The following is a 57,671-nucleotide window of genomic DNA, read 5'->3' as shown; positions in this document are numbered from 1 at the left end:
ACGGGAAATTCATAAAATAAATTTTGGCCATAGCGTGAAAGTTAGATTCGAAAAATAGGTTCTGACTCCGGATTCCCGTCCCAGGACGACGAACTCCATCTCTTGAATTAGAATACACTATAAGGTTTTCTATAGTGAAGAATCAATTCAAGATTTTGTCTTTGTTTTTATGTTTTTATTTTTTTTTGTTTTATCTTAATTGTAGTCCAGCCAAATTAAATGGAACTTGTGATCCAAAAAGTGAGAGTTTTTTAATTTCCGCATTGTTAGAATTTGGTTCTGATGATGGGAAATATCTTTGTGCTTCCTTTGCCGGTTTAAATCCTTTTCGGTTTCGTTATGAGTCCGATTATTTTGTGATTAGACAAAATGAAACGATTGTTCCAATGGTTCCGTTTGCATCCGAACCCATTGAATTTTGTAAAATTTCGCCGAGCTTACCTACTGGACTAGTATTCAATCCTACAACTTGTGTAATTTCGGGAACTCCTTTAGTTGGTGTAAACGCTACAAAATATTTTATAACTGCTGGGAATCAAAATAAACAAATTACAATTCCTTTGATTATTAAATCATTATTCACTCCTAAATTTGCTTATTTGTTGAATACAACTTCAAGCTTAGTTAATTTATTTTTTATCAATGCAAATAATGGCGTATTAACTGGAAATGGAACCATAGCTGTGGGGGGTGGTCCTGAATCCTTAGGTATCAGCCCAAGCCAGAAATATTTAACTGTGGCTAACCGGAGTTCGAATGATCTTAGCCAGTTTTCCATTAACCAAACTAATGGTAATTTAAGCGTAGTTGGAACAGTACCAAGTGGAGGAGTGTCACCTTTAGCGATGACTTATCATCCGTATAAAGATATCGTATACATTCGTAATAATTTGAACATTGCTACTTTTTTGGTCAATCAGGCGACTGGAAATTTAACATTGATTAGTACAATTCCTGCTAGCACCGGCGCCTCTAGTATTGCCGTTGATCCTTTTGGAAACTATCTCTATGTCCCAAATTATAATAGTAAGTTGATGGATTCCTATTGGATTGATCCGGCTACAGGAATTCCATCGCCAAATGTAATCCAAACGATAGGAACGGGCGCATTCCCGAGAAATTTAGAAATTCTATCGAATGGAAAAAATTTATATATCGTGAACGATTCAGATAATAATATTTCTACCTATCAAATAGATTCTAACAGTGGTTTTTTGAGTTCTTTTTTTCCTGCCACTGTACCCATGGGATTAAATTCTAGGTCGGTTGTGGCTGATCCTTCAGGAAAATTTTTGTATATGACGAACCAAGGTTCCGATTTTGTTTCTATCTATGGAATTGATCCAAGTACGGGGAGTTTGTTTCCTGCTGCTATGAGCCAAATGACAACGGGAGATGGTCCAACAGGGATTAACATTGATTCTTCGGGAAAGTTCTTATATGTGACAAACTTTAATGCAAATACGGTGGACATTTTTCAAATCAATCAGTCAAATGGAAGTTTGACAAAAATCGTAGATGTGGCAACGAACATACTGCCTATTGCTATAGTGACTTCAGGAACCAATCCTTAGTTTGAAAAAAAGATTATTGAGATAAGCATCGTTAGTTGTTAACAATTTTTTCATGGTAGAAAGGCGCCAAGTTTTTTGACCCGCATAACCATTACCCGAATTTATGAATTCCTGTGGAGTGATCGTAGGTTGTATAATCATTAGTGCAGGTGGCATTCGAACTAGGATCATTAAAATTGGTAGAAAATCCTGAGCGGACAGATCCATCATAACCGGAAGAATAAACTACAAACTACTAAGGTAAATTTTAAAAAAAGGGATTGATGCCGCATTTAGTTTTCTTAGGGTAAAGGTGATTTCCATTCATTTCTTTGGAAAATTAAGGAAAAAGTATTTGTGTCATGATTAAATTTATAAATTCGAATATTCTGATTATCATTTGTATTTTTGGTTTGTTTAGTTTTTGTTCCACAAAACAGATGAAAAATGAATTGCTGGAAGAGAAAGTGCAAACCAATCCTACCAAACGTAATTGGAGTCCGACTCCGCAGTGTTGCGACCTGCATTCCGAATTTTTAGGAGTTGTTGTCCTAAATAAAGTCTGTGTTTCTGAAACAGAAACCAAATTAGAATTGTACACTACGGAATCAAAAAAAGTTTGTGTATTAAAAGAAGGGATGTTGTTTCGCGATGACATAGGAACATCCTATCCATTTTTGAAATCCGAAGGAGTGGATCTTTGTCCCAAACGAACTCAGATGAAAAATACTCCGTTTACTTTACATTTTCCAAGTATTCCTTCGGAAACAAAATCTTTTGATTTGATCGAAGACAAAAATGCAAAATATGCCCACAAACCTTGGGTATTTGAAAGAGTGGATCTGACAAACTGTGTTTGGAAATAAAAACTATTTCCAAACTTAATTTATGATTTAAATGACCAGGCAGAACACCAACCGTTGGAAGATACAACTCCAGAGGTAATGATATTACATTTTCCCCAGTTTTCATTTATCTTTGTAAATTGAGCACAGTGTTTACAAAATTGATTTTTTGTTGTGAGTTCTTTTCTTTCTGGATACAGTATGAAATCAGTTTGTTTTGCATCATGGTGAAACCCAAGTGCTTTGGCAGTAGGGTCGGATTCTAAAACAGGATTTGCATCATCAGGTAAAGGGGCAGAATGTTTTTTTTCTGCCATCAAATTTTTCATCAAACCCAATCCTCCCTCTAAAATAAAGAGGGAGGTCATCCAAGACAACGAAGTTGTTAAAAAATGTTTTCTTGAATTTTGATTCATTTTACTTTTTTACGTCAAATCGATCCAACATCATCACTTTGTTCCAGGCAGAAACAAAGTCTTTTACAAACTTGTCTTTTCCGTCATCTGAAGCGTACACTTCAGCTACAGCGCGGAGTTCCGAATGAGAACCAAGGATTAGATCTACTGATGTGGCAGTCCACTTTTTAGCACCTGTTTTGCGATCAATTCCCTCATATACTCCTTCAGTTTGCTCTGATTTTTGCCATTTTGTGGACATATCAAGTAAGTTGACAAAGAAGTCATTAGTAAGAACTCCTGGCCGAGTGGTCAAAATTCCGTGTTTTGATTTTCCAGAATTTGCATCTAGAGATCGCATTCCACCGATTAGCACTGTCATTTCAGGAATGGTAAGGGATAACATATTGGAACGATCCACTAACATTTCTGTTGGTGATAAAGAATTACCAACACCGTAGTAGTTACGAAATGCATCTGCCTTTGGTTCTAGAACAGAAAATGAATACACATCTGTTTGTTCAATCGTTGCATCTGTTCTGCCTGGAGTAAAAGGGACTTTCACATCCACTCCTGCTTTTTTTGCTGCTGCTTCTATACCGGTATTTCCGGCTAACACAATCAGGTCGGCAAAAGAGATTTTATTTCCTGATTCATTAAAATCGGTTTTGATTTGTTCCAATTTTTTTAATGTTTTTGAAAGTTCTTCAGGATCATTTACTTGCCAATTTTTTTGAGGTGCCAAACGGATTCTTGCGCCATTGGCTCCACCTCGCATATCGGTATTTCGGAAACTGGCAGCAGAAGCCCAAGCGGTTCTAACTAACTCAGGGATTGTGATTCCTGAGATTAGAATTTTTCCTTTTAGACTTTCGATTTCTTTAGGACCAACTAACTTATGATCAACGGCAGGAAGTGGATCTTGCCAAATGAGCGGTTCGTTCGGTAAATCTTTAGAGATATATCGGGAAAGTGGTCCCATGTCTCGGTGCGTAAGTTTAAACCAAGCCTTCGCAAACGCAAGTTCAAATTCCTTAGGATTCTCTTGGAATTTTTTAGCGATTACTTTATAACTTGGATCAAACTTTAATGCTAAATCTGTGGTAAACATGATCGGAGCATGTCGTAATGTTTTATCATGTGCATCGGGAACCATATTGGCAGCTGCTCCATCTTTTGGTATCCATTGGATGGCACCTGCTGGACTTTTTGTTTGAACCCATTCAAAACCAAACAAATTGTTTAGGTATTGAGTTGTCCACTTTGTTGGGTTAGAGGTCCATGCACCTTCGAGTCCACTTGTAATGGTATCTTCGGCATTTCCTTTTTTGTAGCTATTTTTCCAACCAAACCCTTGTTCTTCGATTCCTGCCGCTGCTGGTTCTTTTCCAACGTGTTTAGAAGGATCTGCTTTTCCATGAGCCTTCCCAAAAGTATGGCCACCCGCAATCAGCGCTACGGTTTCTTCATCATTCATAGCCATACGACCAAAAGTGTCGCGAATGTCTTTAGCAGCTGCTAGTGGGTCTGGATTTCCGTTGGGACCTTCTGGATTTACATATATGAGTCCCATTTGTACGGCACCAAGTGGGTTTTTTAGTTTTCTATCACCTTCGTACCGTTCGTCGGCCAACCATTTTTTTTCAGGTCCCCAATATACAAGGTCAGCTTCCCAATCATCGGTCCTTCCGCCTGCGAAACCATAGGTTTTAAATCCCATAGATTCGAGAGCAACGTTTCCAGTTAGAACCATTAGGTCTGCCCAAGAGATTTTTTTTCCATATTTCTTTTTGATCGGCCAAAGAAGACGGCGAGCTTTGTCTAGGTTTGCATTATCAGGCCAGCTGTTGAGTGGTTCAAATCTTTGTTGTCCACCACCGGCTCCACCTCGGCCATCGGAGATTCGGTATGTTCCGGCACTATGCCAAGCCATCCGAATGAAGAAGGGCCCGTAATGGCCATAGTCAGAAGGCCACCAATCCTGAGAAGTTTTCATCAAGGTTTTGATCTCTTCTTTGATGGCTTTGATGTCCAAGTCTTTGAATTCCTTGGAATAGTTGAATTGTCTCCCCATTGGGTTGGATTCCGCGGCATGTTGGCGGAGAGGTGCCAAATCGAGTCGTTCGGGCCACCAAAACTGGTTGGAATTGCCTTGGCGTTCCATCGAACTTACAGATTCATTCGTGTCTGCAGCCCATAACGAGCTAAAAGAGAGCACTAAAATGGCAATAGCAGAAATATTATTTGTTCTCATATGATCCTTCACTTTCTAGATTTAATATAAATTTAGAATAAGTCTAGAGACTGAAATCAAGCAATTTTTTAGATTTAGTCTAATTTTATGCAGTTGGGGAGTGAAAAACGTTGGTTTGTCAATGAGAACGAAAAAAAAATCTGAATCAGATTCTCTATATAAAAAAGACAAGGTAGGTTTTGTTGGTGGACCGATGCCTACCTTGCCTTAAAGATCGGGAGGGCTTGGTCGCAGACGGAAGGAGCGGACGCGAACCCCGGACAAGTTCGGCCCTTAATGAATATTTGTTTGGAAGGGTAGAAGATGGGTTTAGTTTTCCATTTTTTGTTTGCTCGAATTTTTTTAAAGGATCGATGGCAAAAAAGAAACATTGGCGAAAGAATGGATTGTTTACTTTCTAACCAAGGAATTCCCAAAGTGAAGGCAATTTTTTCTAATATAAAATATTTGGTAATCAATTGAAGTAATGGTTTAGCGGATGTAGATTTGATAATTAGTATATATGTATATATTGATACACGTTTTTGATGGGAGTGTCAATTTTACGAAAATGGAATCATGATTTGATCACCCCAATCTATCTAACCAGATGACATTTACCGTGACAACCTCTGATCCTTTTGGCGATAAGAGCCGACTATTTAAGGAATAACTTCCAAGATTGGGAAGTTATGATTTTTCAGCATGAGAGTGCAATTAATTAAGCCATTCTTCTTAAAAAATGAGTGAGTTCTTAGGTGACAAAATAGAAAAGTTCTATCCGAAAGATTCTCAATTGGTTATAATCTGTTTATGGGTTACAGAACAATCCTTGGCACCAAAACTTATAATTTTCCAGAACTGAAAGACTTGTTAGCAAAAGCGAGTCCCCATCGGTCAGGTGATGTCCTCGCGGGAGTATCGGCGACAAGTCAAGAAGAGAGAGTCGCAGCACAAATGGCTCTCGCTGATGTTTATCTATCTGAATTTTTAAATGTGGAGCTTATCCCGGCAAACAAAGATGAGGTGACAAAACTCATTCTTGAGTCTCATGACAAAGATGTTTTTTCACTGATTTCTCACCTGACAGTGGGTGGATTTCGTGACTTTTTGTTAGCTGAAACAACGGATGCAGAGGTCATCAATTCCATTCGATGGGGAATCACTCCTGAGATGGCAGCTGCCGTATCCAAATTGATGTCCAACCAGGATTTAATTTTAGTCGGAAATAAAATTAAAGTTTTCACAAAGTTTAGAAATACATTAGGTTTACCTGGTCGACTTTCTGTCAGATTACAACCAAACCATCCGACTGATGATCCCAAGGGGATCGCAGCTAGTTTGCTAGATGGATTGCTTCTTGGGAGTGGAGATGCTGTCATTGGAATTAACCCCGCCACTGATAACATACCAACTAATATTGCTTTATTGGAAATGTTAGACAATATCATTCAAAAGTATTCTATTCCTACACAATCCTGTATTTTATCTCATGTGACTACTTCGATGGAAGTGATGAGGAGAGGAGCTCCTTTAGATTTGGTGTTCCAGTCCATTGGTGGAACAGAAGATTTAAATAAAAGTTTTGGTGTTTCTCTTTCTCTTTTGAAAGAAGCAAGGCAAATGGCACTTGCATTAGGTCGTGGGACTGTGGGTGATAATGTTATGTACTTTGAGACAGGACAAGGGAGTGCCTTGTCTGCAGGTGCCCACCATGGTATCGACCAACAAACGTTAGAGGTAAGAGCTTATGCTGTTGCCAGAGAGTTTTCACCACTTCTCGTAAATACCGTTGTAGGATTTATTGGGCCCGAATATTTATACAATGGAAAACAAATCATTCGTGCTGGTTTGGAAGACCATTTTTGTGGAAAACTGCTGGGGCTTCCAATGGGTGTGGATGTTTGTTACACGAATCATGCGGAAGCTGACCAAGATGATATGGATAACTTGTTAACTTTGTTAGGTGTTGCAGGTTGCACTTATATTATGGGAGTTCCGGGAGCTGATGATGTGATGTTGTCTTATCAAAGTACTTCTTTTCACGACGCATTGTATCTCAGGCAAGTATTAGGTTTAAAACCAGCACCGGAATTTGAAGATTGGTTACTTAGTCGTGGAATCTTTTCGAACAAATTAGGTTTTTTACCTAAAGAAAATCGAAACTTGAGTTTAATCGAAGATTTATTAGGAAAGTAGAGCGAATGACTTTTTTAGAGGAATGGAAACAATATAGTCAAGCAAGAATTGGTTTAGATCGTACTGGTGGTTCGATTTCCACCAAAGATATGTTAAAGTTTAGGTTAGACCACGCAAGAGCGAGAGATGCTGTTTTACTCAATCCAGATTTTTCAAGTTTACTTGAAAATCTAAAGGCCTTAGGGAAAGGGAAAAACCTTCCTGCAGTTTTTGTGGAGAGTTTAGTTAGTTCGAAAGAAGAGTATTTGTTAAGACCTGATTTAGGAAGAAGATTGTCTACTGAATCTGTGAATAATCTACAAAGTTTAAGTGGTGATTTTGATTTAGCGATCATCGGTGTCGACGGATTATCGGCAAAAGCAATTGAGAATAATTATATTCCATTTTTAACAATTTTAATGGAAGAAATAAATAAAACCGGTTTTCGGGTAGGTCCACTTGTGCTCTCCAAATGGGGTCGAGTGGCTATTGGAGATGAAGTCGGAGAGATATTGAATTCTAAAATTTCGATTGTTATCATCGGAGAACGACCAGGTTTATCTTCTGCTGATAGTTTGGGAGTATACATCACCTATCATCCGCAAGTTGGTAATACCGATGAAAGTCGTAATTGTATATCCAATATCAGGCCAGGGGGTTTTGCCTTTGAAAGTGCGGTAAAAAAAACTATCTATCTGATCACGGAATCAATTCAAAGAAAATTGTCAGGTGTTGGGTTAAAAGATGAAATGCCTCCAGAGTTTTTATTGCCATCGAAAGAAAACAGGGTTATCGGTGAATCTTAGTGACTTTAAAATCACAATTGAAAAAACTAAAAAGTTGGGAACAGTAGATTGACAGATACAGTGAGTTCCATTGATCATCATAGTAATTCCGGGAGGAATGAGGTGAAACTCCTCAACTGACGGTGCAACCGTGAATTCTTATCCTCATCAATTTTGGATGGAAAAGTCGGATCTTCCCACAAATGAATCGCCCGTAAACGATCATTCGTTCCTCAATTTTTCAAAGGGTTCCCGGACAAAGATACTGGAATATCTCAAACTTAAGTGGGAACATTTAGGTTTAAGATTCCGTTTTGAAAGGAGTTTTTTTGGAAGATTTTAATACAAACGGATTAAAAAATATAAATCAAGATCAAAGTAATGGGAAACATGAAGAAAAAATTTGCCCCCATTGTTTGCGAATTTTTGAATGTAAGGTTGGTTCTATTAGTCTTTGCCAATGTAATAAAGTAACTCTTTCCTTGGAAGAAAGAGAATACTTGGCGACACAATATTCCGACTGTCTTTGTTACCAATGTATGGAGACACTTACCTTTGAATTTAAAATGAACAAATCTTATAAATTGATCTCTTGGCGTTTTTGAAAATTTAATTCATCCAAAGTTGTATCCGATTCAATTAAGTTCGCCAAACGATTGTAGTATTTTAATTCATTCTTTTTGCCTAAATCGTAAATTTGAATGGTAAAAAAACTTAGCTTAAGTCCTAATTAGTAATAGTAAGGTTAAACGTTATTCCATGAGCGTATTTTTTTTAGTCCCTTTGTTTGCTTCCTTAGCTAATATAAGTTGTTTTATTGAAAATATCACACGTGATCATCGTTTCCACAGACTCCTTAGTGTTTTTTATTTTACAATTGGAGTTCAAAATGCAGCCACAGCTGCCCTTTGTTTTGCCTCCGATGAGACCACAGGTCTTGCGTTTTGGATCTTTCAGTGCCATTCTTTTTTTCTATTGGCTCCCGTGCTTGTTGCTATTTGTTCATTTTGTACTGGGAGAAAATTATTGAATCAAGGAACCATTGGCATTGCAATATATGCATTGGTAGTTGATTTGATTTGTTCTTCGATACCGAAAACTGTGGTTTACGGTTTTGCTAAATTTTCCTTTGGTATGGCACCCTTACTCACTGATGTTGGCGGAATACTCGGTGGTTCTGTACATTTTTTTGCAATCACATTGTCGTTATACTATGTTTTATTTCCTTTGGAATGGAATGCTTTTTTTGAAAGACGGACCTTTATCATTGCTTTGTGTGTTTGGTGGTTTGGCCTATTTTCAAATTTTTTACCAATGTATGGATTTAATTTTCCTCCCCTTCACCCCGTAGTCGATGCCACTTTGTCTGTATTATTTTCTATTTATCTAAATCGATTTAATGCGGCAAAACCAAGTGTTTACAGTTTTATTGCTTCCATTTTGATTTCACTCGCTGTTGGGTTATTGATTGGGATATTTATATTAGGAATTTTGCCAATATTTACCTATAAAGAATTTGTGACTTCTGTTTTGACTACTTTAACAAGTCTCGTGTTTTTTGCATATTTGCTAAAGACTACGCTCAAAGACAACAGACCAAATCTTCCTTTTTTGTTACCTCTTGAACAATTTGGATTGTCCAAACAAGAACTACGAATTTGTGAGTTGATTGCGGAAGGGCATAGTCGTTCTTTTATTCGTTTGATTTTGAATGTTTCAGATGGAACATTACGAAACCATCTCAAAAACATTTATGGTAAAGTATTACCTGAGTCAAATTCCACTTCCAAAGACCAACTCCAACGTTTGACTGTTTTTTTATCCAAACAAAAAATTACTGAATCATAAAACACGAAACCAAATTTATAAGTATGTTGGTTCAATTTATTGATTTCCTTATTGTTCAACACAAACTAACTCGCGATTGACGGAGCAATGTTGTAGTCCTTTCCCTGCTGTAAGTATCGTTATATCTTGAGTAAAAGCATCCCCCACGGTTCCAAGTTCTGAAGCTGAGTTCGTGGTCCACTTCAAACAAGCCCCATCTAGATATGATGTCCAATCTTGGTTGAGTCCCGTCCAATGATCGGAACTAACTGTCGTAATTGGTGCAGAAAGGCTTGAGGCAAATAATCCATTGGCATTGGATGTTTCGATATTGATCCCACCTGGTCTGATATAAGCCTGGTTTGCCTTAAAAACCCAATCGATCTGATTGTCTCCTATATTTGAAGTGACACTGGCGCGTCGAGATATCCCATCGACGACCATTGCCTTGTAATGTCCGGTGCCAGGGTAGTTTGGATCTGATAGGCAATTGGAATCAAAGTTCGATGCTTTGCCAACATTGGCAGGGTAAACATTCTGGGTGATAAAGATAATACATTTTAAACAGGAGGCCTGGCAGTTGATTTCAATATCATTTATGTTTTGGTTGGAGACGGTTCCTGTAGAATTAACCAACTCACAGTAGTTACCTTCCGCTTGAGTTGAAAAGTTAACTTCATAATTAATGCCAGCAGGGATCTGAACAGGAAAAGCGAACTCTGTGCTACCTGAGGGAACCATAAGTGAATTTTTATGATTTAAAATCAGAGTCAAACCGCCACCCGTTAAACCAGAAATTTTTCCGCCAATAGTGAAACCTGTTTGATTTGATACATTCGCTGAGAAACAAGGATGACTTGTTTCACCTAATACTACTTTCGCAGCAATGGTTTTCGAAAAAGATTCTGAACTTACATCACAAACATTTTCTAATTGAGAGGAAATACAATTTGTGATCATTCCGATGGCGATTATGAAAAGATAAGTCAACTCGAGTAAGGTTTGGGAATGGTAAAAATATTTTTTATAGTTTTGTAAATCGTAAGTAGTAATTTGTTTCCAATGGTTCAAAATCCCAGATGTTTTAGATAAGTTTTCAAAAATATACATCTGGGATATTGAATCTACTGTCATTCATTAGGAATAGCTACATATCCTTTTAAGAGCGATGATCGTTGGGGTTGGTCAACATTAAGGAATGATTGGACTTCAGTACAAAGAAACTCTTTTTCTTGAATCTCGAAACTTGTTTTGATTGTATGTAAACCAGCCAAAGGAATGCCAATTTCTAAATCAACAGCTGGAGCAATCGACTCAGTAAAGCTTCTTGGACTAACGACACTTAAGTCTAAATGCAAATAATTTCCATCCATTGGAAGGTTATACTTTGAAATGATTTCAATCTTGTCACCAGACTTAGTTGTTTCAATGCAATAGTCTGTGCAATTTCCAATAGTCCCTGGTGACTTAATTGCATCAGCACATTTTCTTGGGTGTCCGATTGTTAGTTGTTTTGTGGAGATACCAAATTCATTTTTTGCAACAACGAACACTTTGTACTTTCTGTCCGAATCACAGAGATAAGTATAACCAGAAAAGTTGCCTGCTGTACGTTTTAAGGTTTCTAAAGCATTCGTTACTGTTCCATCAGAATTTAATTCCATATTTTTTTTCCCGAAATAGAGAGAGATTTCAGTATTTGCTGGAACTGGTTTTTGAAAGCTAATGCTCGATTTTTGAAACTGTAACAGTCCTTTGGTGGAATACGGGTCGTCCGCGGGATTTGCGGGATTTGTTAAATAAGTGATCTCATTGAGGAGAGGAGCTACCGCTTGGATATCATCCTCGGCGATTGGAGTTATGATTCCCACGGAACCGCCTTGGTTGCCTCCAAGTTGAGAGGTCGCATTGGATTCTGTGGCAAGTAAAATCGGAACCAAATGGGTCTCGGCTCCAGCCGTCTTTCCATCACATTTCAAAAAGAAAAGGGAAAGGCCTGTCATTAGCAGAACAGGAAGGTTCCACCGAACAAACTGAATGATTCTCTCACGGAGCCTGTCAAAATGCCGAGATAATTGGGTGGTTGTTTTCATGCACCCAAGGTAACATTTTCTAGGCTTTTCTACCATGTCCCGGATGTCATGAGTGGGAAATTGGTCCTATCACAAATGTCATGTTTCGGCCCTATCGCTAGAACCTCTCTGGTTTTACATTCAAACGAAATCGAAACTCACTCACGTTTTTCACAGATTTGTTTTTTGCCAATAGTTACCCATTTGGTGAACTATTTTTCTTGCTGAAAATTTGACCATTGTTAATAGTTTCCCAAATGGATAACTATCACGCACCCAACCTATTGCTTTATTACCACCCTCTCGCTTCCTTTTGTCACAAGATTTTGATCGCTCTGTATGAAAACGGTACTGCGTTTGAACCAAGGTTTGTGGATTTATTGGAGGAAGAGTCCAGCGCTGAACTTTTTGCTTATTGGCCAGTGGGTAAAATCCCTCTCCTTCGAGACCGATTACGTGAAAAAACAATTCCCGAAACAACCATCATCATTGAATATCTAAATGAATTTTATCCCGGAAAAGTAAAACTCATCCCAAATGATTTTTCCACCGCTTTAGAAATAAGGCTTTGGGATCGATTTTTTGATCTTTATGTCAGTGAACCTATGCAGAAAATTGTGGTAGATCGGCTTCGTCCAAATGGCCAAAACGATACACTTGGAGTGGAACAAGCATACCAAAGGCTTCCTGTCGCTTACAGAATGTTAGAAGCACAATTGAAATCTCAGAACTTCATTGCTTGCGAAAGTTTTAGTATGGCGGATTGTTCCGCTGTTCCTGCTTTATTTTATGCAGATACGATTTTAAGTTTTCGAAAGGAATATCCAAAACTTACAGATTACTTTGAAAGATTATTGGATCGACCTTCCGTTAAACGAACGATAGACGAAGCAGAGCCTTATTTTCATATGTATCCTTTATTTGATAAAATTCCAAAACGATTTTTAAAAGAAAAAAAGTAAGGACTACTGTCTACATTCGAAAATTATGAATCAAAGTTTCTATGCAGTATAATTCGCAAGGTTTGGAACATATCTTTCATGCTCTCGCTGATCGTAGTCGACTACAAATGGTCGAACGATTGAGTCTTGGTCCGGCTTCGGTAAAGGAATTAGCGGAGCCTTTGGCAATGGCATTACCTTCTGTGTTAAAACATTTAAAAGTTTTAGAAGAAGGTGGGATTGTACTTTCAGAAAAGTCTGGTAGAGTTCGTACATATAGATTGGACCCAAAACAACTTGAAGGTATTGATTCTTGGATGGAAGAACGAAAGGCAGCGTGGAATCGTAGATTTGATCGATTAGGAAATTTTTTAATCGAATCATCTGGTGAGAATTCCGACGGAGTATAAAAATGAAAAATAATCAAGTTACTAATTCCACATTTACGATTGAAAGAATTTTGCCTAGTACCAAAGAAAGAGCCTTTGCTGCTTGGGCCAATGCAGATTCCAAACGAAGATGGTTTGCTTGTCATGATGATTGGAAAACTGTTGAGTTTAGTTTAGACTTTCAAGTTGGTGGAAAAGAAACTAATCTTGTTTTAACACCTTCGGGGAGCCGTCATGTATTTGATGCAACATATTATGACATCATCCCCAATGAAAGAATTGTTTATGCTTTTGGAATGTATGTGGATAACATACGCATTTCAGTTTCCTTAGTTACTGTTCTTTTTGAATCTGTGATTGTAGGAAGAACCAGGATGGTATTTACAGAACAGATTGTACTTTTGCAAAAGCCAACGTCAGAAGGTTTTTCTACCGAAGAGGAAGTCCGCGGTCGTGTAGAAGGAACCAATGCAGGATTTGATCGTTTGGAAAAAGAATTATCCTAGGCTTCCAAATTTGAAAACCTAGGATCAGTTTTTGCGATCATTCGTTCTCAAAAGATTTATACTGGATATAAAAATTCATAAAAAGTACCATTGATCATAGGAACTCTTATATTTTTTAGTCCAGAATTATCTTCTTTAGTTTCTAAGAATTGAGAAAACGGTTTTTCAGGTTTATAAAAATACTTGGTTCTTGTTCGTTCCAAAGACTGGATTGCATTTTGTATGTATGTTTCTTTTGATTCGTTAGGATCGAAAAACTGAAAGAGTTGGCGATTTTTTGTAGAAGCAGGAAGGGAAGACTCCCAGCAAATTTCTTCCTCAATCGAAAGAATTTCTTCATACAATTCCGAATGGTTTGTTGGGCCACCAAGGATTTTTAATTTCAACGAAAGATCATAATACTCATCTAGTAGGGATTCCATGTATTCCATATGCTCTTTTAACCTCTGGAAACCAAGATACCACCTAGGTAAGACAATTTAGGCGACTTTCTGAAAAAAAACAAATTTGGTCGAAAAATCTATCTGATTCTAAAACTCAATGAATCTAGGGACAGGTACGGATGGAAGCGGATGCCGGGATCAATACCAACCGATAAAAAAGAGACTCTGTATGTCTTTGGGCTATGGGATATGTGGTAAGTACGAAGTGTTCTAGCAGTTTAAATGGTTTGGGAGGGAAAATATTCAGAAAAACAAACCATTAATAAAAATTTGCGTGATCGAAACGAAGAATCCAAATACAGATAGATAGAAAATATATATGACAAATTCTAGTTCCATGTCTCAAACCTCCCACAATGCAAAGATTAACAAAAGTAAGGTGATTGGTATTAAAGGCCAATTGATGTTTTTTATATTTTTTATTCTTTCAACTGTCCTTTCTTGTATTTTTTATATTTCTTACACCACAGCGAAAGAACAAGTATTGAATGTCGGTGAAGAGATGTTTACCAACGTCCTTAAGGATGCCGTTGGTTTAGTGGATGCCTTAAACGAAAGGGTAAAAGCCGGTGATATGACTTTGGAAGAAGCTCAGGATATGGCAAAAACGTATATTGTCGGTCCTAAGATGCCAGATGGAAACCGAGATATATCTAAAACCAAAATGTCAACAAACGACTATATGTATCTTTGGGGAATTACTCCAGAAGGGATTGCAACGATGCACCCATTTAATATCGAAGGTGCAAATATCTGGGACTACCAAATCGAAGGTAAGTACACTGTGAGAGATACATGGGGAAATCCAAAAGCAACCGGTTATCCTTTGCGTGAAATTTGGCAAAACCCTGGAGAACCGATTTATACATTTATGGCCTACCAAGCATATTATAAACCTTGGAACTGGGTCATCGGTGCTGGTGGTAGAGAAGAAATTATATATGAAAGAAGATTACGAGGTATGCAAGGTATCTTTTTGCTAAGTGCTTTTATTAGTTTAACTTTCTCTATGTTACTTTCGTATTTTTTAGCATCTTTTATTTCTAAAAGAATCCAAAAAATTAAATATGTGGTAGAAAAAGCAAGTCAAGGGGACCTTCGAGAAACGGTGGATCTTAGCTTTAAAGATGAATTTGGAATTCTTGGCGATGATTTTAATATCATGTCAGCTAACTTGCGTGAAATGATGAAACATGTTGTCAATTCCTCTACCAAGGTTGCCGAATCTGCAAAAGAAATGTATATGAGTGCAGAAAATTCTTCTGCCGTTGCAGGCGATATTGCCAAATCTATTAAACAAGTGGCAATCAACACAGAGTCACAGCTAGTTGCGTTTACCGAAAATAAAAGAGGTATGCTTGAAAATTCTCAAGCTGTCGCAAAAATTGCTGATTCCACTGCAACTGTATCGGAATTAGCCAATGAAGTTTTAGAAAAAGTCCAAGACGGAAGAAATGTTATTGGAACAACCATTAAACAAATGTCAGTCGTCAACTCTTCTGTTAGTGGAATTTCAAATAGCATTCATGTTTTAGGTGAAAATTCAAAAGCAATTGGTCAAATTGTAGAAACGATCAATCAAATTGCGAGTCAAACTAATTTACTTGCACTCAATGCGGCTATCGAAGCAGCAAGAGCCGGAGACCAAGGTCGAGGTTTTGCAGTTGTGGCAGATGAAGTCCGAAAATTAGCAGAACGATCTGAATATGCAACCAAGCAAATCAGTGTATTGATTGGCGAAATCCAAAATAATACAACTTCTGCTGTTGCCATGATGGAGAATGGTGCAAAAGAGGTGGAGCAAGGTGTTTCCATGGTGAATGAAGTGGGACAAACCTTTGAAAGGATTGCAGGTTCCATTGAAAAAGTAACGGATGAGATGCAAGGTGTTTCTGCAACTACGGAAGAAATTTCTGCAAGTACAGAAGAGTTAAATGCCTCAACCGAACAATTAGCACAAATATCAAATGGAATTTCTGATAGCACACAGGCCATCGCAGCTTCTTCAGAAGAACAACTTGCATCCTCTGAAGAAGTAACGGAAGCGGCCAATAACTTAGGAGTGCTTGCCGAGGATCTAAAATCTGAGATAGATAAGTTTAAGATTTAATACTTAGAATTTAACCTTCTAAGTATTTCATAAAACTTGCAGATGCTTTTAGTTTTTCCATAAGAACTTTAAGGATGTTTACTAAATCTTTTTCTTTGTGTTCAAAGAACCGAATGATTTGCAGAATTTCCCAGACTTCTTTACCAACTTCCATAGTTTTTTTGACCATGGGGGGAGGATTTTTAAGATAAAGATTTTCGCCAGCTGCATTGACTTTTACAATCATTTCCGCAAGATTTGTTGGAATTTTTGCAATGTCTGTGACATACTTCCAGTTATAGCTAAGGCCTGTTAGGAGAGGATTGTCTAAACCGTTGAATTCGGTTCTTGGATCGTTTTTATAAATTACAATTGGTTTTCCTACTGCAAACGATATTCCGGTTTCAGAAATAGAACCGTCATCAGCAGGCCGGCCATTCATGTTGAAAACAGTTGCATTACATCGTTCTACAACTTGGTAAACATCCATAGCAAAAACTGCTTTTTGCACAAAAATCATAATGTCTCGAAAGATTTCGCCAGAGATGATTGGTGTATTTACCATGGCCATTACTTTCGCCACTTCAATTCCATCCCTTTGTGGAAGGTATGTTTTGTAACCAGCACCTTCTAAACTCGCTGCAATACTTGCCATTGTGTTTAGCTCTTCTGGGGTAAACATTGGCCCAGAACAATATATATATTCACTCATAATAACCTCCAATTCATAGGAAATGAATTAGGAGAGATTTTGAACCTATAGTAAATTATATCATCTCTAATTTTATTAGAAGAAAAAAAAGTTAGATGTTTGGTGAGGTTAGAGGTCAACAACTACAAGTGTTATGTCATCATCTGGAATGGATTTACCACAAAATTCTTTGACTTGTTCTAAAAGTCCGTCTGCAAAAAGGTCTGCTGAGCGATTTTTAGAATTTTCAACAATATAATTGCTGAGCCTCTCATCACCAAACATTTCTCCGGCGAGATTTCTAGCTTCAGAAATTCCGTCAGTATATAAAATAACACGGTCTCCAACGGCAAAAGGGAGATCCAAAATTTCATCTGGAATTTCAGGAAAACATCCTAGAATCCTTCCTTTTGGCCTTACCAGCTCTACTTTGTTAGATTTGCGTCTATAAAAAGCGACTGGAGGGTGACCTGCACTTGCGTAAAGAATTCTTTGGTTTTCTAAATCAAAAAATAAATAACAGGCAGTTACAAATTGTTTATGAATGGAATCTAAAAGAAGTTTGTTGATTCTTTTTAGGACTTCGTTTGGTTTTTTCGAAACATGTTTTTGTAAGTTAAATGCCATCTTAAACATGGCAGCAACGATAGCCGCAGGGATTCCATGCCCGGAGACATCAGCAATCACAACACCTAAACTGTATTCGTCGGGAGTGTGGAAGTCATAATAATCACCTCCGATAGAAGTCATTGGGTTGTATCTAGATACGATAGTTGCTTTTCCTCCCGTTGGAGGATGTAATGGCAGGGATGAATCTTGAATTTTTTTGGCGAGTTTGAGTTCTGCTTTAATGCTTAAGTAATCTTCTTTTTCTTCTACTGCTGATTTTAAAAGAATGAGTGTGTTGACCCTTGCTAGAAGTTCTCTTTTATCGAAAGGTTTTCCTAAATAATCATTGGCACCTGCTTCTAATCCCGAAAGCACATCTTCAATTCTATTTTTTGCTGTTAACATTAGAATTGGCATTTCATACATAGAATATGATTCTCTTAAGATTTTACATACTTGGTAACCACTCATTTTCGGCATCATAATATCTAATAATACCAAGTCTGGATTTATCTCCTTGGCTACGGAAATGGCAGTTGGTCCATCTAATACAGGTATGACGTTGAATCCTGATCCGCTGAGTTGGATTTTTAAAACTTCTAAATTAATTGGGTCATCGTCTACCGCAAGGATGGTAAGATTTCTGTTTAAATCTTTGGATAGGTTGGTGCTAAGCTCAACTCGTTCAATATACGCTTGTTCAACGATAAAGTTTCCGCGAAGGTCTTCCGTTGACATCCAAACATGGGTCCCATCGCCAATTGAGTTTTGCAGTGGACGGAATTCTGTTTGTCCATTGGCAAGAGGCAATGTGAATCGAAATGCCGATCCTTTGCCTAATTCTGATTCAACGGAAATATTACCAGTATGTAATTCTACTAAGTTTTTGGTGATAGATAGTCCAAGCCCCACACCGCCAAAGTTTCTAGAGATACTGGCATCGGCTTGGGCAAACGGTGAAAAAATTTTGTTTTGATCTTCTTTTGACAATCCAATCCCTGTATCAATGACAGAAACTTCTAGATAATCCGCAAAACCATTGTTAATGGTTTGAACTGTGATTCGAATGCTCCCCGTATCGGTGAATTTGATTGCATTTCCGATTAAATTAAAAAGAATCTGTTGGATTCTGCTTTCATCCCCAAAGACCAAGGGAGTGTTGTCGGGAATTTCACTAATGAGAGTAATTCCTTTTTCTTTGGCCGTCGGTTCTAGTAGGCTCAGTGTTATTTCTACAGAAGGTTGGATGGCAAGAGTGATTGGAAAAAGATTAAACCTTCTATTTTTCATCATCGAAAAGTCAAGTAGGTCGTTTACCAAATTCGAAAGTCTTTTTGCTGATGATATGATGAACCCTAAGTTTTTGGCGACACCATTGCTGACTGTACCCATTGCACCTTCAATCAACGATTCAGTGATTCCGATGATTCCATTTAATGGAGTTCGGAGTTCATGTGACGTATTAGATAGAAACTCATTTTTCATTTTATCCAATGAAACTAGTTCTTCGTTTTTCTTTTCTAATTCACTTTTTAACTGGTTAGTTACTTCATAGAGTTTTGCAAATCGTATCGATAAAGCAAAAGACAAACTTAATGTATAAAACAAAAATCCTTCAGAAAGAGACCTATCTAAAATAGAAACATAAACTTGGAGGTAACTTAAAACTGAGAAGATAACGGTGGTCCCTAATCCGATTTGTCCAATTAAGATAATAATTGCACCTGGTTGTTTGTTTCGAACTGCTTTGATTGTGAAACCAAAAATGAAAAGAAGTTCCAGTAAGGAAAGTATATCATTCACATTTAATGTATACTTTGAATAAAGATCCAATATAAAAGGATGAAAAGTAAAAAGGGAAATGATCGCGAGACTAAGATGAAACCAAAGGATTCCTTTGATCCACTTTGATGGTTTTTGCCCAGCAAATTCAAAAAAGAAAAGAGTCCCAAAGATACCCATTAAATTCAAAGCGGGATGAAAGAAGAAATGATTGAACCAGAAATTATCCCATATAAAATAAGGAAGGGATAAATTTCCGAATGTAGCAAGCCCTGCAAGGATTGCAAAAAAGAAATACATTAAATAAGCTCGTTCTCTTCGGCTTCGTAACCAAAGTATCAAACAATAAATTGCAGAGTATAAAAATGCAAAACAGATTGCCGAATTCCACATAATGTATTTGTAGAATTTTCCTTGGATGAGATCTGACTCTCCCATATAAAATTCGGAATTTACGAAACCACCCCAACCAACGTCATCGGCTACACGTACGGCAATAGTATTTTCTCCATCAAAGTTAATGATATTTGGAGGGATCGAATATACACTGATCCTACTGCTTTTTTTGATGAGTTCACCTTGTTCTGAAATCAAACCAGTTCTACCAACAAGAAATCCATTGATATAGATTTCATTGGCATCTGCTATGATCGGAGTAAGAATACTTATATTTTTGTTTTTAAAAACATTGGAAACTTTGAATGATTGCCTGTACCATCCAATTTGAAAACCAGATAAACCCGAGTTATTCCATTGGGCCGGGACAGATAGTTCGCTCCAGTCAGAATCAGGAAATAGGTTTTTTGCTTGGGTTATGTCGTCTTTTGGATTGAATTTCCAAGGTCCAGCTAATTGAACAAGTTCAGTGACATCGTTTAATTGAAAGGAGGTAAGATTGGGGCTTGCATCAATTGGCGGAAGAATGAATAAAGTGCAGTAAATCGCAAATAGATAACGAATTTTCATTACAAATCCAAAGGAAAAGAATAAGCCTTTTACATAATTAATACTTATAGTAGATTTTTACCAAGAACAAAAGGGTCCTTTTTTCTGGAAAACATCAGAAAGTAACTGTATTTAAAAACGAACATCAAACATCGCTTAGTGATATAAGTTGAATCAATGTGCCAAAAAGTAACAAAATTGGGGTGAGGAGATAACATAATATACGTGTTTATCTTACAGTATAAATGATAAAAAGTTTTTCTGTTTACAACTTTTCTTTAGGTGATTTGATTGCTCAATCTTTCTATGGTCAATGAAAGATATAAAGTATGTTTGGAAGAATCCACTGAATATTTTTTCTAGTCAATTCAAGTTGGTAGCTTATGTTTAAATCTCGTCTCTGGTTTTCTCTTCTTTTCGCCATCATCATTATATCTTTTCTAAAACCGAAAGATGAAGGTTCTCCCTATCAGGAATATTTTTCTCGTCTCAATGTAGAGTTAAAAACAAATGGATTTGGAAAACCGGTAATACTTTTGGATTTAGACCGGTTGGATGAAAATTTATCCATTCTCTCCAAAAACATTCCACCACCTTTACACTATCGAATTGTTGTAAAATCCCTACCATCGCTTGATCTCCTTCGCTATATTACAAAAGTTACAAGTACAAATCGTTTGATGGTTTTCCATTCGGGAGATCTTATGATGTTACTGAGTGATCCAGAATTTTCTTCGTTTGATATTCTTCTTGGAAAACCGATGCCAGTGCGCGCTTTAGAAGATATTTATCAAAAAACAAAGATGGATCGGTTTCAAAAAATCCATTGGTTAGTGGATACGGAAACAAGACTCAGCCAATACTTGGAATTTGCAAAATTAAAAAATTTAAAATTACATTTGGTTTTGGAAATTGATGTCGGTCTCCATCGCGGAGGATTTAGCCTTCCCTCGGATACAAATAAAATATTTACTATGATTCAAGATCATTCTAAAAATTTAGAATTTGATGGGTTTATGGGATATGAACCACATGTAGCTTCCGTACCAAATTTGTTAGGTGATAAAAATCAAGCGATAGAAAAAGAAATTCAATCTTCACTTATCAAATATGAACGCTTTGTAAGTTCAGGTAAAAAATCTTTCCCTAATTTGTTTGCAAAAGAATTGCTGTTGAATGGTGGAGGAAGTAAAACTTATCGGTTCTATCAAAAGAACCAACAAGTGGTGAATGATGTCTCTGTTGGTTCGGCCTTAGTGATGCCTACTGATTTTGATGTGAGTACACTCATAGAACACAAACCTGCTTTTTTTATTGCCGCCCCTGTTTTGAAACGATTGGAAGGAACCACCATTCCTTTTTTAGAATCTATTTCCTTTTTATTCCCTTTGTGGAATCCTAACTTACAAGTGACTTATTTTACTTATGGCGGAGCCTATCTTGCCAAAAAAGAATCTCCGCAAGGTCTATTTGATAATAGTCTTTATGGTGCCAGTACAAATCAGGGAATTTTAAATGGAAGTTTGGCGACCGCTTTACAACCGGATGATTACGTTTTTTACCGACCAACTCAAAGTGAAAAGGTAATGGCGGAGATGGGGGAAGTGGTTCTTTTGCGAAAAGGAAAAATCATAGGAACCTGGAAGTGTTTTATCAACTAGTATACGGAGAGATTCTATATACTAGTTTTTGATTTTGTAATGGTTAGTTTTCTTTAAAAAATTCCCACATAACATCATTTGCTTTGATGGCTTCGGAAGGTGAAGCAGAACCAAAGAAAAAGGATGGTTTTTTGCCACCAGGCCAAGAATGCCCTCCGTTTTCAGTGACACAAAGTTTTACCTTCACACCATCTTTGCATTCGTTATATTCATCACAAGTTACACCTGGTTCCTCTAATACTCTTTTGGGAGTTGGGTTACACTGGTTAAAGGTGACCCATTTAGATATGGATTTAGGAACAGAAACAAAGTCTGTAACAAGTGACCTATCCTTAAAACTATTTCCAGCACCGCCATGGAATAAAACTTTATCATCGTCTTTTGCATGAATATGCAAAACGGAGATTGGTTTGGATGGATTACAAGAAATTGTATTATCAGTTCCTGCAACAGTGGCGATGGCTGAGAGTTTGTCCGTCATTTCACAGGCAAGACGATAGGTCATCATTGCCCCATTTGACATTCCAGTCGAATATACTTTGGATTTGTCGATATGCAGTTGTTTGGTGGTATGGTTTAAAATTTCTTTGATAAAGCCAACATCATCGATTTTTTTATCACGAGCCTCTGCACAACAATTTCCTGCATTCCATGTGGCTATTTTACCTGATTTGTATTTGCTATAACCATTGGGAAAAACGACAATATGTCCATTTTCTTCTGATTTGGAAATTTGATGATAATAGTCTTCGTTTGATTGAATTTCCATGTCACCACCGCCACCGTGTAAAACAAAGAGTAGAGGTATTTCTTTGTTAGGTGAATATGACTTTGGTACATGTAATTTGTAATATCTTGGAATTCCGCCAAATGAAAAGGTAAAGGTATAATCACCAGGAGAATCAATCTTTTGTGTTATATCCGTAGATGCGATGGGTGCTGGTTTTTCCTCCATTTTTTTTTGGAATCGTTCTTGGATTTTACCTCTTAACCATCCACGAGAACAGGAGGCAGTGGAAAAAATGATGAGGGCAAAGGAGACAAACCATAGAGTTTTGGAGTTGTATTTCATTGATGAACCTTATACGAAAGGATTTGACCCGAGTTAACTATAAAAAGTTGCATGGATTCATTAAATCAATGAAAAAACTATTGGAACAAAGGAAGAAAACAAATCTTGGAAAAATAGAATTTGGAAAACCTCAAAATCCCAATTTTGCCAAGATTTCTAATGATTTGATTTTAGCATCCGTATCATAAACAGAAGTGACAGTCATCAGTTCATCGGCTTTGGTTTCCTCGAGTATCTTTGTTATTCCCGCCTTAATTGTGTCAGGTGCGCCCACCACAGAATAAGATAACATCTGGGATGCCATTTGTTTTTCTTGCGGGGACCAGAAGGTGTCAATGTCATCGATGGGAGCAGGAAAGGTTCCCCTTGCGTTTCTCAGGATACGTGTAAATGATTGTTGTGAACTTGTGAAAAGATACTTTGCTTCTTTGTCTGTATCGGCTGCAATTACATTCACTCCTACCATCACATAGGGTTTGTCTAGATATACAGAAGGTCGAAATTGTTTTCGATAAATACTTATGGCTTCCATAAGAGCACCTGGAGCAAAATGAGAAGCAAAGGCATAAGGAAGTCCAAGGATGGCAGCCAGTTGGGCTCCAAACAAACTGGAACCCAAAATCCAAACAGGCACATGAGTTCCCATTCCGGGAATGGCACGAACTTGTAATTGGTTGGCATCATCTTCAAAATAAGCCAGTAATTCTTTTACATCTTCTGGAAAGGTTTGTGCACTCATGGAATCTCTGCGTAACGCTCGTAAGGTGAGTTGGTCTGTTCCTGGAGCACGACCAAGACCTAAGTCGATCCGTCCTGGATATAAACTTTCTAATGTCCCAAATTGTTCTGCAATCACAAGTGGGGAATGATTCGGTAACATGATCCCACCGGCACCGATTCGTATGGTTTTTGTATTTTCTGCCAAATGACCAATCACCACAGAAGTGGCTGCACTGGCAATTGCGGGGAAGTTATGATGTTCTGCTACCCAAATGCGGTGGTAACCCAAATTTTCTGCTGCCTTTGCTACTTTAACCGAATTGGCGAGAGCATCTTTGGGTGTGTTCCCTTCGTTGATAAATACTAAGTCTAGAATCGAGAATTTTGCCATTAAGATCACAATCGCTTTTTGCTCTCTCACGTGTAAATGTGTAAAAAAAATAAATCATGTTTTGTGTAAAAAAAAATAATTACATCTGTTATATGTATTTTTTCTTTTCGTAGTTTTAATTGCTAAAAAAAATATCAAAAAATATAGATTAGAAGTCTAAGTAAATTGTGAAACTATAATCCTTCTTTATTTATGAATTGAATTAAATTTAAGAATGTGTTTGTATAAAGTAGTTTAGTATCAGTATCGCATGAAAGTAACAAACCCCAAACTAAGTCCTAAGGAAAAGTTGCTGATCCAATCTGTTTTTGTTTTTGAATCAGATAAAGAAGAAAAACAAACTCTTCCTTTTTATGCGGATGGATTTCCTGGAATTGTATTTTTTCATTCTAAAAAACCGGTTACAGTTTATGTTGGATCTGCATCCAAAGTGATGGATCCAGTTTTTGTTTATGGTCAAACCATTGAACCAATACAAATCGAAATAAATGGTCCCTTTTTCTTTGTCATGGTACAACTTTTTCCTGCGGTTGTAGAAACATCATTGGGAATTCCTGCGACGGAACTCACTAATTCCTGTTTTTCCATACCTTCTGCAGATTGGATTGAAGAACCTAACTTTAGATTATCGATTGAAGAATTTTCTTATTCTCTTGCACACATGGCCTTAGTGAATTTTATTTTGGAAAAGGGAAAGGCATTTCAACCAGACCCCATTTTACAGGTTTGTATTGAAGAAATTTTGGAAGAAAAAGGAAATTGTGAAATTGGAAAGTTATCTAAAAAACATGGGTTGTCAGAACGCACGTTACAAAGACGATTCCAAAATTATGTAGGTCTCACTCCTAAACAATTTTCTACCATCATACGATTTCAATCTAGCTTACGTGAGTTAGATGGTGAAAATAAATCTAAGTTAACCGATGTTGCCTATATGAGTGGGTATTCTGACCAGTCACATTTCATTCGTCAATTCAAGTCTTTCACCAAAGAAAAACCATTTCGATTTCGGGAAAAAATTTAAACTCTGTCGGGTTTGTTCAATTTTAATCTTTAAGTTTCTTGTATTCTTAAATTCATGAAACCTAAAACACTTATCATTGGATCCAATGGAAAAACTGGATCAAGAATTGTATCTAAATTGAACCAAGCAGGTTTTCCTGTCCGATTGGGTTCAAGAAAAGCGAAACCAACTTTTGATTGGGAAAAACCAGAAGGTTGGCAAGAAGTTGTAAAAGAAATAAACCAAGTTTACATTAGCTTCCAACCTGACTTAGCGGTGCCTTCCTCTCTGGAAGCCATAAAAACTTTGGTCCATGTCTGTCAAAAAAATCAAGTAAAACGGATTTTTTTGTTATCCGGTAGAGGCGAACCAGAAGCAATGGCCTGCGAACAAGTTGTACAAAACTCCGGATTGGAATGGACCATCCTTCGGTCGAGTTGGTTTCTACAAAACTTTAGCGAAGGAATGTTTTTAGAACAGATCACTGAAGGTAGAGTTTTATTCCCAAAAGTAGAGGCCAGAGAACCGTTTGTGGATTTGGATGACCTTTGTGAGTTAGCATTTGCCTCACTTACCACTGACAATCATAAAAACAAACTGTATGAACTAACAGGTCCCGAACTTGTCAGTTTTAAAGAAGTTTTCCAAACGATAGCGGAAGTCACAAACCAAACAATTTCATTCGAAGAACTTCCGTTAGATGATTATTTGGCTACTTTGAAAAACTTTGGCCTCCCAGAAGAGGTGCTTTGGCTTACTTCGTATTTGTTTCGGACAGTACTTGATGGACGGAATGAATCAGTGGTTAACGATTTGGAGTTGGCACTTGGTCGAAAGCCAAAAGACTTTCGAACCTATGCCAAAGAAACAGCCAAATCTGGAATTTGGAAAATTCGGGAGAGAGTCAGCTAACTCTAATTTGATGATTCGGCGGGGTATCCGCCGTATGTCATTTTACCTGTTAAATAAATCGGACTTTTTTGTTCTAAAAGAATCCGAGTGTTGAGTTTAGATTGGATCTCTTGGAGTGTTTGTGCTGTATATAAACCACTAGCACCATCCACAACCAAAACATAATGGTAGGAAGAATTTGGATTTTCATCCAAGTCCAAATCATCCCAAATATGCAAAATATTTCCTGAACCGACTTCTCGATTTCGATCGGGAATGGCCACGACCTCATTAAATTCTTGGTTAGGAGTGGTTGGAATTCCTTGTTGATAAATTCTTTTTTCAGAAATCAAAACAGTCTTTGTCAAATCAAAATGAGTTGGCAGATAAATTTCAGTAGGCGCACCCGAAAACCTTCCTTTCCAAATGATTAACTGGAACCTTTTTCCAACAAAGTATTTTGGTTCTGTTTCACCCGGTTTGATCGCGGCCCAAGAAAATAAATTATTCCAAGTATCAAATCCTACCGTATTGTAATGGCTACTGATGATTCGGCCTTGGGACTTACGTAAATACCCACGTTCAATTGTATAATTGTTTACATTGAAACTGGTTCCATAATTACCCACTACAGAAAAGTCTTCTTCATTCCATGCATCTTTTGTGGTAATGAGTTTGTTTGGATTTCCATTCATATATTCTGCATGGTTATTGTAATAATAATCCCAATGCCACTGTGTTCCTGATACTATGGGATTGTAAAAATCGACAAATCTAGATTTTGAAGTTTGATTCCCATCGGAAATTTCCATTGCTTGGTAAACTGCACTGATCATCCGCGGAGTGTCTTTTGCCCCTGTACCTCTCAACCACATTCCAAACTCACTTAGGAAAACAGGAATTTTTAAAAATCTAGATTCCTTTCTAATTTCATCTAAATACTTGAAATACGTGGCGTTATCGATACCAGTGAGATCGGTTCCCATACGACCAGCATCATAAAAGTGTGAATTAAAAACAAAACCAGGGCCAGGTGGTGAAAGTAAATGTCCGCCTCCTGTTGCAGGTGCAATCGCCGAACCTACGTTTGTATTCCAGAAAACCAGAGGTTCAGCAAATACCCATTTGTTTTCCCATCCATTTTGATTTAAGATAGTTCGGATTTTTTTGTACATTGGCCATAGTTTTTGATTGTCCCACTGTGCTGGGGTTAAACCTTCCATGCCCCCATCCACTGGTTCATTAAATGGATCAAGGCCAAGTACGTAAGAAAATTCTTCTGCACTTAGTTTCTCTTTGAGATACGCTGCAGTTTTTCCAATTTGCCAAAGGAACTCGGATTGCATATTCCTTGTTCCAAGCGTGGTTGATAGTGGTGCATTGTTCCAAAAATTACGGAAGCCGCGGCGTACTGCTTCGTTTGTTAAATTGTTTTGGCTCCAACTCGCACAAATGATTCCACAGTATTCGTTTGGATAACTTCCTCCTTTTGTGATCCAGGCCGGTGCACCGTTTCCCGTATGCCATGAGTTTTTATTAAAGAGATGGCGTGAAAACAAATCTTGGTGGTAATCCAGTAGAATGTACATTCGTTTGGCGGTAGCTTTCTTGATTTGGTTTATGACAGCATCTAAGTAATTGTAATCGATAGTATCTACCGCAGGATGAATTCCTTCCCATGCAATCGTATAACGAATGATATTTGAACCCGTGGTTTTTCCAAGCCGAGTAAATGCAGATTCGGCATCGGCATCATTGGCAAATGGTTTGAATCCGTGTTGTGCGAGTTTCATATTTCCTGAAATATTAAATCCTCGGAAAGATACCTCTCGTCCAAGACCATCCACAAAAATTTGGTCTGTGAATTGGTTGTTTGTTTTTTCTGAAATCGAAATTTCTCTTTCTTGGGATGTCAGGTTGTAATCGAAACTATGTGGGGAATTCACCGTTTGGACAGTCTTAGAAAGTCCCAAGGAAACAATTCCGCTGGATTCTGTTTGTCCACTCCCACCGGACAAAAGTAAGGAGAGAAATGCCGGCTCTGTATTTTTTGCCGGCGCACAAGACAGAGCGTTGAGTAAACAAAGAGAAGTGAAGATAGACTTCAAGTTTTGTTGCGGTTTCCAATTTGGTTTCATCGTTCCTCAAGAACCGGAACCAGAATTCGGACCGGGACTTCAGGCCACTTGCGTCACACTGGCCGACATCTGTCGACTAAAAAAATGCCATCAAATTTCCATTTTTATGGAATTTAGATCGAGAGGGACGAGAGAAATCAATTCACTGAAAAAAGTAAGTGACTTACCTTTTTCCATTTTGGAAAAATAACACCCGTTTTCCTTTCGAATTGTACAGTTCCTTCGGAGATTCCCTTTGCTTTGTAGCGTAATCCTGAACAGTGCTCTATAAAAATCGACATATGTCGATTAAATTTCTTGCCTTATTTTTAACACTGTTTAGACTTATAAACCGAATTTGGTTTTGGGCTGGCCTTGGCGGGAAGACAAAATCTAAGCGAAAAACTGTTTTATTTAGAAATTTAGATTCGGAGAAAGTATATGAATTCCAAAAGAGAATCCCGAGTGCGCTTGGGTTTTACCATTGTTTGTAGTTTTCTGGTATTGCATTGTTCAGACCAGAAACCATCCCCATCGCCTATCCTTGGACTCGTGAGTAGCGGTACCACAGATAGTTCCCAGTCAGATTTGGTGAGTTCATCAGGAGTGAATCGTGCAGTAGCACCAACTCTTGGTTCGTCGCCATATTTAGTCGGTGCTGGAATTTACGATATCACAGGACCTGCAGCAGAAGTGGGCATGATGGGATTTGCGGAAACAGCGCAAAAAACAGAAGGAATTTATATGCGCCTTTGGTCAAGGGCCTATATCATTGGAGATGCCTCAAAACGAGTCGTTTTTGTCAGTGCAGATTTAGGAATGATTTTCCAATCCATCAAACAAGCGGTGAGTAAAAAAATTGCTTTGGATTCTGAACTTTCTCCTTATTACAACGAAGCAAACGTTTTATTGTCTGCTACCCACACCCATAGTGGTCCTGGTGGGTATTCACATTATTTTTTATACAATGCAACCACTGCTGGTTTTATAAAAGAAAACTATGATGTAATTGTCGATGGTATCTATCGTTCTATCAAATTGGCTCACCAAAACTTAGTTCCTGGAAATGTGTATATCAACCAAGGAAATTTAACTGACGCAAGTAAAAACCGTTCACCAGTCGCATATGACAAAAACCCAGTTAGCGAAAGGAACTACTATGCATCTAACGTAGACCATACGATGACATTATTAAAGTTGGTTGCAGCCGACGGAAGAGAACTAGGAATGGTCAACTGGTTTGCAGTTCATCCCACCAACGTGGGCCCGACAAATAAGTTAATTGGTGGGGATAATAAGGGACTTGCTTCTTATTTATTTGAAAAGTCCAAAGGAACTAATTATTCAGCAAACCAAACTTTTGTTGCTGCTTTCGCTCAATCGAATGCCGGTGATGTAACTCCGAATCTTTGGGGTCCAGCCGATGGAGTGAATGACTATGCACGGCAAAAGATAATTGCAGATAAACAATTAGGGAAAGCACAATCATTGTATTCATCTGCCAATACACAATTGACAGGTTCTGTTGACTTCCGTCATACTTATGTTAACTTCTCTAATCTTTATATAAGTAGTTTAGGAACCACAACTTGTCCTGCTGGAATGGGAGCCTCTTTTTCTGCCGGTAGTGTAGAAGACAACGCAGTCTCCGTGGATTTTTTTGATGAGGGAACCACTGTAGATTCTTTAGATTGGAATACAAACACTGCAGATGCGTTTAAAGCAAGTTTCCTCGGCGGATTTCTTGGTGTTCTTTGGCCAACCTCTGTGAGCGAAGCATACAAACTATGTCATGCAGAAAAACCAGTCCTCATCCCTACAGGTGTTGCAAGTTTCGATGGGAATCCTTGGACTCCCCCTGTGATTCCTATGCAAATCATTAAAATTGGAAACTTAGCGATCCTTGCCATTCCTGCTGAAGTATCCACAATGGCAGGTCGAAGACTACGTTCCCTTGTGAAGAATGTAATGGAAAACGAATACACTGTGATTGCCGGACTTTCCAATTCATACACTTCTTATCTTACCACTAGGGAAGAATATTCTTCGCAACAATATGAAGGAGCATCTACTCAATTTGGTCCGAACACTTTACTCGGCTACGAACAAGAATTTGGTAAACTTGCAAGTGCTATGCGAAATGGTAGTGTTTCTCCTGCGGGCCCAACTCCAGCAGACTTAACAAATTACCAAGCCACTTTCCAAACTGGTGTTGTTTTTGATGATGTTCCACTTTTTAAAAGTTTCGGAACCGTATTCACCCAACCTGCGGCATCTTACAGCAGTGGAGCCACAGTGAATGCTGTATTCTGGGGAGCTCATCCTAAAAATAATATGCTCATCGGAAGCAGCTTTGTGGATGTGGAAAAACAAAATGGGTCCACTTGGACTGTGGTGGCAAGGGATTACGATCCATCCACAACTTACAGATGGCAAAGGGATGGGGTTGCCTATTCCAAAATCAATGTTTCTTGGAACTCAACTTCCTTTCCTGCAGGAACTTATCGTATCAGACATCGTGGCCATTGGAAGTCAGGTTGGACCGGTGCCATTTCTGCCTACCAAGGGGTCACAAATAATTTCACCGTGCAGTAATATCTGAACAATCACTCACCTGGCCCCTAAAAAGGTCAGGTATTTTCTTTACATCGGGATTGACTGGGGATGATTTTCTAGAAGGCTCGTACTATGGATAAATTGGTAGACGCATCCTTATCCCCTGACCTTGCTTCCCGGCCCTTTAAATTCACAAGCAAACAAGGACGAAATAGGCGTACACAACTGTTAACAATTGCTTTGGAATTTCTACGTGAAAAATCTCCGGAAGAGATTAGTTTTGCAGACATTTGCAAAGAGGCAAAAATCCCGAGACCTTCTGCCTACCATTTTTTTCCCAATGTGGAAGCAATCTTCCACGGAATTCGACTCCTTCATTCAGAAAGCCTCATAGAAAAATCTTTATTATTAAAAAGAGAAACTTTTGTTTCTTGGGAACAATACATTGAACGTTCTATTGATGTCGCTGTGGAAGTCACAAATAAAGAAAGAGCCTTCCCTCGTTTGATTTATGGATATCGTATGAGCCATCCAGAGATGCGCCAAGTTGGCCAGGAGTTAGATGCAAAACTGGCAAACCTTGCCAAACTTGGACTTATGGACCGGTTTGAATTGCCAACTTTTGAAAACACGGATCCTATTTTTGCAGTTGCATTTTCTATTGCCGATTCCCTTTTAAAACTTTCTTACCGAACCTATGGGGACTTCACTCCCTGGATGGTTGAAGAAGCCAAAAAAGCTACGATCTCTTATTTAAAAAACTATTTACCTGTTGTCTGCAAACCTAAGTAAAAATTCAGTAATTTCCTGAATAAGTAGGTCCACCAATAGTTCCCCCGTTAATAGTTGTTATACTGTTTATTGGGTTCAATCCTTCATCAAAGTAAAGTGCTGTTTGGCAACCGAAAAGTCGGTTTCCATTAAAACTAATTGGATTGGATCCTCCATTTTCATACAAACAATACCGAATGGCTCCACCAGAAGTAAAAAGTGTGTTGAACTGATAAATTCCGACATCACTGGCTCCTGCACCCTGGTATATCGCATAACTTACGTTTCCTGTTCCACCATTCAGAATGTTACTAGTGACAACCGAATTGGAAGGATGACTTGTGTTAAATGCATAAGAAATATTTCCTGTACCTCCATCAATGGTATTACTTAAGATTGTGGGCGTATTTGCATGAGGAGTGTTATAAATTCCATGAGCAGAATCTAAAGCAATTCCTCCAAAAATGACATTACCGGTAATGATTGGTGAGGAACTAAGTCCAACAGAGATTCCAAAGGTAGATTGAACTGTCGAAACTCCTCCATGAATGGTATTGTTTGATATTATTGCAGAAGATGACTCTAAAAGAATTCCCGCCGAATTACCGTTAGCAATTGTGCCAGCTTCCACGCGGTTGTTTGTGATTGTTGGTGAACCAGAAAAACAGTAGATCGCCATGGATGTTCCCGTAACATTCGGGTTCGATGATCCTTGAATGGTAAATCCATCTATAACTGTCGTTGCCGTGATGGTTGCACCCGCATTAATTGTGAGGGTATCTGGAACGACGGATGTAGTTGTATCAATGATTTTTGAAATGTAAAGATTTGAATTTCGATTTAAAAAATCAGAACTAAATCCACCGTATAACGAAACATTATTTACTAAACTAACTTGAGTCCCGAGGCCACTGTCCACAGGAAAGTGCCCTTCAGAGACCAAAATGGCTGCGGGAGCGGTCGCTCCCGTAATGGTAGAAGGAATTGTGAGTTTGGCACTTCCCGGACTGGTTCCTGAATTTCCATTATTTCCAGAGGGACTGACATAGTATAAATTTGTATTGGAAGCTAGAACCGTATAACTTCCTATAATTGTAGGTAAAGGAAATCCATTTGCATCTGCCCCATCCAACAGAAAGGTATTTGTTCCTAGTGGTATGGTACCGGAAAGAACCACCGTATCATTTACCGCATACGTATCTGACCAAGTTTGGCCTAGAGGAATTCCCAAAGTAGCAGATAAAGAGTCCGGATTCATACTCCGATTGAATACCACGCGGATTTTTGTATTGGCAAGAATGACAAATCCTAGAGACGGAGTGATGGTGGCAGAAGGGCCCCCATACAAACCGAGAAGGATACTTAAGTTGAAAAGGTTGTCCTTTTTTTTGGAGGGATCTAAATCCAAAAGTTCCCTAACAATTGGGTTTAACAAACAATGGAATTGAAAACAAATAAGAACGAAAACAAATAGAAAAGTAAACCTTGGATTTTTCCTATATTTTCGCATAACTAACCAAAGTTGTTTTTAAGAACTAATTTTGTCAATCAGGCAATTTATTTATCAATTGAGATTGGACAGTTTGTTCGAGAATAGGAGGGGATTTGAATCCTGAACGTTCCGGGTTATACGGATTTCATTCCTACGTATGCATACTCGGTTACGGTTTGGATGAATTTTTCCATTTCCTTTATATCGTTTTTCATCTGCAAACGACCTTCCAAAAACAACATAGCAATTCCATGGATCATGGCCCAAGAGGCTAAGGTTTTTTCTCTTGTATTCCCTTTTTCTAAATGTCCTAGGTTTTGGCCCATTCGAATGATTTCGTGTAACTGCCGATAGGTTCTTCTTGATACTGCGAGTAAACTGGGATGGGTTTTTACATCCACTCCTGTCCCACCAAACATAATCCTTGCGAACTGTCTGTTGGCCATAATGAATTGAAAGTAGGTCCATCCAAGGGCTAGGTATCTTCCCTTGAAGTCTTTATCTGTTTTTTGTAATTCGTTTTGGTAAGTTTCAAAATACTTTTGAAAACCGATCTCGGCAATCGCCGCAAATAAGGCATGTTTATTTTCAAAATGATGGTAACTTGCGACATGACTCACTCCGGCTTTTGCGGCCACTTTGCGTAAAGAAATATCTTCTAATGATGTGTTTTCGAGAAGTTCCACTCCTGCGTGGATGAGAGCCTCACGGACATTGAGCCCATTTTCTTTGGAAGGGCGACCCACTGGTTTTGGTTTTTTGGGACCTATTTTTTTTTTAGAAACCGCCATTTCCCCAATTCTACGTTTCAGTCTTTTAATGACTAGTGTTAATTACCGGTGGTAATTTTACGGCTTGCCTAAGTTGATTTAAATATTACCAATGGTAAATTATTCGGATTTAAGGATTTTTAACGAGTATGAATACAGCATTTTCACCTATTTCCATTGGAAACTTAACACTCCCCAATCGTTTTATTATGGGATCCATGCACCTTGGTGTGGAAGGAGAAACCGGCACTGCCGAAAGAATGGCTGCCTTTTATGGCAAACGTTTTGAAGGTGGAGTGTCTCTTATCGTTACGGGTGGGATCAGTGTGAATGAGGAAGGAAAAGGATCTCGTACTTTTTTTAACATCCAAAATCCAGACCATGCCAAAGAGTTAAAACGTATGAACGAACTTCTTTTAGGCAAAGGAACTATGTGTGCCCAACTTTTTCATGCAGGACGTTATGCCGCAGACAGAAATTGTGTAGCACCTTCGGCCATTCGTGCACCAATCAATCGTTATGTGCCAAAAGCCCTTACAGAAGAGGAGTGTTGGAAAACCATCGAAGACTTTGGACTTGCTGCAAAACTGGCACATGAATCGGGGTTTGGTGCCGTCGAAATTATGGGAAGCGAAGGTTATCTCTTAAATCAGTTTTTTTCTGCTGTAACGAACAAGAGAGATGATTATTTTGGTGGAGATGCCAAAAGAAGGATGAACTTATCCATAGAAGTCCTTCGTGCCGTTAAAAAACAATTACCCGAAGGTTTTCCTGTAATTTTCAGAATGTCGGGAATTGATCTTATCCCAGGAAATCCAAGTTTTGAGGAAGTGATTCAGCTAGCACAAGTTTTACGAGATGAAAAAGTTTCTGCACTCAATATAGGCATTGGTTGGCATGAATCAAGAATCCCAACCATAAGCCAACTAGTTCCAAGAGGGGCTTGGGTTTCCATCGCCAGTCGGATCAAAGAAAATACACCTGGTGTTCCTATCATTGCCTCCAACCGAGTCAATGATCCGATTACCATGCAAAGAGTTTTTGATGAAAATAGGGCCGATATCATTTCCATGGCAAGGCCATTCCTTGCCGATCCAGCCATCGTAAAAAAATTCCAAGAGGGAATGTCGGAACGAATCAACACTTGCGTGGCTTGTAACCAAGCTTGTCTGGATCACGCCTTCCAAGAAAAATTTGTTTCTTGTATCGTAAATCCAGAAGCTGTACATGAATTAGAATATTCGAAACCAAAAACAAAGGATCCGAAAAAAGTTCTAGTGATTGGAACAGGCCCTGCTGGTCTAGAAGCAGCACGAGCCAGTGCCAGTCTTGGACATAAAGTCACTTTAGTCGAAAAGGCAAATGTCCTTGGTGGACAATTCCAACTAGCATCCAACATTCCGGGTAAGTCGGAGTTTAAAGAAACGATTCGTTATTTTACCAATGAACTTCCAGCCCTTGGTGTAGACATTCGTTTGAATACAGATGCAACCTTAACATTGTTAGAAACAGAAAATCCCGATGTTACGATTTTTGCCAGTGGTGTGAAACCGCGTGAGTTTTCCTTAAAAGGACTAGAAAATCTTCCGTCTGGAAATTATACTGAGTATCTCACGGGAAAATTCAAACCAGGCAAACGTGTGGCAGTGATTGGTGGAGGGGGAATTGGAGTGGATGTAGCTCACAGGTTGACAGAAGAGGAAGATCCTACTTTAATTTCATATGATAAAAAATACAATATCAGCTCTTTTACCAATGCAGTAGTTCAAAAAGAAAAAGCGCACCGGGATGTAGCTGTGTTTCGTAGAAATGGAAAACACGGAGCGGGTCTTGGGCCAACAACATTTTGGGCACTCAAACAAGAGTTAGAGTCTGTGGGAGTTGAGTTCTATCATGGACTGACTTACAAAGAGGTCACAAAAGAGGGTTTAAAAGTAGAATTAAAAAACGGAGAGGAATTTTTGTATCCTTGTGATTCTCTAATTTTGTGTGTTGGTCAGGAAAAGGAGTCTTCAGTTTTAGAAGAATACCAAACCAAATACCCAAACAAACAAACCATCGTGATTGGTGGAGCAAAAGATCCAAGGAACATCGATGCCAAAAGGGCATTTTTAGAAGGTTTAGATGCTGCGCATAGCATTCATTAGGAGATAAAACATGATCGCAAATAACTATTTTTCAGAAGACGAAGATTTACAGGTAATTTTTAACCAACTATTGGATTGGGACTCCATCATCAAAGAAACCGAAGGGGAAGGTTTTTTTGACCACCAAACATTTGTAAAAACAAATAACCCTCGTTATGAAATGGCTCCGTCCACAAAAGAAGAAGCCTTCGAATTATACACTTCCAGTTTGGATGCAATGGGAGATTTTTTTGGAAACGACGTCTCTCAAAAATCCCAATCCATGGATCGGAATGAACTTAAGTATTCCAATGGAAAGGTAATTTTTCCTAAAGAAACCATAGAGATCTACGAAAAATTTCGTAACACCGGCCTTATGGCATATTCTCTTTCCAGAGAAGCCGGTGGTCTTGCATTCCCAGCAACTGTTGGTGCACTGTATGCAATGCTTATGGCAAGAGCCGATGTTGCATTTTGTATGACAACTACCTTACTCAACTTAGCACAAATTGTGGACCGGTTCGGAACCCCAGAACAAGTGGAAACTTATGCCACAAAGGCTGCCAACGGTGAATGTTTGTTTGCCATGTCTCTCACGGAACCTGACTACGGATCAGATCTTAATAATGTAAGAACAGTCGCTGTCAAACAAGAGGATGGAAGTTACCGTTTAACAGGAACCAAACGATTTATTTCCCAAGGATGTGGTTTGGGTGACCATCCCGCTTTACTTCTTACTTTGGCACGCACTGGAAAATCAGAGGGTGGCGCGAGAGGTCTTTCTGTATTCATTGTTAAAAGTGAAGATGTATTTGTGGCAGGCATCGAAAAAAAGATGGGAATCCATGCTTCGCCGACTTGTGAAATCGTTTATGACAATACTTACGGTGAAATTTTAGGGGAAGAAGGCCTTGGTCTCACTCGTTATACGGCAGGTATGACAAACTTTATGCGTCTTGTGAGTGCTTCCGGTGGATGTGGTGGGGGAGCTGCTGCTTATTTTGAATGTGTAAAGTATGCGCAGGAAAGAAAACAATTCGGAAAACCAATTGGAGAAATTCCAGCCGTGGCAGAGATGATTCATAAAATCAAACGGGAAACAAATGCAATGCGTCTTCTCACTTTAGAAACGGCTCGAGTGATTGATATGTACCAACACCACCAAATCCGTATGGAAAAAGCTGGAAAAGATGACAGAGAAATCCGAAAAGATGAAAAAGTAAAATACTGGTCCACACTTGCCTCCACACTCACACCGATGGCAAAGTATTATAGTTCCGAAGAAGGACATAAATGTACAAATTTAGCAGTACAAGTGTTTGGTGGAGCCGGTTACACTGAAGATTACGATATCTCTCGTATGTTTAGAGATTCTCGTATCAATACCATTTATGAAGGTACAAGCCAAATTCATGTTCGTATAGCAACAGGGGCTATCCTTGCAGGGATGGCGGGGGACGGAAACTTCAGAAAGTATCTTAATTCTTTGAAAGCGGAAATTCTATCACCTTCAATATTTCTTTTGGAACAAGAAAGAGTGTTAGAAGAATCCATTCGTGTGATGCGTAACATTTTGGAAGAAGTAAAAAAAGAAACTGTTGCAGAAAACCTAATGATCCAAATGACTCGTTACATTTGTAGTTTGTTATACGAAAAATCCATTACTCAAATCAAAGATTCTAAAATCAGAGAAACTTGGGAAAAAGATTGTAAGGCTTATGTCATTGATAGTGCCGCCATCGCTCAATCCTCTTTGTATCGAATTCAAAATTTTGGGTAAACAGGGGATGTAACATTTCACTTAGCGGTTGTTATGATTTTTTCGACAAGGTCCAAAATTCTTTGGATGGCGGTCGGATCTCCATAACCACCGGCTGTGGTGACAATCACCATATCTAAACTAGGGATGGAAAAAATAAGTTGGCCTCCATTCCCTAGTGCCAATGACCAAGGGATTTTTTTCTCCATAAAAACTGTTTCTCCGAGCCACCATTGGTATCCATAACCAAGAGACCTTCCATCTTTTCTAAATATTTTAACTTCTGAATCTATTTGGTGTTCCAGAGATTCGTTTAACCATTGTTTGGAAACAATTTGTTTTCCTTTCCAATTGCCACGATTTAAAACCAACCTTCCTATCTTTAACATATCTCTTGGTTTTAGTCTAAGTCCTGCATGCGCAAGAGCTCTTCCATTTTGATCTTCTACCCATTCAAAGTTTTGAATTTCTAATGGATCAAATAACCATTCTTTGGCTAGTTCCTTTAATGGTTTGCCAGTTTTCTGAATTAGAATAGCCGAAAGAACTGATGTTCCTCCTCCATTGTATTTGAACTTCGTTCCTGGTGGTTGTAACATTTCTCTATCAAAAACAAAACTAGGGATGTCCTTTTTCCAAAGGAGTTTCGTCTCATCACTAAATAAAAATCCATACCTCCATTCTTCCCAATCGAGTCCACTACTCATTGTTAAAAGGTGTCTCCAGGTAATTTTTTGTTTGGGATCATCGGCGGGAATCGATAACTCAGGATAAAAAGAAAGAACTGGCATATCTACTCTATCGATCATCTTTTTATCAATTGCAATTCCAAATAGTAAAGAAACAACCGATTTACTGACTGACCTCACATCGTGTAAGATGTTCGCATCAAATTTTGTTTCCCCATCAAAAGGAAATCTTAGACCATAGCGTTTGTTAAACGGATGATCTTTTCTTGTGTTATAAACTTCTGCGATTAATTTTCCGTGCCTTTCGATTACGAAGGAATGGAATTCACTTTCATCAGAACTAATTTCATTCACATACAAACAAAACTTTTTTTGATCAAATTCAGATTCGATCGATTGCGAAATTTCCCAGTCACGATCGGCAATGGGTCTCGAGCAATCTTCTTTGTCAGTCGTTTCTGTATGGATCGAAAAACTCGTAAAAATAAAAAGGAAAAATGCTACATTGATTAAATACTTTCTTTGGTTCATTGTTTGTTTCCAAGGACATTCGTACAGAAATGATAAACGAACAAGAATCGTAAGGATATAAAAAAATAGAATGAATATAAAAAAATTCCAAAGATAAAAGTTCGTGAAGGGGTTGACTCGAATCCAAATTTGTTAAAAAATTCGGCAGAGGTTTTTTATGAAAAAAATTCTAACTGTTTTGACTGGTTTAACCTTTGTTGCGGTAACTTCCGTTTTTGCTCATGACCACGAGGGCCACGGGAAAAATGGAATGGCAGGGGAACATTTTAAAAAAATGGACGCCAACTCCGATAACAAGGTATCCAAAGAAGAATGGCAAAAGTTCCATGATGGATTCTTCACCGAACTTGACAAAGACGCTGATGGCTCTCTTACATTAGAAGAGATAAAATCTGCTAAAAAAGAAAAACGGGAAGAGAAAAAAGAGGAAATGAACGAAAAAGCCAAAGAGGCAAAATCAAAGAAAAACGATAAAAAGAAAAAACCATCCGAATGACATCCGTTTGGACCGGGGCGCCTCGATTTGGTTGTACCATTGGTATCTATTGATGACTCGACCGGGCTCTCCGCTCCAATCTTTGCACATTCGTGCAAAGGATTTTCGCTACGATCCCTGGCGCAAGAGTTTCATTTTTTGATCATGAACATAGTAAAAAATTTGTTTTACTGATTCTACGATCACTAAATAAATCACAACCATAGAGGCCAAGATAAGATAAAATTCCAAAGGTGGTGGAACTAGTCCAAAATAGGTTCCTACAGAAGTGAATGGCAAAAAAGCTCCAATTGCTGCAACGCTGAGTGATACAATCGCAAGCAATCGATGAGGCCTACTTTTCAGTGGATTCCCTCTTGTTCTAATGATAAATATTACTAAAACTTGTGTACAAAGGGATTCCACAAACCAACCCGTTTGAAACAATGCTTCGTTTGCATTTAAAATAGTTAACATCACATAAAAAGTTAAAAAGTCGAAGGCAGAGCTAATCGGTCCTATCGTTAACATAAAATTGCGAATGAAACTAATGTCCATCACTCGAGGAAATTTTAATTCTTCTTTATCCACCTCATCTAATGGAATTGGCACTTCCGAAAGGTCATATAAAAAGTTATTAAGGAGAATTTGTGTGGGTAACATTGGTAGAAATGGTAAAAACAACGCGGCTCCGGCCATACTAAACATATTTCCAAAATTAGAGCTTGTACCCATCATAATGTATTTCATGATATTTCCAAAAGTTCTCCTTCCTTCTTGAACACCATCATATAACACGCGTAAATCATGGTCTAACAGAATCATATCTGCTGCTTCTTTGGCTACATCCACTGCAGAATCTACTGACAATCCAACGTCTGCTGAATGAAGTGAAGGAGCATCGTTTACTCCGTCACCTAAATAACCAACCACATGACCTCTTTGTTTTAAAGCTAAAATGATCCTGTTTTTCTGCGAAGGGTTCATTCTGCAAAATAGATTGGTTGACTCGACTTGAATGTTAAGTGCTGAATCATCCATGGTTTCCAGTTCCTTACCTGTGAGGATTCCTTGGATAGGTATTTCTAATTCGGTGCATACATGTTGAGTGACTAGTTCGCTATCCCCGGTGATGATTTTGACAACGACGCCTATCTCGTTTAATGCAGATAATGCTGTCTTTGCACTTTCTTTGGGGGGATCTAAAAATGCTGCAAATCCAGAAAGAGTTAATTCGGTTTCGTCACTCACCACAGCATGTTTGTGTTCTAGGTTTTCCTCTCTCCAAGCAATTCCAAGAACTCGAAATCCTTCTTTTTCTAAGGAGGTATACACAGTTCGAATTTTTTCAAGTGCGTTTTTGTCTACAGGTTGAATCGATTCTTTTTCAGTTTCATAATTTGTACAAAGTCGAATGATTTCTTCTGGAGCACCCTTTACCACAAGCATTCGTTTTTTTGTTTCCGATTGGTCTAATAAAACGGAAACTCTTCTTCTTTCAAAGTCAAATGGAACCTCATCAATTTTGGTCCAAAGTTTGACAGAAATTTCTTCATGTTCTAAGATAGCTTCATCCAACGGACTTTTTAAGCCTGTTTCAAAAAAACTATTAAGATAGGCTAATTCCAATACTCGTTGGTCTGTTTTTCCTTCTGGGTTTACATGTTTTTCGAGTTTAATTTTTGCTTCGGTTAGTGTTCCTGTTTTGTCCGTACAAAGTGTATCCATAGAGCCAAGGTTTTGGATTGAGGAGAGCTGTTTTACGATTACTTTCTTTTTTGCCATCATCATGGCACCACGTGATAATGTTACCGAAATTACCATCGGCAACAGTTCTGGTGTTAATCCTACAGCTAAGGCAACGGCAAATAAAAAAGAATCTAACCAAGGTTTTAGTAAAATTGCATTCACTAAAAGTACAAAAAGAACTAAAAGGACAGTCATCCTCATAATCAAGATACCAAATTTTTCAGTACCTATTTCAAATGAGTTTGGTGGTGGAGAAAGGTTTAAGTTATCTGCAATTGCACCCATAGCCGTATTAAGTCCTGTGTTTACAATGAGGACTTTTGCACTACCGCTAATGACTGATGTTCCCATAAATACAGCATTAGAGGCTTCTGTGATATCATTTGTATCTGAATTTACTTCTCCCGAATGTTTTTCTACTGGATAGGTTTCTCCAGTAAGTAATGCTTGTTTGACAAAAAAATCCTTTGCATCTAACACCCGTCCATCGGCAGGTATCATGTCACCAGCTGAGAGTAACACTATATCACCAGGAACAATCTTTGAAACGGAAAAATTTTTTGTTTGCCCATCTCGTAACACTGATGTATGTACGGAAACGGACTGACGCAATTGATCTGCAGCCTTTCCTGCTTTGTGTTCTTGGAAAAAATCCAAAAGGACACTAAAAAAAACTAAAACAGAGATAATCACGAAGTTGGAAATTTCTCCCATGAAGGCAGAAACCCCACTTGCAAATAGCAGAAGTAGAATTAGAGGATTTCTAAATCGAGATAAAAGTTGTCTCCATATTGGTTTTGTGTTTCGATTCACAAAACGATTGTCCCCAAATTTTTGAAGTCGAAGGGAAGCATTCTCTTCGGAAAGGCCTGTATTGTCTACACCCAGATACAATAATGTATCATTTAGTGAATTCAACCACCAAGTGGAAGTTTTGAAATTGGGCTGCATCAGTAGACCTCAAATAAGAACAAAAAGAAAATGTTGATTTTATAAAATTTGTTCCTTTTGGCCTTATCGTCAATCATATGATTTCTTTCGATTGACGTTTGCAAAACAGAGAAACTAAATTGCAGTAACGAAAGTATCATGAAAGCGAAAAAATCCAAAATCAATCCAGCTAAAAAATCAAATCGTTCCAACAAAACTCCAAATAAACAAACAAAACAGTCCAAAACGATCGCTGAAAGAAATTCTGTAGCCTCTTCTTTGCAGTTGAATTCTCCTCAACATACTACGAGCGAACTCATAGATACCATTCATGAATACTCCATTGGACATGAGATCGCTAATGCAGTTACACATGGAATTGGTGGAGGATTGAGTATTGCAGGCCTTTCAATTTTACTTACAATGGCAGTTCTTTATGGGAATGTTTGGCATATTGTTAGTTCAGCTATTTATGGAGCAACACTCATTCTTTTGTATCTTGCTTCTACTTTGTATCATGGGATTTATCATACGGCTACCAAACGAATTTTTAAAGTAATAGATCATGCATCAATTTATTTGTTAATCGCTGGAACGTATACTCCGTTTACTCTTGTTAGCTTGCGAGAAAATTCGGAGTGGGGATGGACTTTGTTTCTTGTCGTATGGATTTTGGCATTTGCAGGAGTTTTATTATTATTACTGTTTCCGGGAAAATACAGCGGTGCCCGAGTTGTGGTTTATATTCTGATGGGTTGGCTTGCAATTTTTGTTGTTAAAGACATTCGGACTGCCATCGGTGTAGGTGGGATCACTTGGCTTGTGGCCGGAGGACTTAGTTATACGGTTGGTGTGATATTTTATCTTTGGGATAGTTTACCATTCAACCATGCAATATGGCATCTATTTGTTCTCTCTGGAAGCCTTTGTCACTTTTTTGCAATTTTGTTTTATGTATTACCACCCATTCAAAAATAAAAAATGAAAGAAACGGGAAGGGCAAAACTTACTCGTTTCGGTATTTATTATTTTGGTGCAAGGCAAATAACAAACATTCATTTTTTAACTTAAGATATTGATTGCTACATTCCCCTTTTTATGTCCAGCTTCCACATATCTGTGTGCCTCGGCCATTTCTTCTAAGCTGTAAGTTTTATCAATCACCACCTTTATTTTTTTTGTTCTAGTGAGTTCCGTTAATAACTTTAAATTTTCTAAAGTCTCCGCGATTGGTCCAAATTTAATACTGATGCGTTTGGTTAGAGAAATCCAAGCAGCTTGAAACATTTCTTTGAAGGAAGCACCAACTAAAACTAAAACTCCACCTATTGAGAGATGACGTAAATTGGATACAATAGATGATTTTCCTACACATTCAAATACCACATCATATTGAGTTCTGTGATCATCTGAATGAAATTGTTTGTAATCCATAACAAAATCGGCACCGATGGATTTCACCAATTCAAAGTTATTCTTGCTACAAACAGCGGTGACGGTAGCTCCAAATAGTTTTGCCAATTGGATAGTAGCCGTTCCTACTGAGCTGGAACCACCATAAACAATGATGGTTTGTTTTTTTTGTAGGTTGCACTTTTGAATAAAATCAAGTGCAGTCAATCCTCCGAAAGACAAACAAGCTCCTTCTGCAAAAGAAATTTCTTCAGGTAAGATTGTAATGACAGATGTTTCTGGAATACATGTAAATTCTGCATATGCTCCCAATCGCATTCCCGTGGATCCCAAAATTTTATCCCCAATTTTAAATTGAGTTACGTTTTCTCCGATAGAATCAACGACACCTGAAATTGATATTCCTAGAATGGGTTGTTTCGGACGAAAAATCCCAAAGTATAATTTGGCTAGTTTAGGATCTGCCTTGCGAATGCGCCAATCACCAGAATTAACGGCGGTATTGTAAATTTTGATTCTGATTTCATTTTTTTTTGGTGTTGGTATTTCCCATTCTTCCAATTGTAAAACATCCGGTGTTCCATAATTTCTATAGGCGATAACTTTCAAAAGGTAGCTCCTATTAAGGAGATGAACTTACGATGTAAGTTTGTCAATGAAATTTATTTACTGATTATTTGTATTTTTTAAAATGGGTATAGCAAAATTTAGGATATAAGGATTTGTTTATGGTAAAAAAGAAGAAACGAACGCCAGTAAAAAATTCTCAAATAACAAAAATTAGAAAGCGGCAACCACTTTCTAAGGAATTGGTTCTAGATACAGCAATCAATCTAGCCGATGAATTCGGTTTGGAAAAATTGTCAATGCGCAGTTTGGCATTACGTCTTGGTGTAGAAGCAATGTCATTATATAATTATGTTAAAGATAAAAATGATCTTTTAGATGGAATGGTGGATACAGTCATTTCACAGATCACCTTACCTAAGATAGGCGGCAACTGGAAAAAAGAAATGAAAAAAAGGGCAAGATCAGCAAGAAAAATTCTAAATTTACATCCTTGGTCACCAATGTTGATTGTCTCTAGAATTAATGTGGGCCCTGCCATGTTATCTTATTTTGATGCTTCACTTGGTTGTCTTCATTGTGCTGGATATTCACTACCGTCGGCTGATCATATTATCAATGCCATTGATAGCCATATATATGGTTATATTTTACAGGAATTGAATTTCCCTATCGATTCCAAAAAATATGCTCAAACAGCAAAAGAATTCATGCCTAGTTTGGAAGAAAGTCCTTATACTTACTTAACTCGTTTAACCAAAGAAGTTGTGACAAAAAAATACAATGGACTTCATAATTTTGAGTTTGGGTTGGATTTGATTTTGGATGGCATTGCTTTTCTCTCTAAACCTTCCCATAAAACTAACTTTTAAGAAACATTATTGTATTGGTATAGAAGACCACTTTGTTTCTTCTAAATCTAGTTTTGTTTGTTTTTTGATTTCTTCAATTATTTCTGGTGTTTGAATGATTTCTTTAAATCCTGAATACCCTGAACTATCTGATTGGCCAGCGTCACCTGTTAGCAGGGAGGAAATAATAGCAGAGCTAATTTTTGTGCTGAAACTTGTTTTGAAACTTCCAACTATAGATTCCCCCACATTGTCCATATCAGGATCAACACCCAATTCGCTTTGGTTAAAGTCTGCTACGTATTTTCCTAATACAATAATTTGATTTGCTTTCACAGTAAACTTTGATTTTTCGAGATTTTTCCGATCCATGATATAATACACGTTAGCTTCTTTTTTCGTTTGTGGATCATTTTCGTGTACATGTGCACCAACAATCGCATATTCACCGGGCTCAATATTGAAAACATAATATCTTGAACGTGAGAAAAAATTTGTCTCAACTATTTTCAACTCACTGATTTGCTGTTTCGATTTGTCTAGTTTTACTAACATTACCCTTTCCGGATAGAAATTTCCCATTAGGATTTTTGGTATCACAAATTCGAACACAATCGCAGAAGATTGATTGGGGATGTTAGGTAAAATTTCCGGTTTAAACCTGCAGCTGAATAATGTGATCGCTAGTAAAATGGTAATTCTCATTTTGTAACCAAGTTTTTTTATTTGAATTATAGTGAATGTTTTTTTTGTTATGTGGTCAACAAAATTCTAAAGAAGATTTAGTTGGAGAGGTTGAAAAAAAGCCAGAAAAATTCTGGCTTAAGAATGACTTTTGTATAGTTATCAAATTGCAAACACACTCTGGAAAGTAAAGTAACTTGAGTTTGGTTTGAAATCGTATCGATGGTAAGGATCTGTTTCGTATGGATTGTTTTTTTGATTTCTAATGGCTTCCCCTGCATAAAGAGAACTTGCACCAAACCAAAAGGAAACATTTTCAAATGGTGTTACGATATAGATAAAATTAATTTCTGTTGCAACATGTCTCCCTAGTTTAGGGCGGTTTGGATTGTATGCTTCAGTGTTATAGTAGTCTTCAGTTGATGCAGTTTCACCTGTCGCTTTACTTCCAGCTACATAGTTATTATTATCATAATAGCCGTCTTGTAGTTTTACTTTATAATACCAATGTGGGTTTAAAATAAAGATTCCCCATTTTGCTGATTCATATTTGATATGAACGGAGTAGTCTTTTATATTCTGCCAGAATACCATCCCTGAATTACCGTTTCCAGAAAATGGCATACCACCACCAGCCATCCTTCTTGTTGCAAAGAGTGGATTGTATGTTGCAATACTTCCGTCATTTCGGTTCGGATCTCCTGATGCTTGGACATATTGTACTCCAATTCGAAACTCTTTTACAGGAGTGTACCCTAATTGGACTGCTACGATATTTGCTTTGTATTGCACTCGTGAAGATAGTGGAGGAGCTTCACCTGTTTTTTTATTGGTCGCGTAGGTCCCGGTTTGGTTTAGCCAATCGGGGGATACTCTTTCTCCATTAAATCCTGTTTGCCAAGCTGCTTCCACCATCCAATCAATGCCTGTTTCACTCGTTATTGTATTGTTTTTGGTTCTGTTGGTTAAACGAAAGCCTGAGGTATTGAGTTGGTCTGGACCTCGATAATAAATATCGGAGCCATAGTTAGCAGTTGTGTTGGTTGCTTTTTGTTTTTGTTTATAAAGAGTGAAATTATACATTTCAATTCCTAACCAATCCCAAGGTTTATAACCGTAGTGTGCGCCATAATAAGATGCGTTTCCTGTTCCGCCAAGTTTTGTGGAATTGTTAGAAACCATACTGTTGGCATTATTTTCGGAGCTAACGACGGATCCAAAAAAATCTAAACTTTGTTTCTGGATTGTGATTGTGGTTCGGACAGCATCAAATGCGTTTCCATTTAGACTATCATTCCGAGAACCTAAAATTCTACCGTCTCCATAATCTAAAATTTGGCGACCAGTACGCACTCGAAACATTTGGTTGGTGGTTTTTAAATCTACAAATGCTTCTCGGAATCCAGTGTTATTATTCAATGCAACATCTCTTTGTTTGGTGGTGTCAATGAGAGTTCCGCCATTGGGGATCACTCCATATTTTTGATCTGCTGCTCCACTTGTGATTTCTCCACCCCAAAGGCGAACATCTTGCATCGTAATTTTAAATAAAACATTTGGAGTTAAATCTCCAATAATATAAAACTGAGTTTGGTTACTGACAGTGTTGCGGTTGTCAGGTGTAGATCTGTCAAAGTCAGTATTATAGAGTGAATCTGCTTTTGGCCGAATTCCAAACCCAACACGGAACCTATCAGCAAACCAAAGATTTGTATTTTCTTGCATTGCCTTTCTTTGTTTTGCGGTGACTTGGAGGCTTTTTAAGTATTCACCAGTCAAATTACCTTTTAGCGGACTGACATATTCTGCGGGTTCCTCCGGTGGAGCAGGTATTGGTGGCGGCGGAGGTGGAGGTGGGGGCGGTGTTTCAGGTATTTCTTTTTTCGTAGGGGTGATGAACTGTGCTTCCAGTGGCATTGCAATGGAAAATAAAATAACTCCTAACCATAAGAGACCAATGATCATTCGATGCTTGCCTGCGTACATTTGATACCACCTGTGTTTTGAGCCAGTGGATATAGTTTGTAACAACATTCAAATCTTATATTTTGGGGTTGGTAAGAATCCTAGGATTTGTCATAGGAATTAAATTGAAAATTAGGAAAGAAATTATAAACCAAGTTTATTCCAACCTTCATGACCCAATTTCTGCATTGTTTTTCTGTTGTTTTCAAATATGCTGTCAATATTTGGATGTGTGTCAACGATTCGAGAAATAGAATCTTCACGTAACAGATGTAATATAGGGTATGGTGCCCGGCCCACAAAATTTGTTATGTCGTTTATATTTTTATCAGCAAACTGAAACATTGGGTGAAAGTTGGCGATTTGTATGACACCTTCTAAATCCAAGTTGCGAAGGAGGTTATCTGCTTCATCCAAAAAGTCGTTTTGGTCAAGGTATTCATTGAGTACATAGGGATGGATGAGTAGTGAAGTTTCAACCAACTGCGGATCCTTTGATGCAATGAATTCTAGTTCTATTTTTAGATGAACTAATAGTTCTTTGTTGTTTTGAGAATTGCTTACCACATAACGGATCGTATTTGATTGAAAGGTAGGTTTTGCAAAAGGACAAAGGTTCAGTCCGATTACAGCTTTTTGAATCCAATCTTTTGTTTTGCCTAGAATCTCATCTACAGTTTCTACTGAGTGTGGTAATTTTTCCAATGGATTTCCTTGTTTGTTTTGATTTAGTTGAGATTTTAGATATTCAAATGAATTGTTGAAATTTATATTCAATTCTTTGTTAATTTTACAAAATTGATCCTTAAAAACAAGCCAATTGTTCAAGAATCGGAATCTGATTCAGATTATTTGATTTACGAAGTGACCCTAGGTCAGAAGATTTCAAATATCTCTTTCTCATGAATGCAAACTTAACAACAGATTTTACTCAATTCGTTTTTGATCAAACTACAAAATCGGAACGTGAATGGTTAGAAAAAAAAAGTCAATCAGATGTTTTGGATTTAATGACTGCATTTGTCGCGGCACCACGTTTTATATCAAAAAAAAATATTTCTTATGATTCTAAATCACGAGGTAGTTTGATTCCTCATTTACCTGGATTTCAAGTTGAAGGATGGACTTTGGTTCGATTAACTAGGGTTTGGTTACTTTTACACATTCCTCAAAATCCAAAAGATGAGTGTATTAAAAATATTGAGACACTTTTTGATACTGCTGAGTTAAATGAATTGGTGGCTTTATATTCGGCTTTGTCACTCCTACCTTATCCATGGGAATGGTTGGCGCGAGCCACCGATGCTGTTCGTTCAAATATGGGATTTGTATTTGATGCAATCTCTCTTATGAATCCATACCCTGAGTTGTATTTTCCAGAAGCTGCATGGAATCAATTGGTTCTAAAAACAATATTTAACGGAAAACCGATCCATTGGATATATGGATTAGAAAGGCGTACCAATAAAGAACTGGCAATTGGCATTTCTGATTTTATCGATGAACGGTTTGCTGCTGGTAGAAAAGTTCCCCCTCAAATTTTGCGACTCATTAGTCCATTTTCAAATGACAATCATTCGTACATGTTAGTTCGTATGTTGGCTTCTGATGAGAACTATGAAAAAGAGGCTGCTGCTCTTGTTTGTTTTGAATCCGAAGAACCTAAAATCCGCTCTTTATTAACAAAACATCCAGAATTAGAATTATCAATAAAAAATGGAGATTTGGATTGGTCTAAGTTAGAGTCCATTCCTTAGTTATAGCCAATGTGCCAGAACCCAAACGAACAAAAGAAAAATCCTTCTCATTTTGAGTCGACTCTTCATTCTGAAGATTCTCCGACACACCGTGATTTGTTATGGGAAGATTATGAGAACCTAATCAAAGATATGCGATTTTTTGATCCACATATCCATATGGTATCAAGGACAACAGACGATTACCAAAATATGTCAAAGGCAGGAATTGTTGCAATCATTGAACCTGCATTTTGGGTAGGACAACCTAGGACTGGCCTTTCTAGTTTCAAAGATTATTATAGTAGTCTAGTTGGTTGGGAACGGTTTCGGTCTTCGCAATTTGGAATCAAACATTACTGTACAATAGGATTAAATTCTCGTGAAGCAAATAACGAACATCTTGCGGAAGAGGTAATGGAAATTTTGCCATTATTTGCTTATAAAGAAGGTGTAGTTGGAATTGGTGAGATTGGTTTTGATGACCAAACTGTTTTAGAAGAAAAGTATTACCGGCTGCAACTAGAACTTGCAAAAAAAGCAAAGTTGCCTGTACAAATTCATACTCCTCATCGAGACAAAAAAAGAGGAACAGAAAGAAGTATGTCGATTGCCATCGAACATGGTTTAGATCCGTCTTGGGTTGTGGTAGATCATAACAATGAAGAAACAGTTAAATCAGTGTTAGACCAAGGTTTTTGGGCAGCCTTTACTATTTATCCATTTACCAAAATGGGAAATGAAAGGATGGTTTCTGTTGTGGAAAAATATGGTCCAGAGAGAATCATGATTAATTCAAGTGCTGATTGGGGAATTTCTGATCCACTTGCAATTCCGAAAACTGCAGCACTGATGATTCAACGTGGCATTCCAAAAGAAGTGATTCGGATGGTAACGTATCAAAATGCGATAGATGCCTTTGCAAAAAGTGGTCAGATTGATGTTAGTGATTTTGATTTGGAATTTTTACCTGACCCAAATGCCAAATTTCATGGAAACTCAATTCTTCGTGGTGGCCAACAACCCGTGATCAATAAAAACTCTTTGTTAATCCAATAAATGAATTTTAAAGGTTACCTAACTTTACTTAGACCCGCTAATGTAGTCACAGCACTTGCTGATATTCTAGCGGGTATGGCGATTGTGGGTTTTGTTTGGAATGACAAATCGCCAATTTTACTCTTATTTTCCACCATATGTTTGTATGGTGGCGGTGTTGTCTTAAATGATTTTTTTGATATTGCAATTGATACAAAAGAAAGGCCAGAACGTCCCATCCCTAGTGGGAAGGTATCAAAGCATTCCGCATTGATTTTTGGTTCTGTCCTACTTGGAATTGGAATTCTTTTTGCCTACCTCTATCAAAACCAAAGTGGATGGATTTCTATCTTTATTGTTTTTTCAATTCTTGCATACAATCGATTTGCAAAACACCATCCAGTTTTAGGTCCTCTTGTTATGGGGATTTGTCGAGGTGGTAATTTGGTTTTGGGAATGAGTTTGGTGGAAAATATCGAATTATATCAATTTTTTTTATCCGTTCTTCCGATTGTGTATATCGGTGCGATTACAATGATTAGTCGAGATGAAGTCCATGGTGGTAAAAAAACTCCATTGATGGTGGCTGGTGTTTTGTGTCTTATGGTAGTAGTTTCTCAATTGATTCTTTCTTTTCGATTAGGAAATTTTTTCTTTAGTTTTCCCTTTGCTCTCTTACATTTTGGAATGATTTTTCCTCCTCTTATTTCCGCATATCAATCCCCAGTGGGACCAAAGATTGGTAAGGCGGTAAAAATGGGAGTTCTATCTTTGATTATTTTAAATGCAACGTTCGCTTCCAGTTTTGGTTTTGTATTTGTTGCAGTTTTTATTCTTTGTTTATTACCAGTCTCCCTCTTATTGGCAAAATATTTTTCGGTAACCTGAAGTTTAATTATGTTTGAAAGTAAATTCCCTTCTCTTTCGTCTGAGTTCGAAGTTAAATTCCGTTATACGGTGCAGTTTACCAAAAGGATTTTTCATCCAGAAAATCCAACTTTGTCTCGTTTTTTTATTTCAGAAAATAAAACAGGGGTCACAAAAAAAGCTTTGGTTGTTTTGGATGAAGGTTTAATCATTCATTTCCCAAATTTAGTTTCAGAAATTCTTAATTATTTTTTAGAAATTTCTTCAGAAGTTCAGCTAACGGAAGATATAATGATCGTTCCCGGTGGAGAAACTTGTAAAAACGATCCGAAAATTTGGGAATCATTGATCAGTGCAGTCGATCGTTTTGGAATCGATCGTCATTCTTATATCATAGGCATTGGTGGAGGGGCCATTCTTGATTTAGTTGGTTATGTGGCTTCCGTATCACACCGAGGTATACGGTTGGTTCGCATCCCAACTACGGTTTTATCACAGAATGATTCCGGTGTAGGAGTCAAAAACAGCATTAACTACCAAGGAAAAAAAAATTTCCTAGGAACATTCTCGCCACCTATCGCCGTGTTCAACGACTTAAGTTTTTTAGAAAGTTTAGATGATCGTGATTGGCGGTCTGGAATGGCTGAGGCTATCAAAGTTGCTCTCATCAAAGATCCAAGTTTTTTTGATTGGATAGAATCGAATGCCATAAGATTAAAAAATCGAAATTTAGAAACAATGTCATATTTAATCCATCGTTGTGCGGAACTTCACATGAATCATATTGCCAATGGGGATCCATTTGAATTTGGTTCTTCAAGGCCTTTGGATTTTGGACACTGGTCCGCTCACAAATTAGAATACTTAACTGAGTTTTTTTTACGTCACGGTGAAGCAGTGGCCATTGGTATGGCTTTGGATTCCATTTATTCCTTTCAGATGAATCTTTTGTCAGAAGAAAGTAGGGATCGTATCCTAAAATTGTTGAAACAATTAGGATTTGCGACTTACCATCCCAAGTTATCTGAAAAAGATAAACAAAATTTATTTTTAGGATTAAAAGAGTTTCAAGAACATCTTGGAGGAAAACTCACTATAATGTTGTTATGTGGTATTGGTGTAACTAAAGAAGTGCACGAAATGGATTTAACCTCTTTAGCATCTTCCGTTGACTTTTTGGAACATTTCGTATGAGAACAAAATATGGCCACCTAACTTATTGTTCTAATATCCACCCTGGCGAATCTTGGTCAGACCATTTTTTTCATTTAAAATCAAACTTGCCTGTTATTCGCCAAAAAGTATCTCCCAACGCACCTATGGGTCTTGGACTGCGTATCGCCAATGAAGCCTCTATAGAGCTGCTGAACCCGCAGAGATTAGGTGAGTTTAAAAGCTGGTTAAACAAAGAAGGGTTTTATGTATTTTTAATCAATGGATTTCCTTACGGCGGTTTTCATGAAACCGTTGTGAAAGAAAGTGTATACCAACCGGATTGGACAACCAAAGATCGGTTAGATTATACATTGCGTTTGTTTAAAATTCTTTCTGAATTGCTGCCTCAGGGAATGGAAGGAGGAGTTTCTACACCTCCATTGTCTTATTTTTATTTTGATTCAGAAGAATCCTCTCGTATAAAAAGAAAATTTGTCGCAACCAAACAAATTGCAGATGTTACGTTAGATTTGATCCAAATCAAAATTGAAAGTGGTCAAACATTACATTTGGATCTAGAACCAGAGCCTGATGGAATTTTAGGCAATGTAAAACTATGGGTGCATTGGTTTCTGGAGGATTTCCTTCCTGTCGTCATTCCGATGATCCAAGCAAAATGGGATGTTAGTTTAGAAATTGCTGAACAAATGGCAAAAAATCATATCCGCATTTGTTTGGATGCATGCCACGCAGCTGTTAGTTTTCAAGACAGCCAAATGATTGTTAAAATACTTTCAAAACATTCCATTTTAGTTGGGCGAATTCAAATTAGTTCTGCATTAAAAGTCAAGTTTTCAAGTGAAACCGATCGATTGTTGGAACTAGTTTCCAGTTTTGATGAGCCAACATATCTGCACCAAGTTGTCATCCAATCAGAAGGAAAAGTATTAGATTCATATCCTGATTTGCCAGAAGCGATTCGCAATGGTAAAAACCAATTTGTTGAATGGAGAATCCATTTCCACGTGCCGGTGTTTTTAGAATCTTATGGCCTTTTGACTTCTACTCAAAAAGAACTGCTGGAACTTTTAAATTTACAGAAACAATATTTGATTACTAACGCTTTAGAAGTAGAAACATATACTTGGGGTGTTTTGCCCAAGGAATTACAGGTTCCCATAACCGATTCAATCATTCGAGAGTTGGAATGGGTTAAAACTGTTTTAGGCGAAGAACTCTAGTAAGTAGGAATTAAAATGAAACAGTCAAAGAATCAGTCGTTTCAAAAAACCGTCGTTATTGATGTTGTTGGGCTTAGCAGTAACTTGGTGGGTGATTACACACCTTTTTTAAAAAATTTTTTGGCGAAAAGAAATACTCTTCTGATAGAACCGATGTTACCTGCCGTCACTACGAGTGCTCAATCAACTTACTTAACGGGTAAATGGCCGAGCGAACACGGAATCGTTGGAAACGGATGGTATGATCATGAAGATGCTGAAATTAAATTTTGGAAACAATCCAATCATTTAGTAACTGCAGAAAAGATTTGGGAAAAGGCCAAAAAAATTGATCCCAACTTTACATGTTCAAAAATGTTTTTTTGGTACAATATGTACTCTAGTGCAGATTATTCTGTCACCCCAAGGCCGCAGTATCATGCCGATGGAGTCAAAGCTCCCGACTGTTATTCTTACCCTCCAGAACTTCGGGAAGAATTACAATCAGCCTTAGGACAATTTCCACTATTTCATTTTTGGGGACCAAATGCCAATATCAAGTCCACACAATGGATCACCGATGCAACTATCTATGTTGATAAAAAATACAATCCTAAATTAACGTTTGTTTATCTCCCACATTTGGACTATTGCCTTCAGAAATTTGGTCCTGATGTATCAAAGATACAAAATGAACTTTTGCAATTAGATTCTGTTTTGCAAAAGTTAATTGAATACTATGAATCAAAGGATACCAAGATTATCCTACTGTCTGAATATGGAATTACTCCAGTTCATAGACCAATTCATATCAATAGGATTCTAAGAGAAAATGGGCTGATCTCTGTTCGTAACGAAAGGTGGTATGAACTTCTTGATCCAGGTGCATCGAAAGCCTTTGCCGTATCTGATCACCAAATTTCGCATATTTATTGTAATGATCCAAGTGTTCAAAAACAGATTATAGACATATTGAAAGTTGTTCCTGGAATCAAACTTGTTTTAGATAAAAAGGCCCAAAAAAAACACCATATCAGCCACAAACGATCTGGTGACATAGTGGTGGTAGCCGATTCAGAGTCTTGGTTTACATATTATTATTGGTTAGACGATAGTAAAGCGCCAGATTATGCGCGTTTGGTGGATATTCATAGGAAACCAGGGTATGATCCTTGTGAAATGTTTATGGATCCAAAAAAACCTGGTATCAAACTTAGGGCAGGGTTAAAATTACTACGTAAAAAACTAGGGTTTCGGTATCTGATGGATGTGATTCCTTTGGATGCGAGTTTGGTCAAGGGTTCACATGGGGCATTACATCAGAAACGGGAATTTTACCCCATTTTTTCCACAGCCAAATTTTATCCCCAAAAAGAAATTTCTGCTATTAAAGTGTACGATTTGATTTGGGACCAGATGACTTCCCAGATTTAAATGTTTGACTGGTAAGCTTCGAAAACATTATTTTTAACTCAGTGTCTGCAGAAGAAATCAAAGTTGTTAATTATTCAAAAGGTGCTGCCATTGTTGTGCAGAATTCCATCAATACCGGAAACTTTTTCATTGTCAGGTCTGGCCGGGTTTCGGTCGATTCCGAGCACATTGTTGTGGATCATGAACTTGCTTATTATGAAGCTGGCGATAGTTTTGGGCTAGTTTCTGCTCTCACCGAACATCGGTTTTTAGTGACATTGTTTGCAGATACAGATGTGGAATTAGTTCAAATTCCTATTCGACTTTTAGGATCTTACCTCAAAGAAAGAAAAGAACTCGCAATGAAAATTTTGGGTTTGTATTCGAGAGAACTCAGAACTTTACAAAAACACCTTTCGAAGGCTAATAAACCTGCGGACCGCGATTACCATCCAGAGCGATTGGTACTCAATGCTCGAACCTATCTTTCTTGGCAAAAACCTAATTTAGCTGCTTATTCCTTACAAACATTTATTAAATGGTCAAAGGAAAATAATTCAACAGATAACCTAACAGAAGCTACAGAATTACTTAATTCAATTGGAGCAAATTACAAACCTTTTGTTTGGGATAGTATGCAATCCAATTTAGAAGCTGGCGAAATTCTTTTTGTTGAAAGTGAAAAAAATAACGAAATCTACGTAGTGTTAGAAGGTAATGTCAAACTTTTCAGTATAGTTCGTGGATATGAATATGTAATCGATGTTTTGGGACCTGGAGAAATTTTTGGGGAAATGTCATTGATTGACAATGCTCCGCGAATGGCATCTGCAATAACCGAAACAAAAAGTAAAATTCTGCGAGTCACAGCTGAAAATTTATTTGAGTCGGTAGGACCATCTTTACTTCAAAAAATCTTCGAGAGCATCGCTAGACGTATTTGGTTTTCTCACCAACGTTTGGTTATCCTTCGTTTGAAGACTCCTGTAATCCGACTTTATGCTTATTTGTATAATTCCATTCGAGACCAGGACATTCGTTTGGGCAGAAATTTGGATGAAAGCCTTGCCAACGCACATACAATTTATATCCAGATGGAAGAACTTTGTAATATGTGTGGGATCATCAAAGTCAAACAAGAAATAATTCATGAATTTATGACAGATACAAATCTTGTGATTGAACCAAACCGAATTACGATCAAAAGTCGCAAACGTTTGGAAGAAAAATTGGGTCATTATAAATCAAAAGAAGGGCAGATTGTCGCTTAAAGAATCAGGCAAAGTCTGAATTTTCCATTTCTCTGGTTAGGAGAAATGGATCCGAATGGGAATCATTTTTCAAACATCCTAAAATTTGTAATGATTTTTTTTTCCACTATGCTCTAGTTCGGTGATGAAAAAGTTTCTCGTGTATTCTCTCGGGGCGTTCTACATAACAGCGGGTATCAATCATTTTTTCTCTCCTGAATTCTATTTGGAAATGATGCCAGACTACCTTCCTTTTCATGTACTTTTGAATGTTACGAGTGGACTTGCAGAAATTACCTTGGGTTCCCTCGTGCTTTATGAACGGATGCGAAAGATGGCAAGTTATGGAATCATTATACTTCTTTTAGCTATTTATCCTGCAAATATCAATATGTTATTAACGGCTTTGGAAGGCAAAGATTATGGAGTCCCCATCTGGGCATTGTACGCGCGATTACCGTTCCAATTTTTATTTATTTATTGGGCCTGGCTTGTGCGAGACTATAAATGGTCTAGTGAATCTACTGAATCACAGTAAGTTAGGTGGCATTTTCCCTAGGATCGTTTCATTGGTTTTTTTGTAGATGAATTGAGTAGGCGATTTTAGTTGGAACATGAGGAGTTTATGTTTTTCGAAGGAATCTCCTATTTGAATTTTAGATAGAAAAATGACAAAAGAGCCAAAGAAAAAATTGTTAGATAACACTAAAAAAGGAGGGCAATGGACCTTTCTTTCAAATCATTCTCATGTTCTTATGTGTTTGAGTAAGGATCCGGAAATTCGTTTGAAGGATGTTGCCGTGCTTGTCGGAATCACTGAACGTGCAGTACAAGCCATAGTTAAGGATTTGGTTGAGGCTGAAATTTTAGAAAAAAGCAAAGATGGACGTAGAAACCAATATATCATCCAAACAGAACAAAAATTAAGACATCCTCTTGAGGCAAATCACTCTATTTCGGAACTACTCAGGTTAGGGAAATAAAGCGAAGGTTTTCGAACCTCGTTATATTTTTTCTTCAAGCTCTTTTACTTTCTTAACAATCCATTCATTTTTTGGCACAAGGACACCTCTGTCATTTGCAATTGTAACAACCTCACCATTGATATAATCAATTTCTGTTTTTCTTTTATTATCCAAATCTTGAACCATGGAAGTACGAATGCGAAAGTATTTTAAGCCAAGTAAAATGAGTATGATGTGGCGTACCCAAGTTGGTAATGCACCTTTTCCTCCACCTAATTTTTGAATGGAAAACGATCCAGGTACTACCTGTTCTTCAATTTGTAAAACATTCATTACTGATTTAATTTCTGTTAGAGTGTCTAATGCATCTTTTCGCGAATTTTTATTTAAGAATAACTCACCTAAAGTTTGTTGTTTTGAAGCAGCTAAACCATTGATGATCGCATTGATTGCAAGTTTATGCCAGCGATAACCCGCAAGTTGGTCTGTTAGAATTAAAGGAATGTATGGTGGAAGCAGTAGGTTCCAAATTGGATCTGGTTTTGAATTAGAAATTCCACC

At 37.7% G+C, this 57,671-nt stretch carries 48 protein-coding genes (1 of these 48 cut by a window edge); 29 read left to right on the top strand and 19 right to left on the bottom strand.

The genetic code is table 11. From position 1 onward, the window contains the following. Window positions 1-134: 134 nt before the first annotated feature. Both CH364_RS13060 and CH364_RS13050 read left to right on the top strand, forming a co-directional pair. The gene (locus CH364_RS13060) at window positions 135-1,574 is read left to right on the top strand and encodes a lactonase family protein (RefSeq protein WP_165779515.1); all 1,440 of its coding nucleotides are present in this window, start codon (window positions 135-137) and stop codon (window positions 1,572-1,574) included. A gap of 341 nt (window positions 1,575-1,915) precedes the next feature. Continuing rightward, a complete protein-coding gene (locus CH364_RS13050; RefSeq protein ID WP_243401404.1) occupies window positions 1,916-2,419 on the top strand; it encodes a hypothetical protein in 504 nt (167 codons plus the stop codon). Between the two features lie 20 nt (window positions 2,420-2,439). Here the strand turns inward: CH364_RS13050 and CH364_RS13045 are convergent, their stop codons facing one another. Both CH364_RS13045 and katG read right to left on the bottom strand, forming a co-directional pair. Beyond that, a complete protein-coding gene (locus CH364_RS13045) occupies window positions 2,440-2,814 on the bottom strand; it encodes a high-potential iron-sulfur protein (protein ID WP_100744476.1) in 375 nt (124 codons plus the stop codon). 1 nt (window position 2,815) lies between these two features. Beyond that, entirely contained in the window at window positions 2,816-5,047 is a 2,232-nt protein-coding gene (katG, locus tag CH364_RS13040; protein ID WP_100744477.1) for a catalase/peroxidase HPI, read from the bottom strand. Window positions 5,048-5,839: 792 nt separating this feature from the next. Here katG and CH364_RS13035 point away from each other — a divergent pair. The 4 genes from CH364_RS13035 (at window position 5,840) to CH364_RS13015 (ending at window position 9,837) form a co-directional block, all read left to right on the top strand. After that, the gene (locus tag CH364_RS13035; RefSeq protein ID WP_100744478.1) at window positions 5,840-7,225 is read left to right on the top strand and encodes an ethanolamine ammonia-lyase subunit EutB; all 1,386 of its coding nucleotides are present in this window, start codon (window positions 5,840-5,842) and stop codon (window positions 7,223-7,225) included. Between the two features lie 5 nt (window positions 7,226-7,230). Continuing rightward, window positions 7,231-8,010, top strand: a complete 780-nt coding sequence (eutC, locus tag CH364_RS13030) for an ethanolamine ammonia-lyase subunit EutC (protein WP_100744479.1) — start codon at window positions 7,231-7,233, stop codon at window positions 8,008-8,010. 293 nt (window positions 8,011-8,303) lie between these two features. Beyond that, window positions 8,304-8,594: a cysteine-rich CWC family protein gene (locus CH364_RS18910; RefSeq protein WP_341864895.1), complete on the top strand. Its 291-nt coding sequence runs from the start codon at window positions 8,304-8,306 to the stop codon at window positions 8,592-8,594. A gap of 154 nt (window positions 8,595-8,748) precedes the next feature. Next, window positions 8,749-9,837 carry a helix-turn-helix transcriptional regulator gene (locus CH364_RS13015; protein ID WP_100744481.1) on the top strand — a complete coding sequence of 363 codons (1,089 nt, stop codon included), beginning with the start codon at window positions 8,749-8,751 and terminating at the stop codon, window positions 9,835-9,837. A 48-nt stretch (window positions 9,838-9,885) separates the two neighbouring features. Here CH364_RS13015 and CH364_RS13010 read toward each other — a convergent pair whose 3' ends face one another. Together CH364_RS13010 and CH364_RS13005 are read right to left on the bottom strand one after the other, a co-directional pair. Then, entirely contained in the window at window positions 9,886-10,950 is a 1,065-nt protein-coding gene (locus CH364_RS13010; protein ID WP_243401405.1) for a DUF1554 domain-containing protein, read from the bottom strand. Next, window positions 10,947-11,909: a hypothetical protein gene (locus CH364_RS13005; protein ID WP_100744482.1), complete on the bottom strand. Its 963-nt coding sequence runs from the start codon at window positions 11,907-11,909 to the stop codon at window positions 10,947-10,949. Before CH364_RS13005 ends, CH364_RS13010 begins: the two co-directional genes overlap by 4 nt. 236 nt (window positions 11,910-12,145) lie before the next feature. Here CH364_RS13005 and CH364_RS13000 point away from each other — a divergent pair, with 236 nt between their 5' ends. From CH364_RS13000 to CH364_RS12990, 3 genes are read left to right on the top strand one after another with little or no spacing between them, the layout of a single operon-like run. Continuing rightward, window positions 12,146-12,850: a glutathione S-transferase family protein gene (locus CH364_RS13000; RefSeq protein WP_100744483.1), complete on the top strand. Its 705-nt coding sequence runs from the start codon at window positions 12,146-12,148 to the stop codon at window positions 12,848-12,850. Window positions 12,851-12,891: 41 nt separating this feature from the next. After that, complete coding sequence (locus tag CH364_RS12995) at window positions 12,892-13,239, top strand: ArsR/SmtB family transcription factor (RefSeq protein WP_100744484.1); 348 nt, start codon at window positions 12,892-12,894, stop codon at window positions 13,237-13,239. 2 nt (window positions 13,240-13,241) lie between these two features. Beyond that, window positions 13,242-13,724: an SRPBCC family protein gene (locus CH364_RS12990; protein WP_100744485.1), complete on the top strand. Its 483-nt coding sequence runs from the start codon at window positions 13,242-13,244 to the stop codon at window positions 13,722-13,724. Between the two features lie 56 nt (window positions 13,725-13,780). On the opposite strand, the gene CH364_RS12985 is transcribed toward CH364_RS12990, so the two are convergent. Next, window positions 13,781-14,146, bottom strand: coding sequence for a hypothetical protein (locus CH364_RS12985; RefSeq protein ID WP_243401406.1), 366 nt, complete (start codon window positions 14,144-14,146; stop codon window positions 13,781-13,783). Window positions 14,147-14,486: 340 nt separating this feature from the next. Between CH364_RS12985 and CH364_RS12980 the strand changes: the two genes are divergently transcribed. Next, on the top strand, window positions 14,487-16,277 hold the full coding sequence (locus tag CH364_RS12980) for a methyl-accepting chemotaxis protein (RefSeq protein ID WP_100744487.1): 1,791 nt from the start codon (window positions 14,487-14,489) through the stop codon (window positions 16,275-16,277). Between the two features lie 10 nt (window positions 16,278-16,287). Here CH364_RS12980 and CH364_RS12975 read toward each other — a convergent pair whose 3' ends face one another. Then, window positions 16,288-16,968, bottom strand: a complete 681-nt coding sequence (locus tag CH364_RS12975) for a nucleoside 2-deoxyribosyltransferase (RefSeq protein WP_100744488.1) — start codon at window positions 16,966-16,968, stop codon at window positions 16,288-16,290. A gap of 108 nt (window positions 16,969-17,076) precedes the next feature. After that, window positions 17,077-20,304: a SpoIIE family protein phosphatase gene (locus CH364_RS12970; RefSeq protein ID WP_100744489.1), complete on the bottom strand. Its 3,228-nt coding sequence runs from the start codon at window positions 20,302-20,304 to the stop codon at window positions 17,077-17,079. 362 nt (window positions 20,305-20,666) lie between these two features. Between CH364_RS12970 and CH364_RS12965 the strand changes: the two genes are divergently transcribed. Then, window positions 20,667-21,944: an alanine racemase gene (locus CH364_RS12965; protein ID WP_100744490.1), complete on the top strand. Its 1,278-nt coding sequence runs from the start codon at window positions 20,667-20,669 to the stop codon at window positions 21,942-21,944. A 43-nt stretch (window positions 21,945-21,987) separates the two neighbouring features. Here the strand turns inward: CH364_RS12965 and CH364_RS12960 are convergent, their stop codons facing one another. Together CH364_RS12960 and CH364_RS12955 are read right to left on the bottom strand one after the other, a co-directional pair. Further along, entirely contained in the window at window positions 21,988-23,016 is a 1,029-nt protein-coding gene (locus tag CH364_RS12960; RefSeq protein WP_100744491.1) for a CE1 family esterase, read from the bottom strand. 130 nt (window positions 23,017-23,146) lie between these two features. Continuing rightward, a complete protein-coding gene (locus tag CH364_RS12955; RefSeq protein ID WP_100744493.1) occupies window positions 23,147-24,127 on the bottom strand; it encodes an LLM class flavin-dependent oxidoreductase in 981 nt (326 codons plus the stop codon). A gap of 250 nt (window positions 24,128-24,377) precedes the next feature. Here CH364_RS12955 and CH364_RS12950 point away from each other — a divergent pair, with 250 nt between their 5' ends. Next, window positions 24,378-25,151 (top strand): helix-turn-helix domain-containing protein, encoded by a 774-nt coding sequence (locus tag CH364_RS12950; protein ID WP_100744494.1) that lies wholly within the window; start codon window positions 24,378-24,380, stop codon window positions 25,149-25,151. Between the two features lie 54 nt (window positions 25,152-25,205). Continuing rightward, window positions 25,206-26,042, top strand: a complete 837-nt coding sequence (locus CH364_RS12945) for an NAD(P)H-binding protein (protein ID WP_100744495.1) — start codon at window positions 25,206-25,208, stop codon at window positions 26,040-26,042. Window positions 26,043-26,044: 2 nt separating this feature from the next. Here CH364_RS12945 and CH364_RS12940 read toward each other — a convergent pair whose 3' ends face one another. After that, window positions 26,045-28,159, bottom strand: coding sequence for a cellulase family glycosylhydrolase (locus tag CH364_RS12940; protein ID WP_100744496.1), 2,115 nt, complete (start codon window positions 28,157-28,159; stop codon window positions 26,045-26,047). A gap of 420 nt (window positions 28,160-28,579) precedes the next feature. Here CH364_RS12940 and CH364_RS12935 point away from each other — a divergent pair, with 420 nt between their 5' ends. Together CH364_RS12935 and CH364_RS12930 are read left to right on the top strand one after the other, a co-directional pair. Then, window positions 28,580-30,733, top strand: a complete 2,154-nt coding sequence (locus CH364_RS12935) for a neutral/alkaline ceramidase (RefSeq protein ID WP_100744497.1) — start codon at window positions 28,580-28,582, stop codon at window positions 30,731-30,733. A gap of 93 nt (window positions 30,734-30,826) precedes the next feature. Further along, window positions 30,827-31,486 carry a TetR/AcrR family transcriptional regulator gene (locus tag CH364_RS12930; RefSeq protein WP_100744498.1) on the top strand — a complete coding sequence of 220 codons (660 nt, stop codon included), beginning with the start codon at window positions 30,827-30,829 and terminating at the stop codon, window positions 31,484-31,486. Window positions 31,487-31,490: 4 nt separating this feature from the next. Here CH364_RS12930 and CH364_RS12925 read toward each other — a convergent pair whose 3' ends face one another. Together CH364_RS12925 and CH364_RS12920 are read right to left on the bottom strand one after the other, a co-directional pair. Beyond that, window positions 31,491-32,873: a hypothetical protein gene (locus CH364_RS12925; protein ID WP_243401407.1), complete on the bottom strand. Its 1,383-nt coding sequence runs from the start codon at window positions 32,871-32,873 to the stop codon at window positions 31,491-31,493. Between the two features lie 218 nt (window positions 32,874-33,091). Beyond that, on the bottom strand, window positions 33,092-33,748 hold the full coding sequence (locus CH364_RS12920) for a TetR/AcrR family transcriptional regulator (RefSeq protein WP_100744500.1): 657 nt from the start codon (window positions 33,746-33,748) through the stop codon (window positions 33,092-33,094). A gap of 128 nt (window positions 33,749-33,876) precedes the next feature. Between CH364_RS12920 and CH364_RS12915 the strand changes: the two genes are divergently transcribed. After that, window positions 33,877-35,874, top strand: coding sequence for an oxidoreductase (locus CH364_RS12915; protein WP_100744501.1), 1,998 nt, complete (start codon window positions 33,877-33,879; stop codon window positions 35,872-35,874). Window positions 35,875-35,884: 10 nt separating this feature from the next. Continuing rightward, a complete protein-coding gene (locus CH364_RS12910; RefSeq protein ID WP_100744502.1) occupies window positions 35,885-37,633 on the top strand; it encodes an acyl-CoA dehydrogenase family protein in 1,749 nt (582 codons plus the stop codon). A 17-nt stretch (window positions 37,634-37,650) separates the two neighbouring features. Here CH364_RS12910 and CH364_RS12905 read toward each other — a convergent pair whose 3' ends face one another. Beyond that, window positions 37,651-38,832 carry a serine hydrolase domain-containing protein gene (locus CH364_RS12905; protein ID WP_100744503.1) on the bottom strand — a complete coding sequence of 394 codons (1,182 nt, stop codon included), beginning with the start codon at window positions 38,830-38,832 and terminating at the stop codon, window positions 37,651-37,653. Window positions 38,833-38,989: 157 nt separating this feature from the next. On the opposite strand from CH364_RS12905, the gene CH364_RS12900 reads away from it, so the two are divergent. Continuing rightward, window positions 38,990-39,328: an EF-hand domain-containing protein gene (locus CH364_RS12900; RefSeq protein WP_100744504.1), complete on the top strand. Its 339-nt coding sequence runs from the start codon at window positions 38,990-38,992 to the stop codon at window positions 39,326-39,328. A 108-nt stretch (window positions 39,329-39,436) separates the two neighbouring features. Here the strand turns inward: CH364_RS12900 and mgtA are convergent, their stop codons facing one another. Further along, window positions 39,437-42,007: a magnesium-translocating P-type ATPase gene (gene mgtA / locus CH364_RS12895; protein WP_100744505.1), complete on the bottom strand. Its 2,571-nt coding sequence runs from the start codon at window positions 42,005-42,007 to the stop codon at window positions 39,437-39,439. 138 nt (window positions 42,008-42,145) lie between these two features. Between mgtA and trhA the strand changes: the two genes are divergently transcribed. Then, complete coding sequence (gene trhA / locus CH364_RS12890) at window positions 42,146-42,964, top strand: PAQR family membrane homeostasis protein TrhA (RefSeq protein WP_100744506.1); 819 nt, start codon at window positions 42,146-42,148, stop codon at window positions 42,962-42,964. A gap of 84 nt (window positions 42,965-43,048) precedes the next feature. Here trhA and CH364_RS12885 read toward each other — a convergent pair whose 3' ends face one another. Further along, complete coding sequence (locus tag CH364_RS12885; RefSeq protein ID WP_100744507.1) at window positions 43,049-44,008, bottom strand: NAD(P)-dependent alcohol dehydrogenase; 960 nt, start codon at window positions 44,006-44,008, stop codon at window positions 43,049-43,051. Between the two features lie 119 nt (window positions 44,009-44,127). Between CH364_RS12885 and CH364_RS12880 the strand changes: the two genes are divergently transcribed. Next, the gene (locus tag CH364_RS12880) at window positions 44,128-44,838 is read left to right on the top strand and encodes a TetR/AcrR family transcriptional regulator C-terminal domain-containing protein (RefSeq protein WP_100744508.1); all 711 of its coding nucleotides are present in this window, start codon (window positions 44,128-44,130) and stop codon (window positions 44,836-44,838) included. A gap of 6 nt (window positions 44,839-44,844) precedes the next feature. Here the strand turns inward: CH364_RS12880 and CH364_RS12875 are convergent, their stop codons facing one another. The 3 genes from CH364_RS12875 to CH364_RS12865 form a co-directional block, all read right to left on the bottom strand. Beyond that, a complete protein-coding gene (locus CH364_RS12875; RefSeq protein WP_244280412.1) occupies window positions 44,845-45,372 on the bottom strand; it encodes a hypothetical protein in 528 nt (175 codons plus the stop codon). A 291-nt stretch (window positions 45,373-45,663) separates the two neighbouring features. Beyond that, the gene (locus CH364_RS12870; protein WP_100744510.1) at window positions 45,664-47,487 is read right to left on the bottom strand and encodes an alginate export family protein; all 1,824 of its coding nucleotides are present in this window, start codon (window positions 47,485-47,487) and stop codon (window positions 45,664-45,666) included. Between the two features lie 123 nt (window positions 47,488-47,610). After that, on the bottom strand, window positions 47,611-48,171 hold the full coding sequence (locus CH364_RS12865; protein WP_100744808.1) for a DUF1415 domain-containing protein: 561 nt from the start codon (window positions 48,169-48,171) through the stop codon (window positions 47,611-47,613). Between the two features lie 197 nt (window positions 48,172-48,368). Here CH364_RS12865 and CH364_RS12860 point away from each other — a divergent pair, with 197 nt between their 5' ends. The 9 genes from CH364_RS12860 to CH364_RS12820 all read left to right on the top strand — a co-directional run bounded on the left by CH364_RS12860 (window position 48,369) and on the right by CH364_RS12820 (window position 57,128). Further along, window positions 48,369-49,223, top strand: coding sequence for an EboA domain-containing protein (locus CH364_RS12860; RefSeq protein WP_100744511.1), 855 nt, complete (start codon window positions 48,369-48,371; stop codon window positions 49,221-49,223). 9 nt (window positions 49,224-49,232) lie between these two features. After that, window positions 49,233-50,261, top strand: coding sequence for a TatD family hydrolase (locus CH364_RS12855; RefSeq protein ID WP_100744512.1), 1,029 nt, complete (start codon window positions 49,233-49,235; stop codon window positions 50,259-50,261). Continuing rightward, window positions 50,262-51,128, top strand: a complete 867-nt coding sequence (gene eboC / locus CH364_RS12850; protein WP_100744513.1) for a UbiA-like protein EboC — start codon at window positions 50,262-50,264, stop codon at window positions 51,126-51,128. 9 nt (window positions 51,129-51,137) lie between these two features. Next, a complete protein-coding gene (locus CH364_RS12845; protein WP_100744514.1) occupies window positions 51,138-52,301 on the top strand; it encodes a 3-dehydroquinate synthase in 1,164 nt (387 codons plus the stop codon). After that, on the top strand, window positions 52,298-53,503 hold the full coding sequence (gene eboE, locus CH364_RS12840; protein ID WP_100744515.1) for a metabolite traffic protein EboE: 1,206 nt from the start codon (window positions 52,298-52,300) through the stop codon (window positions 53,501-53,503). The genes CH364_RS12845 and eboE overlap by 4 nt, the downstream gene beginning before the upstream one ends. Window positions 53,504-53,518: 15 nt before the next feature. Further along, entirely contained in the window at window positions 53,519-54,916 is a 1,398-nt protein-coding gene (locus CH364_RS12835) for an alkaline phosphatase family protein (RefSeq protein ID WP_100744516.1), read from the top strand. Between the two features lie 41 nt (window positions 54,917-54,957). Continuing rightward, window positions 54,958-56,166, top strand: a complete 1,209-nt coding sequence (locus CH364_RS12830) for a Crp/Fnr family transcriptional regulator (RefSeq protein ID WP_100744517.1) — start codon at window positions 54,958-54,960, stop codon at window positions 56,164-56,166. A 124-nt stretch (window positions 56,167-56,290) separates the two neighbouring features. Further along, complete coding sequence (locus CH364_RS12825) at window positions 56,291-56,683, top strand: DoxX family protein (protein WP_207762272.1); 393 nt, start codon at window positions 56,291-56,293, stop codon at window positions 56,681-56,683. A 130-nt stretch (window positions 56,684-56,813) separates the two neighbouring features. Next, window positions 56,814-57,128, top strand: coding sequence for a MarR family transcriptional regulator (locus tag CH364_RS12820; protein ID WP_100744519.1), 315 nt, complete (start codon window positions 56,814-56,816; stop codon window positions 57,126-57,128). 21 nt (window positions 57,129-57,149) lie between these two features. Here CH364_RS12820 and CH364_RS12815 read toward each other — a convergent pair whose 3' ends face one another. After that, on the bottom strand, window positions 57,150-57,671 hold the 3' portion of the coding sequence (locus CH364_RS12815; RefSeq protein WP_100744520.1) for a ketopantoate reductase family protein. Its footprint extends 456 nt past the window's final position; only the last 522 of its 978 coding nucleotides appear in the window; the start codon falls outside the window, past its right edge — the gene reads right to left on this strand; it ends in the stop codon at window positions 57,150-57,152.

Source organism: Leptospira harrisiae, assembly GCF_002811945.1.
Taxonomy (GTDB): Bacteria; Spirochaetota; Leptospiria; order Leptospirales; family Leptospiraceae; genus Leptospira_A; species Leptospira_A harrisiae.
The sequence above is the reverse complement of the archived record's forward strand: the minus strand, read 5'-3'. Positions and strand labels throughout refer to the sequence as shown.

What these genes read in the sequence shown, in the direction of transcription:
- CH364_RS13050 (WP_243401404.1), top strand. Translation starts at nt 1,916, where the DNA reads ATGATTAAATTTATAAATTCGAATATTCTGATTATCATTTGTATTTTT.
- CH364_RS13045 (WP_100744476.1), bottom strand. Translation starts at nt 2,814, where the DNA reads ATGAATCAAAATTCAAGAAAACATTTTTTAACAACTTCGTTGTCTTGG.
- katG (WP_100744477.1), bottom strand. Translation starts at nt 5,047, where the DNA reads ATGAGAACAAATAATATTTCTGCTATTGCCATTTTAGTGCTCTCTTTT.
- CH364_RS13035 (WP_100744478.1), top strand. Translation starts at nt 5,840, where the DNA reads ATGGGTTACAGAACAATCCTTGGCACCAAAACTTATAATTTTCCAGAA.
- eutC (WP_100744479.1), top strand. Translation starts at nt 7,231, where the DNA reads ATGACTTTTTTAGAGGAATGGAAACAATATAGTCAAGCAAGAATTGGT.
- CH364_RS13015 (WP_100744481.1), top strand. Translation starts at nt 8,749, where the DNA reads ATGAGCGTATTTTTTTTAGTCCCTTTGTTTGCTTCCTTAGCTAATATA.
- CH364_RS13010 (WP_243401405.1), bottom strand. Translation starts at nt 10,950, where the DNA reads ATGACAGTAGATTCAATATCCCAGATGTATATTTTTGAAAACTTATCT.
- CH364_RS13005 (WP_100744482.1), bottom strand. Translation starts at nt 11,909, where the DNA reads ATGAAAACAACCACCCAATTATCTCGGCATTTTGACAGGCTCCGTGAG.
- CH364_RS13000 (WP_100744483.1), top strand. Translation starts at nt 12,146, where the DNA reads ATGGATAACTATCACGCACCCAACCTATTGCTTTATTACCACCCTCTC.
- CH364_RS12995 (WP_100744484.1), top strand. Translation starts at nt 12,892, where the DNA reads ATGCAGTATAATTCGCAAGGTTTGGAACATATCTTTCATGCTCTCGCT.
- CH364_RS12990 (WP_100744485.1), top strand. Translation starts at nt 13,242, where the DNA reads ATGAAAAATAATCAAGTTACTAATTCCACATTTACGATTGAAAGAATT.
- CH364_RS12985 (WP_243401406.1), bottom strand. Translation starts at nt 14,146, where the DNA reads ATGGAATCCCTACTAGATGAGTATTATGATCTTTCGTTGAAATTAAAA.
- CH364_RS12980 (WP_100744487.1), top strand. Translation starts at nt 14,487, where the DNA reads ATGACAAATTCTAGTTCCATGTCTCAAACCTCCCACAATGCAAAGATT.
- CH364_RS12975 (WP_100744488.1), bottom strand. Translation starts at nt 16,968, where the DNA reads ATGAGTGAATATATATATTGTTCTGGGCCAATGTTTACCCCAGAAGAG.
- CH364_RS12970 (WP_100744489.1), bottom strand. Translation starts at nt 20,304, where the DNA reads ATGAAAATTCGTTATCTATTTGCGATTTACTGCACTTTATTCATTCTT.
- CH364_RS12965 (WP_100744490.1), top strand. Translation starts at nt 20,667, where the DNA reads ATGTTTAAATCTCGTCTCTGGTTTTCTCTTCTTTTCGCCATCATCATT.
- CH364_RS12960 (WP_100744491.1), bottom strand. Translation starts at nt 23,016, where the DNA reads ATGAAATACAACTCCAAAACTCTATGGTTTGTCTCCTTTGCCCTCATC.
- CH364_RS12955 (WP_100744493.1), bottom strand. Translation starts at nt 24,127, where the DNA reads ATGGCAAAATTCTCGATTCTAGACTTAGTATTTATCAACGAAGGGAAC.
- CH364_RS12950 (WP_100744494.1), top strand. Translation starts at nt 24,378, where the DNA reads ATGAAAGTAACAAACCCCAAACTAAGTCCTAAGGAAAAGTTGCTGATC.
- CH364_RS12945 (WP_100744495.1), top strand. Translation starts at nt 25,206, where the DNA reads ATGAAACCTAAAACACTTATCATTGGATCCAATGGAAAAACTGGATCA.
- CH364_RS12940 (WP_100744496.1), bottom strand. Translation starts at nt 28,159, where the DNA reads ATGAAACCAAATTGGAAACCGCAACAAAACTTGAAGTCTATCTTCACT.
- CH364_RS12935 (WP_100744497.1), top strand. Translation starts at nt 28,580, where the DNA reads ATGAATTCCAAAAGAGAATCCCGAGTGCGCTTGGGTTTTACCATTGTT.
- CH364_RS12930 (WP_100744498.1), top strand. Translation starts at nt 30,827, where the DNA reads ATGGATAAATTGGTAGACGCATCCTTATCCCCTGACCTTGCTTCCCGG.
- CH364_RS12920 (WP_100744500.1), bottom strand. Translation starts at nt 33,748, where the DNA reads ATGGCGGTTTCTAAAAAAAAAATAGGTCCCAAAAAACCAAAACCAGTG.
- CH364_RS12915 (WP_100744501.1), top strand. Translation starts at nt 33,877, where the DNA reads ATGAATACAGCATTTTCACCTATTTCCATTGGAAACTTAACACTCCCC.
- CH364_RS12910 (WP_100744502.1), top strand. Translation starts at nt 35,885, where the DNA reads ATGATCGCAAATAACTATTTTTCAGAAGACGAAGATTTACAGGTAATT.
- CH364_RS12905 (WP_100744503.1), bottom strand. Translation starts at nt 38,832, where the DNA reads ATGAACCAAAGAAAGTATTTAATCAATGTAGCATTTTTCCTTTTTATT.
- CH364_RS12900 (WP_100744504.1), top strand. Translation starts at nt 38,990, where the DNA reads ATGAAAAAAATTCTAACTGTTTTGACTGGTTTAACCTTTGTTGCGGTA.
- mgtA (WP_100744505.1), bottom strand. Translation starts at nt 42,007, where the DNA reads ATGCAGCCCAATTTCAAAACTTCCACTTGGTGGTTGAATTCACTAAAT.
- trhA (WP_100744506.1), top strand. Translation starts at nt 42,146, where the DNA reads ATGAAAGCGAAAAAATCCAAAATCAATCCAGCTAAAAAATCAAATCGT.
- CH364_RS12880 (WP_100744508.1), top strand. Translation starts at nt 44,128, where the DNA reads ATGGTAAAAAAGAAGAAACGAACGCCAGTAAAAAATTCTCAAATAACA.
- CH364_RS12875 (WP_244280412.1), bottom strand. Translation starts at nt 45,372, where the DNA reads ATGTTAGTAAAACTAGACAAATCGAAACAGCAAATCAGTGAGTTGAAA.
- CH364_RS12870 (WP_100744510.1), bottom strand. Translation starts at nt 47,487, where the DNA reads ATGTACGCAGGCAAGCATCGAATGATCATTGGTCTCTTATGGTTAGGA.
- CH364_RS12860 (WP_100744511.1), top strand. Translation starts at nt 48,369, where the DNA reads ATGAATGCAAACTTAACAACAGATTTTACTCAATTCGTTTTTGATCAA.
- CH364_RS12855 (WP_100744512.1), top strand. Translation starts at nt 49,233, where the DNA reads ATGTGCCAGAACCCAAACGAACAAAAGAAAAATCCTTCTCATTTTGAG.
- eboC (WP_100744513.1), top strand. Translation starts at nt 50,262, where the DNA reads ATGAATTTTAAAGGTTACCTAACTTTACTTAGACCCGCTAATGTAGTC.
- CH364_RS12845 (WP_100744514.1), top strand. Translation starts at nt 51,138, where the DNA reads ATGTTTGAAAGTAAATTCCCTTCTCTTTCGTCTGAGTTCGAAGTTAAA.
- eboE (WP_100744515.1), top strand. Translation starts at nt 52,298, where the DNA reads ATGAGAACAAAATATGGCCACCTAACTTATTGTTCTAATATCCACCCT.
- CH364_RS12835 (WP_100744516.1), top strand. Translation starts at nt 53,519, where the DNA reads ATGAAACAGTCAAAGAATCAGTCGTTTCAAAAAACCGTCGTTATTGAT.
- CH364_RS12825 (WP_207762272.1), top strand. Translation starts at nt 56,291, where the DNA reads ATGAAAAAGTTTCTCGTGTATTCTCTCGGGGCGTTCTACATAACAGCG.
- CH364_RS12820 (WP_100744519.1), top strand. Translation starts at nt 56,814, where the DNA reads ATGACAAAAGAGCCAAAGAAAAAATTGTTAGATAACACTAAAAAAGGA.